49 protein-coding genes and 1 tRNA gene (1 of these 50 running past the window's edge) are annotated in these 57,671 nt (G+C 49.6%); 37 read left to right on the top strand and 13 right to left on the bottom strand.

Features of this window, described 5'->3' with window-relative positions; all coding sequences use genetic code 11:
- Together ABC831_RS18420 and ABC831_RS18415 are read left to right on the top strand one after the other, a co-directional pair.
- Positions 1-5,355: the 3' portion of a fibronectin type III domain-containing protein gene (locus ABC831_RS18420; protein ID WP_343249548.1), read on the top strand. Its footprint begins 24 nt before the window's first position; the window shows 5,355 of its 5,379 coding nt (coding positions 25-5,379); its start codon lies beyond the left edge, outside the window; its stop codon occupies positions 5,353-5,355.
- Between the two features lie 17 nt (positions 5,356-5,372).
- A complete protein-coding gene (locus ABC831_RS18415) occupies positions 5,373-6,209 on the top strand; it encodes a hypothetical protein (protein ID WP_343249547.1) in 837 nt (278 codons plus the stop codon).
- 99 nt (positions 6,210-6,308) lie between these two features.
- Here ABC831_RS18415 and ABC831_RS18410 read toward each other — a convergent pair whose 3' ends face one another.
- Positions 6,309-7,253, bottom strand: a complete 945-nt coding sequence (locus tag ABC831_RS18410) for a DUF4397 domain-containing protein (RefSeq protein WP_343249546.1) — start codon at positions 7,251-7,253, stop codon at positions 6,309-6,311.
- Positions 7,254-7,455: 202 nt separating this feature from the next.
- On the opposite strand from ABC831_RS18410, the gene ABC831_RS18405 reads away from it, so the two are divergent.
- Together ABC831_RS18405 and ABC831_RS18400 are read left to right on the top strand one after the other, a co-directional pair.
- A complete protein-coding gene (locus ABC831_RS18405) occupies positions 7,456-8,037 on the top strand; it encodes an HdeD family acid-resistance protein (RefSeq protein ID WP_343249545.1) in 582 nt (193 codons plus the stop codon).
- 179 nt (positions 8,038-8,216) lie between these two features.
- Positions 8,217-8,296, top strand: a tRNA-Leu gene (locus ABC831_RS18400).
- A gap of 133 nt (positions 8,297-8,429) precedes the next feature.
- Here the strand turns inward: ABC831_RS18400 and ABC831_RS18395 are convergent.
- Entirely contained in the window at positions 8,430-10,247 is a 1,818-nt protein-coding gene (locus ABC831_RS18395; protein WP_343249544.1) for a putative bifunctional diguanylate cyclase/phosphodiesterase, read from the bottom strand.
- A gap of 320 nt (positions 10,248-10,567) precedes the next feature.
- Between ABC831_RS18395 and ABC831_RS18390 the strand changes: the two genes are divergently transcribed.
- The 4 genes from ABC831_RS18390 (at position 10,568) to ABC831_RS18375 (ending at position 14,120) form a co-directional block, all read left to right on the top strand.
- Positions 10,568-10,918, top strand: coding sequence for an Hpt domain-containing protein (locus ABC831_RS18390; RefSeq protein WP_343249543.1), 351 nt, complete (start codon positions 10,568-10,570; stop codon positions 10,916-10,918).
- 14 nt (positions 10,919-10,932) lie between these two features.
- The gene (locus tag ABC831_RS18385; protein ID WP_343249542.1) at positions 10,933-13,077 is read left to right on the top strand and encodes a diguanylate cyclase domain-containing protein; all 2,145 of its coding nucleotides are present in this window, start codon (positions 10,933-10,935) and stop codon (positions 13,075-13,077) included.
- Positions 13,078-13,242: 165 nt separating this feature from the next.
- On the top strand, positions 13,243-13,656 hold the full coding sequence (locus tag ABC831_RS18380) for a DUF2871 domain-containing protein (protein WP_343249541.1): 414 nt from the start codon (positions 13,243-13,245) through the stop codon (positions 13,654-13,656).
- Positions 13,653-14,120, top strand: coding sequence for a hypothetical protein (locus tag ABC831_RS18375; protein WP_343249540.1), 468 nt, complete (start codon positions 13,653-13,655; stop codon positions 14,118-14,120). The genes ABC831_RS18380 and ABC831_RS18375 overlap by 4 nt, the downstream gene beginning before the upstream one ends.
- 28 nt (positions 14,121-14,148) lie before the next feature.
- Here ABC831_RS18375 and ABC831_RS18370 read toward each other — a convergent pair whose 3' ends face one another.
- Positions 14,149-14,826, bottom strand: coding sequence for an LrgB family protein (locus ABC831_RS18370; RefSeq protein ID WP_343249539.1), 678 nt, complete (start codon positions 14,824-14,826; stop codon positions 14,149-14,151).
- Between the two features lie 2 nt (positions 14,827-14,828).
- The gene (locus ABC831_RS18365) at positions 14,829-15,209 is read right to left on the bottom strand and encodes a CidA/LrgA family protein (protein WP_343249538.1); all 381 of its coding nucleotides are present in this window, start codon (positions 15,207-15,209) and stop codon (positions 14,829-14,831) included.
- Positions 15,210-15,413: 204 nt separating this feature from the next.
- Here ABC831_RS18365 and rpe point away from each other — a divergent pair, with 204 nt between their 5' ends.
- On the top strand, positions 15,414-16,085 hold the full coding sequence (gene rpe / locus ABC831_RS18360) for a ribulose-phosphate 3-epimerase (protein ID WP_343249537.1): 672 nt from the start codon (positions 15,414-15,416) through the stop codon (positions 16,083-16,085).
- Between the two features lie 101 nt (positions 16,086-16,186).
- Here the strand turns inward: rpe and ABC831_RS18355 are convergent, their stop codons facing one another.
- Positions 16,187-17,077 (bottom strand): VIT1/CCC1 transporter family protein, encoded by an 891-nt coding sequence (locus tag ABC831_RS18355; protein ID WP_343249536.1) that lies wholly within the window; start codon positions 17,075-17,077, stop codon positions 16,187-16,189.
- A gap of 254 nt (positions 17,078-17,331) precedes the next feature.
- Between ABC831_RS18355 and dhaS the strand changes: the two genes are divergently transcribed.
- Positions 17,332-17,892 (top strand): dihydroxyacetone kinase transcriptional activator DhaS, encoded by a 561-nt coding sequence (dhaS, locus tag ABC831_RS18350; RefSeq protein ID WP_343249535.1) that lies wholly within the window; start codon positions 17,332-17,334, stop codon positions 17,890-17,892.
- Here dhaS and ABC831_RS18345 read toward each other — a convergent pair.
- A complete protein-coding gene (locus tag ABC831_RS18345) occupies positions 17,877-18,125 on the bottom strand; it encodes a hypothetical protein (protein ID WP_343249534.1) in 249 nt (82 codons plus the stop codon). The genes dhaS and ABC831_RS18345 overlap by 16 nt on opposite strands.
- A gap of 210 nt (positions 18,126-18,335) precedes the next feature.
- Here ABC831_RS18345 and ABC831_RS18340 point away from each other — a divergent pair, with 210 nt between their 5' ends.
- Entirely contained in the window at positions 18,336-20,054 is a 1,719-nt protein-coding gene (locus ABC831_RS18340; protein WP_343249533.1) for an oleate hydratase, read from the top strand.
- 113 nt (positions 20,055-20,167) lie between these two features.
- A complete protein-coding gene (locus ABC831_RS18335; protein WP_343249532.1) occupies positions 20,168-20,755 on the top strand; it encodes a manganese efflux pump in 588 nt (195 codons plus the stop codon).
- Between the two features lie 123 nt (positions 20,756-20,878).
- Here ABC831_RS18335 and ABC831_RS18330 read toward each other — a convergent pair whose 3' ends face one another.
- Both ABC831_RS18330 and ABC831_RS18325 read right to left on the bottom strand, forming a co-directional pair.
- On the bottom strand, positions 20,879-21,298 hold the full coding sequence (locus tag ABC831_RS18330; RefSeq protein WP_343249531.1) for a helix-turn-helix domain-containing protein: 420 nt from the start codon (positions 21,296-21,298) through the stop codon (positions 20,879-20,881).
- A 154-nt stretch (positions 21,299-21,452) separates the two neighbouring features.
- Positions 21,453-21,908 (bottom strand): CYTH domain-containing protein, encoded by a 456-nt coding sequence (locus ABC831_RS18325; RefSeq protein ID WP_343249530.1) that lies wholly within the window; start codon positions 21,906-21,908, stop codon positions 21,453-21,455.
- 202 nt (positions 21,909-22,110) lie between these two features.
- Here ABC831_RS18325 and ABC831_RS18320 point away from each other — a divergent pair, with 202 nt between their 5' ends.
- The 13 genes from ABC831_RS18320 to pfkB all read left to right on the top strand — a co-directional run bounded on the left by ABC831_RS18320 (position 22,111) and on the right by pfkB (position 35,965).
- Positions 22,111-22,662 carry a DJ-1 family glyoxalase III gene (locus tag ABC831_RS18320; RefSeq protein ID WP_343249529.1) on the top strand — a complete coding sequence of 184 codons (552 nt, stop codon included), beginning with the start codon at positions 22,111-22,113 and terminating at the stop codon, positions 22,660-22,662.
- 21 nt (positions 22,663-22,683) lie between these two features.
- Complete coding sequence (locus tag ABC831_RS18315; RefSeq protein WP_343249528.1) at positions 22,684-23,427, top strand: DUF975 family protein; 744 nt, start codon at positions 22,684-22,686, stop codon at positions 23,425-23,427.
- A gap of 96 nt (positions 23,428-23,523) precedes the next feature.
- A complete protein-coding gene (locus ABC831_RS18310) occupies positions 23,524-23,742 on the top strand; it encodes an alpha/beta-type small acid-soluble spore protein (protein ID WP_238722827.1) in 219 nt (72 codons plus the stop codon).
- A gap of 849 nt (positions 23,743-24,591) precedes the next feature.
- Positions 24,592-25,884, top strand: a complete 1,293-nt coding sequence (gene tig, locus ABC831_RS18305; RefSeq protein WP_343249527.1) for a trigger factor — start codon at positions 24,592-24,594, stop codon at positions 25,882-25,884.
- A 79-nt stretch (positions 25,885-25,963) separates the two neighbouring features.
- Positions 25,964-26,545: an ATP-dependent Clp endopeptidase proteolytic subunit ClpP gene (gene clpP / locus ABC831_RS18300; protein WP_343249526.1), complete on the top strand. Its 582-nt coding sequence runs from the start codon at positions 25,964-25,966 to the stop codon at positions 26,543-26,545.
- 218 nt (positions 26,546-26,763) lie between these two features.
- Entirely contained in the window at positions 26,764-28,074 is a 1,311-nt protein-coding gene (gene clpX / locus ABC831_RS18295) for an ATP-dependent Clp protease ATP-binding subunit ClpX (protein WP_343249525.1), read from the top strand.
- Between the two features lie 35 nt (positions 28,075-28,109).
- Positions 28,110-30,428, top strand: coding sequence for an endopeptidase La (gene lon / locus ABC831_RS18290; RefSeq protein ID WP_343249524.1), 2,319 nt, complete (start codon positions 28,110-28,112; stop codon positions 30,426-30,428).
- 12 nt (positions 30,429-30,440) lie between these two features.
- Positions 30,441-31,031, top strand: coding sequence for a ribosome biogenesis GTP-binding protein YihA/YsxC (yihA, locus tag ABC831_RS18285; RefSeq protein ID WP_343249523.1), 591 nt, complete (start codon positions 30,441-30,443; stop codon positions 31,029-31,031).
- Complete coding sequence (locus ABC831_RS18280) at positions 31,021-31,974, top strand: metal ABC transporter substrate-binding protein (RefSeq protein ID WP_343249522.1); 954 nt, start codon at positions 31,021-31,023, stop codon at positions 31,972-31,974. Before yihA ends, ABC831_RS18280 begins: the two co-directional genes overlap by 11 nt.
- A gap of 3 nt (positions 31,975-31,977) precedes the next feature.
- Entirely contained in the window at positions 31,978-32,742 is a 765-nt protein-coding gene (locus ABC831_RS18275) for a metal ABC transporter ATP-binding protein (protein WP_343249521.1), read from the top strand.
- Positions 32,739-33,572, top strand: a complete 834-nt coding sequence (locus ABC831_RS18270) for a metal ABC transporter permease (protein WP_343249520.1) — start codon at positions 32,739-32,741, stop codon at positions 33,570-33,572. The genes ABC831_RS18275 and ABC831_RS18270 overlap by 4 nt, the downstream gene beginning before the upstream one ends.
- A 304-nt stretch (positions 33,573-33,876) precedes the next feature.
- Positions 33,877-34,998 carry a sporulation integral membrane protein YtvI gene (gene ytvI / locus ABC831_RS18265; protein ID WP_343249519.1) on the top strand — a complete coding sequence of 374 codons (1,122 nt, stop codon included), beginning with the start codon at positions 33,877-33,879 and terminating at the stop codon, positions 34,996-34,998.
- Between the two features lie 25 nt (positions 34,999-35,023).
- Positions 35,024-35,965 carry a 1-phosphofructokinase gene (gene pfkB / locus ABC831_RS18260; protein ID WP_343249518.1) on the top strand — a complete coding sequence of 314 codons (942 nt, stop codon included), beginning with the start codon at positions 35,024-35,026 and terminating at the stop codon, positions 35,963-35,965.
- Here pfkB and ABC831_RS18255 read toward each other — a convergent pair.
- The gene (locus ABC831_RS18255) at positions 35,904-37,706 is read right to left on the bottom strand and encodes a glycoside hydrolase family 2 protein (RefSeq protein WP_343249517.1); all 1,803 of its coding nucleotides are present in this window, start codon (positions 37,704-37,706) and stop codon (positions 35,904-35,906) included. The genes pfkB and ABC831_RS18255 overlap by 62 nt on opposite strands.
- A 639-nt stretch (positions 37,707-38,345) precedes the next feature.
- On the opposite strand from ABC831_RS18255, the gene ABC831_RS18250 reads away from it, so the two are divergent.
- The 9 genes from ABC831_RS18250 to putP all read left to right on the top strand — a co-directional run bounded on the left by ABC831_RS18250 (position 38,346) and on the right by putP (position 47,450).
- Entirely contained in the window at positions 38,346-39,068 is a 723-nt protein-coding gene (locus ABC831_RS18250; RefSeq protein ID WP_343249516.1) for a WecB/TagA/CpsF family glycosyltransferase, read from the top strand.
- Positions 39,065-39,928 carry a YitT family protein gene (locus tag ABC831_RS18245; RefSeq protein ID WP_343249514.1) on the top strand — a complete coding sequence of 288 codons (864 nt, stop codon included), beginning with the start codon at positions 39,065-39,067 and terminating at the stop codon, positions 39,926-39,928. The genes ABC831_RS18250 and ABC831_RS18245 overlap by 4 nt, the downstream gene beginning before the upstream one ends.
- 187 nt (positions 39,929-40,115) lie before the next feature.
- Positions 40,116-41,204, top strand: a complete 1,089-nt coding sequence (locus tag ABC831_RS18240) for a PucR family transcriptional regulator (RefSeq protein ID WP_343249513.1) — start codon at positions 40,116-40,118, stop codon at positions 41,202-41,204.
- Between the two features lie 18 nt (positions 41,205-41,222).
- Positions 41,223-41,915, top strand: coding sequence for a cell division ATP-binding protein FtsE (gene ftsE, locus ABC831_RS18235; protein ID WP_343249512.1), 693 nt, complete (start codon positions 41,223-41,225; stop codon positions 41,913-41,915).
- Entirely contained in the window at positions 41,905-42,813 is a 909-nt protein-coding gene (gene ftsX / locus ABC831_RS18230; protein ID WP_343249511.1) for a permease-like cell division protein FtsX, read from the top strand. Before ftsE ends, ftsX begins: the two co-directional genes overlap by 11 nt.
- Positions 42,814-42,822: 9 nt before the next feature.
- Positions 42,823-43,992 (top strand): murein hydrolase activator EnvC family protein, encoded by a 1,170-nt coding sequence (locus tag ABC831_RS18225; RefSeq protein WP_343249510.1) that lies wholly within the window; start codon positions 42,823-42,825, stop codon positions 43,990-43,992.
- 66 nt (positions 43,993-44,058) lie between these two features.
- Positions 44,059-45,384 (top strand): S41 family peptidase, encoded by a 1,326-nt coding sequence (locus ABC831_RS18220; protein ID WP_343249509.1) that lies wholly within the window; start codon positions 44,059-44,061, stop codon positions 45,382-45,384.
- 52 nt (positions 45,385-45,436) lie between these two features.
- Complete coding sequence (locus ABC831_RS18215) at positions 45,437-45,799, top strand: ArsR/SmtB family transcription factor (protein WP_343249508.1); 363 nt, start codon at positions 45,437-45,439, stop codon at positions 45,797-45,799.
- Between the two features lie 94 nt (positions 45,800-45,893).
- Positions 45,894-47,450, top strand: a complete 1,557-nt coding sequence (gene putP, locus ABC831_RS18210) for a sodium/proline symporter PutP (RefSeq protein WP_343249507.1) — start codon at positions 45,894-45,896, stop codon at positions 47,448-47,450.
- A 366-nt stretch (positions 47,451-47,816) separates the two neighbouring features.
- On the opposite strand, the gene ABC831_RS18205 is transcribed toward putP, so the two are convergent.
- The 4 genes from ABC831_RS18205 to ABC831_RS18190 form a co-directional block, all read right to left on the bottom strand.
- Entirely contained in the window at positions 47,817-48,002 is a 186-nt protein-coding gene (locus ABC831_RS18205) for a hypothetical protein (protein WP_343249506.1), read from the bottom strand.
- Positions 48,003-48,505: 503 nt separating this feature from the next.
- Positions 48,506-48,691 carry a DUF4250 domain-containing protein gene (locus ABC831_RS18200; RefSeq protein ID WP_343249505.1) on the bottom strand — a complete coding sequence of 62 codons (186 nt, stop codon included), beginning with the start codon at positions 48,689-48,691 and terminating at the stop codon, positions 48,506-48,508.
- Positions 48,692-48,707: 16 nt separating this feature from the next.
- Positions 48,708-51,299, bottom strand: coding sequence for an ATP-dependent chaperone ClpB (clpB, locus tag ABC831_RS18195; RefSeq protein WP_343249504.1), 2,592 nt, complete (start codon positions 51,297-51,299; stop codon positions 48,708-48,710).
- A gap of 126 nt (positions 51,300-51,425) precedes the next feature.
- A complete protein-coding gene (locus ABC831_RS18190; RefSeq protein WP_343249503.1) occupies positions 51,426-52,211 on the bottom strand; it encodes an MBL fold metallo-hydrolase in 786 nt (261 codons plus the stop codon).
- 211 nt (positions 52,212-52,422) lie between these two features.
- Here ABC831_RS18190 and ABC831_RS18185 point away from each other — a divergent pair, with 211 nt between their 5' ends.
- From ABC831_RS18185 to ABC831_RS18175, 3 genes are read left to right on the top strand one after another with little or no spacing between them, the layout of a single operon-like run.
- Positions 52,423-53,595, top strand: coding sequence for a LacI family DNA-binding transcriptional regulator (locus ABC831_RS18185; protein ID WP_343249502.1), 1,173 nt, complete (start codon positions 52,423-52,425; stop codon positions 53,593-53,595).
- A 25-nt stretch (positions 53,596-53,620) separates the two neighbouring features.
- On the top strand, positions 53,621-56,374 hold the full coding sequence (locus ABC831_RS18180; RefSeq protein ID WP_343249501.1) for a family 78 glycoside hydrolase catalytic domain: 2,754 nt from the start codon (positions 53,621-53,623) through the stop codon (positions 56,372-56,374).
- Positions 56,364-57,512, top strand: coding sequence for an ABC transporter substrate-binding protein (locus ABC831_RS18175; protein ID WP_343249573.1), 1,149 nt, complete (start codon positions 56,364-56,366; stop codon positions 57,510-57,512). Before ABC831_RS18180 ends, ABC831_RS18175 begins: the two co-directional genes overlap by 11 nt.
- The last annotated feature ends 159 nt before the right edge of the window (positions 57,513-57,671 follow it).

The raw sequence follows: 57,671 nt of genomic DNA, 5'->3' as shown, positions 1-57,671 counted from the left end.
CTGGTGCTGCAATGTTCACTGCAGCTGTTCGCCGGCGCGCCGGCTTATGCGTCTGCAGCGCCGGAGGCACTGGGGAAGCAGACAGAAGCGGTGCAGGGTGGCCCGATGGATGGGCAGCCCAGTGAAACTCCAGCAGGAGCGCAGCCCAGTGAAACTCCAGCAGGAGCGCAGCCGATTAAGACACCGGAGAGTACACCGGCTGCCACGCCGGATGCCGGATTACCTGCAGCTACTCCGGAAGGCGGCCAAACCGAAGCCGGCCAGACCGAAACCGGCCAGACCGAAGGGAACCTAACCGAAGGCGGCCAGACCGAAACCGGCCAAACCGAAACCGGCCAGCCGGCCGGTACGCCGAAAGGGACAGCTCCTGACGCGTCAATGAACGCGGGGATTAACAATACCTGCGAATTAACAGTAGAAATAGGTTTCCTGTTGCCGGAAGCTAAGAAAGAGCTGAAGGTATCCATACAGCCCGAGCAGGGAGAAGCACTCGAGGAAACATTGGGGCCCATCGCTTCTGACGGTACGGTTCTGAAGCAGGCAGCCGTATTCGGGCAGTTACCGACGGGAAAATACAGTTTAAAACTGTGGGGAACCGGATATGAAACTTATACCCAGCAGCTTTCCTTAGATACGAAGGGGCTTTCATACCGTATTTCATTCATGAACAGCCATGAACTGGACGATACCTACCGGACCATGGAAGCACATCCCGGAGTGATCGGATACGGGGATGTGAACGGAGACGGGAAAATCGATGATGCGGACAAGGACAAGCTGCTATCTGCGATGAAAGGGCAGGATGCGGACAGCGCCTGTGATCTGAATGGGGATCAGTTGGTGGATCTGGCGGATCTTCAGTATTTTATTGCCAATTACCAGGCAGACCCTCTGGAAGCAGTGCCGTACCGGTCGGTTCTGACTGCGGATATGCAGGTGCAGATTACGGAACCGGAAGTGAAGGTAAACGGCGAATTAAAGGATATTCTGGACGATAACGGATCGTTTGTGAGCATGGGACGTGACGGCGGGGAAGAGATTACCCCGGAACAGCCGGTTCAGCTGGAGATCGAGACCGGTTCTGCTGTCATGGAAGGATTTGCGATACATCCTCCGGTGAACTCTGAGAACAGGATTCAGGAGGCGGAGATTACGCTCGTCCTGGAGGATGACAGTACGCTTACCTGTCCGGTTCGGGCCCAAGCCGCCTATTTCCGGTCCCGGTCTTTAGGGCCTGAAGCGGTTATGGAGGCCGATGGAACGATTGTTGTAAATCTGGGAAGTCAGGTCGCGGTGAAAAAGATCACGATCAAAGTGACGGATACCAGCAGCAGGAAGCTGGCGGATATCGCCCAGGTGGAATTTTTAAATCAGATGGAAGACCGGATTCCGGTGCCTCAGATGAATATTCCGAAGAATCTGACCGCGGAACCGGGAAGCCAGGAGATAACGGTCAGGTGGAGCCGTGAGACCAATGTGACCGGCTATGAGGTAAAAGTAGTCAGCGGGGAAAAATCCCAGGTATTTTCCACTGCGCAAAACAGTCTGAAGATCACTGCATTAAATAATGAGAAGCTTGAGAATAAAGTGGCTTATCAGATCAGTGTACAGTCTGTCAATGATGAGTGGCGCAGCGGTTACTCAGAATCCATAGAAGCGGTTCCAACAGCCAATAAGGTGCCTGATCCTCCGGAGAATGTAACGGTGGGCAGCCTGTACCGGGGGTTAAAGATTTCCTGGAAGAAAATGAAAGATACGGACTCCTATACCCTGTACTATAAGAAAGACGGTGACAGCCAATATCAGTCGGTATCTGGAATAAAGACAGCATCGTATAACCTGAGTAAGCTGGAAAATAATACAAAATATATGATCTATCTGACCGGAACCAATGAAGTGGGTACCAGTAAGGCTTCTGCTATCTACACGGGAACCACGAAGAATAGCCAGGTGAAGGTTACCGGATACCAGCTCATTAACCGCCGGAAAGAGGGAAGTGCGCTGACCGGTCATATTGAGAGTGTGACTACCGACGGATATCTGCAGGGAGAGTATCCAAACGGCTTCGATCCGGCCTGGGTAGTGGACGGCGATTATGATACCTATTATTACTCCAATTCCAATGCCCAGCTGGCGGGAGCGACGGTTACCTTCGACCGGGAATATACGATGAATCATCTGATCCTATCCGCTTATCAGGGGGAAGGATTTGGTTCCTTCTCGAAATGGCAGGTAACTGTATGGAATGCGCAGGGGGACCAGACCGTGTACGGAAGCGGCGATATCGGTAAAGGGGTAACGACTGCCGGTGTGTCCGGGGCGTCGAATACCATTCAGGTAAACTTCCCCAAATCAGACGTGAAGAAGATCCGGGTTCGTTATACCAGGTATTACGCGGATCCTGTTACGATATCGGAACTGAATTTCTATGAATACAGCCCGTTAGAAGATGAGATCAACGCTCTGTGGCAGGATGATTTACATATGATACTGAAAGATTCGGTTACGCTTGAGAGTCTGGACGATCTGAGGGACCGGGTCAATGCGCCCGACGCGGTGAGCGGCGATCCGCACCCGAAAAAAGACCTGCTGCTGCGGGAACTGGATAATGCGGAGGCGGTTCTGAACGATACCGGTTTGGATGTGCCGCTGTCCATCGATACGGCGGTATCCTCCGCCTATGACAGCCATACGGGATTTGCCGGCGGATTGAATTCCGGGCAGCCGCTTGGGGTCGTGGCCAGAAGCGGTGAAACGCTGAATGTCTATGTGGGAAGCGCCGGCAAGAAAGCCGGAAATAACACGAATCTTCGCCTGGTGGCCACCCAGTACCACGCGGAAGCCAGTGCCTGGTCAAAAACAGTGGTGGAAACCCTGAAGGTGGGAATGAATGAAGTGACCATTCCCCAGATCTCCAGCCTGAATATGGAATTGGGCGGTTCCTTATACATCGAATATAAGGGGAACAACGCAAACGAGAAGTACAGTGTCCGGGTGAGCGGAGGAACGGCCATACCGGTGCTGGATCTGTCGAAAACATCAGAGTCCGACAGGCTGGCGAAGATTACGGCATATGTGGAGAAGCTGAATACCTACACGGCCGGATTAGAACAGACACATTTGCAGGAGCATGAAAAAGAAGGTACGAACTGTAACTTTGCGTACCGGCCTCAGGATTGCATCAATAACGCAACGGAAATCGTTCTGGACCGGGTGCTTCTGTCCGTACCGGCCACGCAGGTTCTGGCAGGGCTTGGAAAAGGCACGGCAGCGGAGCAGGCACAGCAGCTGAACCGCTCTATGGACGCCATGGAGCGTATGGTAGACCTCTTCTATCAGCACAAAGGGCTGGGCACCTATACACAGGAGCAGAAGAACAATCCTGACTTCCTGGCTGCCTACGGCAATAAAAACAACCTTCCGGTGACCAGACTGAATATCCGTTACATGAGAATGTTCAGCGGCGCGTTTATGTACGCCGGAGGGAAACATATCGGGATAGAGTTCGGCTCTGTCAGCGGCCTGTCTGCTTCCCCCTCCCTGGTCAGTGAGGAGAACGGGAAGTGGTCCGGCGGAAGATTCTTCGGCTGGGGTATCGCTCATGAGATCGGACATGAAATCAATCAGGGACAATATGCGATAGCGGAGATCACCAACAACTATTTCTCCGTGCTGTCCCAGGCCCATGATACCAATGACAGCGTCCGCTTCCGGTACGAGGATGTATATGAGAAAGTGACTTCCGGCACAACAGGAAGAGCTTCCAATGTGTTTACGGCATTGGGCATGTACTGGCAGCTGCATCTGGCCTACGATAAGGATTATAACTATAAGACCTATACGGATTATGCGGAGCAGTTCAAAAACCTGTTCTTCGCCAGAGTTGACGCGTACGCCCGTAACACAGCCATAGCTCCGGCGCCCGGAGGCGTGATGCTGACCCTGGAAGGAAAAGACGTGGACAACAATCTGATGCGCCTGTCCTGCGCGGCCGCCCAGAAGAATCTGCTTTCCTTCTTTGAACACTGGGGTATGGTGCCCAATGAGGCGACCAGGGCTTACGCTGCACAGTTTGAGAAGGAGACCCGGCCGATCTGGTATATCAATGATGAGGCCAGAATCTACACCATCGAAGGGAATGCCTCAACAGCCGGTCAGGCGGCAGTGCAGGCGTCCCTGGAACATGAGGGGAACTCTGCCCAGGTGAAGCTGAATCTCAGCCTGCAGGGCGTGGACACGTCGTCCATGCTGGGTTATGAAATCAGCCGTAACGGTAAAGTGATCGGCTTCGTCACAGCTGATCAGCATCAGTATACAGATACCATCGCCACAGTGAACAACCGGGTGTTTACCTATCAAGTGACAGCTTACGACAAGCGGCTGAATGCCACGAAGCCGGTAACGCTTGAGCCGGTTAAGATCTCCCACGACGGAAGCCTGGACAAGACGAACTGGATCGCAGCGACGAATATGTCCTCTGAGGAAGATACGGCAGAAGCAGGAAGCGATGAGAATCCGGAACCCGGAGTGATCTCGGCGGTTCATAAAGTGATCGATCTTGACTATGGCAATACGTATACCGGATCAGTAAAAAGCGGAAACGCTGTGATAACGCTTGATTTCCAGGAACTGTTTACGGTTGCCGGATTCAAGTACACAGCAGGAACGGACGGAACACCAATCAGGAATTACGAGATTCAGGTAAGCGCAGACAATCAGAACTGGGAAACGGTGAAGACCGGAACCTTCGATCTGGATGAAAACAGGACGGCAGTGGTTTATTTTAACAAGGAAAATGACGGCTGGCTCTATACCTATGATGCCTCCTATCTGCGTCTGACCGCCAAAAACCAGAAGCAGGTATCCGTCTCAGAAGTAGACGTATTAGGGCCTTCCGGCGATAATGTGGAGTTGACCGGCGAAGGAATCGGCATATTAAAAGCCGATTACGTGCTGGATCAGAGTACAGGGGATAAGATCCCGAAAGGCTCCCTGATCTTTACCGGCGGCTATAAAGGGAATCCGGCCTACAATGCCCTGAAGCTATATAATCAAAAAGATGAACTGATCGGGGGAGTACAGGTGATATTTGCTGATGTTCCGGCCCACGGCGAGCTGGGAGAGACAGAAAACGGATACTGGGTTTATTATATTGAGCCCGGTCAGCTGGATTCCGTCCTGGAGGAAGGCCTCCTCAAAGTACGGGCTGAACTTTACCGGGTGGATGATGCCAACACGAATCTGGGTGAGAGACTGGTAAGCGACACACTGTGGACCCAGCTGCCCGAGGTCCTGCCGGAGATCGAACTGCAGGGTTCCGGCTCCCGGTATCAGATGCAGAATCAAGTGAAATGAAGGGAAGGAGAATATCAATGAAAAACAGAGTAATCATGATGTTGGTGCTTCTTCTCGTACTGACATTCACAGTGCCGGTGACCGCTTATGCGGATACCGTCGGGACAGGTCCGGTACAATACGAGGTAACCAACCGAAATGAAATCCATATCAACCTGCTGAATCTCACGGACGAAACTATGCGGTCCCTGGATATGGAATGGAAACTGGAAGCAGCGGCAGGGAGTGCGAAGGACATAACATTCGTCTATTCCAACCAGATCAGCAGCCGCGCCCTTGTGTATGATGCATCTTATGATGCCCAGACCGGTCTGCTCCATCTGATCGTATCCGGAAGAGAGTATCTGTTGGAGGAAGGCCAGACAGAGCTGGAGGTGGGGGTTATCACAGTGGCGGATGAAAATCAGGCCGGTGTAAATCTAAAGATTACTCCGGAAAAACTAAATACCGCAGGAAATACCCGTGCTGTTCAGGATCTGGCTGCTGACCAGATGCCTGAGGCATCGACCGTAGTCATACCTGCGGCGGCTGATCCGAAGCCCAGTGAAAGCCCGGTTCCTACGGTAAGTCCCGCCCCGACCGAAGAGCCTCAGGCGACGGCAAGCCCATCCCCCACGCTCACGCCGGTGCCGACGGATACACCGGTTCCGACCGTAACACCCCAGACAACACCGTCTGTAACGGAAAATCCGAAGCACAACTCCACCACATCCGGCAAAAATTCTTCGGATCAGACACACACAGTAAGCGCGGCCACAACAGGAGACTATAATCCGATAGCCATTTACCTCGTGATCGGAGTTCTGGCGCTGGCTGCAATCGCTGCCGTGATCGTCATGAAGAGAAAGAAATAAACGCATATCATAAAATGCACCCCGGTTGTTTTGGGTAAAGCCATATACCCATAACAGCCGGGGTGCATTTTATTTAGCATATACAGCTATCCGTTCTCCCTAATTCTGCACCATCACAACCCTGAGATTGAACGCAGACCAGGTATTTCCGATCACATAAGCGGTATACATTTCGCCGGCGTTGATGGTAGTCACAAAGGACAACAGAGGTTCGCCGGAATTATAAGGCGGCCGGGCATTGGTGATGATGATGACCGGGATCTCACGCAGCACATTTCCATAGCGGGCGGTGTTCGTCATATAGAATTCATATTCCCCCGGCCTTGCCTGCTTGAAAGGAGTAACTTCTTTGAAGCGCACGTCGGTAAACACCACATCCCCGCCGTACAGCATCAGATCATAGGCCGAATTATTGTAGGACATATTGGCCATGCGGAAGCAGCCGGTGTTGCGCGGCATATTCTGGCAGCCCAGATCCGATACGCGCACGAGATCCAGGCCGTTGGAAGAGTCGATCACTACCATAGTAATCTTTTCCCCTGCGACAAAAGGCAGCGTCTGATTATAGAAGACCATGCGGGGGCCTACCGCACTGACGATGGTGACGGGGCGGAAGCCGTCGGAAATGGTTTCATAAGAAGAGATATTTCCGAAGCGCAGGTTACTGGCGGCCATACGGTTGCCAATGGATATGTTCAGGGGCAGGTTATTGGTTGCGGCATTCAGGAAACGAACCTGGCAGGTGCCCGGACGGTTAGGACGAATGGGCCCGGGGAAACTGGGGAATGGTCCGGGAGCTACTGGTCTGCCGCCTTCCGGCGCGATCGGAGTCTCCGGTATATTCTCCCACGGGTTATTCGGGAACGTGAAACCCGGATCAACAGGCTGCCCTCCTTCCGGTGCAATGGGGGGGACAGGGATATTTGCATCAGGGCCGGGAAAGACGGGAGCGCCGCCCTCAGGTGCGATCGGTGGGACTGGTCGGTCGACTCTGCGTTCTTCTTCGTTTTGCATCTCTTCTTCGTAATTCATATTCTCTTCCATAAAAATAGACTCCTTATAATAGTATTCCTATTATCATATGAAAAAAAAGATATTTGGTTCCTGGGACAGCGAAAAAAATCCGGGGAAAATGTCCGCAGTGTTGGACAAATAGTTGATGTTTGACACAAAAAAGTGTATGATGAAGCCAACGAAAGAACGCTGGATGCGTGAAGCTGAGGGAGATCATGAAGGAGGAAGTGTAATGGAGATTTTAAAAGATTTTAAGAAGCATTTTGTTCTGGTTTCGATTTTATATATCGTATTGGGAATGGTGCTGATCATCTGGCCATCCCTGTCTCTGAAGCTGGTTTGCTATTTCTTTGGAATTATGACCGTTCTTTATGGAGTGGTACAGCTGTTTCGATATTTCAGTATAAATAAAGAATTCCGTACCTTCCAGCTGGACCTGTTCGTAGGGATCATCTGTCTGGTATTCGGTATTTTCGCGCTGGCGAAGCCATCGATCGTGGCTTCGATACTTCCGGTTATCGTAGGCATCTTTTTCCTGATGGAAGCTGTGATTAAGATCCAGAATGCGCTGGGGCTGAAAAAAGGCGGTTACGACCAATGGTGGACCGCACTGGTGGTGTCCGTACTGGTAGCCGTACTGGGGATTTTGCTCCTGATCAATCCGTTCCGTGCGATGAAAACCTTCGTGATCGTGATAGGAATCTGTCTGATCGCGGATGGCGCGGCCAGCTTTTGGAGCGTTTATTGTGTATCCAAACGGGTGAAGGAATTCAAGAAGATGGAAGAAGTCATGAATGATGTACTTAACCAGTAAGGAATGGTAACGAAAGCCATTGCATGAAAAGAACGGATCTGATCAGGTTAAGGGATCAGCAGCATGGTTTAAGTTTTCACTGTGATTGTAAAAAACATATAAAATAGCTCTTGAAATTTACAGTTACAGGATGGTATAATATCAAAGCGGCGCTGTTCGTTATCGGGATAGCGCTTTGTGCGGGCATGGCGGAATTGGCAGACGCGCTAGATTTAGGTTCTAGTGGGAGACCGTGCAGGTTCAAGTCCTGTTGCCCGCAGTAGTGTGAGCGAAACGACATACGTATACGATGTTAAGGGAGTCCGATTTTCGGACTCCCTTACTGTATTTGTTGGATATCAGTGCTGCGCGCTTATCGGACAGACTGTGACAGTACAGAATATACCACAGTATTATGGGGTCCGGCAGGACGAAGAACGTAAGAATTCTTCGGTCTCTCCGGCGGTGATCGGGCGGGCATAGAGATATCCCTGGATCATATGAATTCCGCACTCCCGGACGAAAGCGTCCTGTTCCGGGGTTTCCACGCCCTCAGCCAGAACCTTCATACCTAATTCCAGGAAGGTTTTGGTAATATTTCTTACCATGATCGCGGATTTCTCCTGCTCGGTGGCCGACCAGACCAGACTTTTATCCAGCTTAATGGTGTCAAAGGGAATATGTACGACGGTATCCAGATTGGAATATCCCACACCGAAATCATCCAGTCCCAGCCGGATTCCCAGTTGATGCATCTCGTCCACAAAATGGGAAACCACCTGAGGGTTGTCCGCAATGGCGCTCTCCGTAAACTCAATTTTAATTTTAGAGTAGGGAGTCCCATTTTTTAGAATCGTCTCGCAGACCCGTTCGATCAGGTCCGGCTGTGAGAACTGTATGGCTGAAAAATTAACATGAATCCGTTCTATATCGATATGCTGTTGGGCCAGACGGTTGATAAATTTGCATACTTTGTCCAGAATCTGATAGGTGAGCTCCACGATCAGGCCGGTTTCTTCCGCCAAAGGAATGAATTCCGACGGATAGATCGGCCCCAACGGTGTATTGTTGATCCGCATCAGTGACTCGGCAAACAGATAGCGTCCGGTATTCACATCCAGGATCGGCTGATAGTACAGTTCAAAACTGTTGTTGGCGCAGACCTCTTTCAGAATTTCCACTACCTGATGTTTCCTTTGAATTATATTCAGCATCTTCTGATCGCAATAACAGATACCGGCATTATTCGAAGACTTCGCGCTGGACACAGCATATTCAATACCATGGATCAGCCCCTCCAGGTTCTTCGAACTGTCCGGATAGCGGGCGATTCCGATGGCCACAGGGATGGTGCATCGGCACCCGGGAATTTCCCACGGCAGTTTCATCCGCTCCTGGATAGCCGAGGTAAGCTGGACAAGCTTTTCACGGGAAGAATCTTTAGATAAAATAGCAAACTCATCCCCGTTGAACCGATAGAGTGTCCTGGGATCTGATATGGAGGACAGATACAGGCAGATGGCACGCAGAAACTGATCTCCGTTTTGCTGCCCGTACGTATCATTAATGTGTTTAAAGTCACGCAGAGAAATCACAATGATCGAAAAAGACGGGCGAATCGGGCGGTGCAGCAGCAGTTCGATCATATGCAGGAGTTCCTGACGGTTGGGTATATTGGTCAGATAGTCGATGGAAATCTGCTTGTTCTGCAGATACAGGTAAATGATCAAAAGCGCGCAGGTGGCCGCAGAGCCCGTCAGGATGATGGAGGGGAAGAACTGCTGAAAGATAATAACAAGGACAGCGATCAGCGGAAATACCGCGAGAATCCGGTAAGTGGACAGATTCAGCCACTTTCCTCTGGCAAGTACCAGAACGACACAGAATATACAGTACATATAAAACAGAATATAAGTACTAGAAATCAAAGGACCCTGTATATAGCCATGGGTTCTGTTGATGTCAAACAGGTTTTTCGTAACGGGATTCAAAAATACCATAAACAGATAAACAACACTCGGGATGCTGGTCAGCGCCATCACCCTGGGCAGACCTTTTCGGTTCTCGTAAATAACAGCAGCCGTATAGAAGAAATATATAAGCCCCATCAAAGGCGTAAAAATAAAATATACGGTGGTTACCAGCCAAATCATCCACAGAGGAACGGCCTGGTAGTTCTGGAGCATAAGGGTAGATATGATATTAGTGATCATGGCACAAAATGTGGTCAAAAAACATGCCTGAAAAAATCTGTTTTTCAAACTGGGGATTAAGCTTCCTTTTCTGGAATACCCCCAAATAATACTCAAAAAAACGATCGATATACTTTCTGCTGCTATATTCCAGGTCAAAAACGATTCCCCCCGCACCCCAACGGACAGTGCTATACATAATGTAATTATTATAATATGATTCGCTGTAAAACACAATCATTTTAGAACGGTGAATGGGGGCTGAATGGGAATTCACGAAATGTGAGGAATATGTTTTACTTTTATATAAAAGTGAGGTAAAATAAAAACAGACTATCCAGGGAAAGGAGCAGGAAAATATGGCATTAAAAGAGATTTTGTTAGATGCAGGATTCCCTTATGATGAGATATTGTATCGTTTTTCAGGGAATGAAGGACTGTTAAAAAAATATTTGTTAAAGTTTCCTCAGGATCCGACCTTTCAGGAATTAAAGAATAATGTGGAAATGAATGATTATGGAAAAGTAGAAACCAGTGCGCATACCCTGAAAGGGGTCAGTGCGAATCTGGGATTTGAAAAGTTGAGCGAAATATGTGCACAGATGGTTATGGCGGTCAGAGAAGGGGAAAATGAAAAGATTACTCCGCTGTTTCGTATTGCGCAGGAGGAATATGACGCTGTCCTGCAGTGTCTGAAGCAGATCGATTAACAGGAGGTGGAGTAATGACTGGGGTATATCCGAGGAGACCGATAAAACCCAAACTCCTGATCGTTGACGACGTTGAATTAAACAGAGCAATATTAAGTGAGCTTTTTTGCGGTGAGTATGATGTTCTCGAAGCGGAAAACGGAAAAAAAGCGATTGAAATTCTGGAGGTTTATGCGGACTCTCTGGCAGTGATCCTACTGGATATTGTAATGCCCGTTATGGATGGCTTCGGTGTATTGCGGGAAATGGTAAGGCGGCATTGGAGCGGCCGGATACCGGTTGTCATGATTACCGCGGAGACTTCCGACTCAGTCATGCAAAAAGGTTACGAGATGGGCGCCGCCGATATAATCAGTAAACCCTTTAACCCAAACATAATCCGTCAGCGTATCAGCAATATTATAGAACAGTATACCTATAAGCTGCATCTGGAAAAACTGGTGGCGGAGCAGACGGAGACCCTGCGGCGTCAGTCTCAGAAATTGAGGGAAAACAGCGCGCAGATGATTGATACGCTGAGTGCTATTATCGAATTTAAAAATACGGAATCAGTCCAGCATATTGCCAATATCCGTACGATTACCAGAATGCTGTTGAACCAGCTGAAAAAACGTCATGAGGAATACGGTTTAACCGATGAGATGGTTGAAAATATTTCTGAAGCTGCTGCTATGCATGATATTGGGAAGATCGCCATACCGGATCAGATCCTGAATAAACCCGGGCGGCTTACTCCGGAGGAGTTTGAGGTTATGAAAACGCATACGGTCAGAGGATGTGAGATCCTGGAGAAGCTGGCCAGTGTGCAGAGCCTGACCTATTACGATTATTGTTATGAGATTTGCCGTCACCATCACGAACGGTGGGATGGCAGGGGATACCCGGACGGACTGGTGGGAGATGAAACGCCCATATGGGCCCAGGCGGTGTCACTGGCGGATGTGTATGATGCGTTAAGCAGTAAGCGTGTATATAAGGAGGCCTATTCCAGCGATGTGGCCGTACAGATGATCTTAAACGGTGAGTGCGGGGTTTTCAATCCAGTACTGCTGGAATGCTTTTTGGAGATCGTATCCACCTTCAAAGACGGGATCGATCAGGCACAGATAGAGCGGGAGCAGCAGAAAAACCGTCCGGCGGAGGCTGCTGAGGAAAACATACAGGAAGCGTCGGAACTGAAGATACAGGAAGGGGACCTGTCCTATCGTACCCTGCGGCTTCTGGAGCTGGAACGTCAGAAATACCGCGTGATGTCCGAGCTCTCAGGAGAGATTCTGTTTGAATATGAAATCAAGACGGACAAGCTGGTATTTTCGGAAAAATATCAGACACTGACCGGGAATGATCTGATTATTAAAAATCTGCGTCAGGCTTTAGCGGACCCTGAAAAAATGAAGCCGAATGATTTAGAGAGGCTGAGGGATAAAATATCCGGTATTACCTACTCATCACCGGACTGTAAGCTGGAGATGGAGATCAACCTGGACGGGAATGGATTCGAATGGTATGAGGTATACCTCTATCCGATCTGGGATGCCGGATACGATGCGGAATGTGTGGGATATATCGGCAAGTTGATTAATATCGAAGAGCAAAAACGTATGAACCTGAAACTCCAAAAGGAGGCGGACAGTGATCCGTTAACCGGGGTGCTGAACCGAAAGGCCATCCAGGAGCAGATCAGCCAGATCCTGAGCGATGGGAAAACCGAACATGCGGCTCTTTGTTTTATTGATATCGATAACTTCAAATCTGTGAATGACGATTTCGGCCATCTGTTCGGGGATAATGTGCTGAAGCATGTGGTATCGGTTCTGCTGTCCAACAGCAGGAACACGGATCTGGTGGGCAGAATCGGAGGGGATGAGTTTGTTATCTTCTTAAGGGATATATCCTCCGATGAAGCGCTGGAAAAGAAGCTGCAGAGCATCTGTGATAATCTGAGCAGAGATTGCGACGGCTGCCAGTTATCCGGCAGCCTGGGGGTATCCCGATATCCTCAGGATGGTGATAATTACGGTATGCTTTTGCATAAAGCGGATCAGGCGCTGTATCTGTCCAAGAGATTGGGGAAGAACGGCTATCAGATCTATCATGATGACTGCGGAAGATTTCCGTTTCAGACCATGCTTTCCGGCGTGGATGAGTATGTGGAATAAATGAAAAAAGTATGATTCGGTGCCAGCCCCCCGATTGGGAGGGACTGGCACCTTTCTTCATAAGCTACTTAAGGATTTGGAGTTTACTTGACAAGGGTGGGTCTATGTACTATAATGAACAATGTTCAAGTTGAGGCATATCAATATCATAAGGAGGTTAAGCTTATGAGAAAAATGATTAATACGGCATTTGCCTATGCGATAGCCGCTATGGCCGGCGGGGTATTTTACCGTGAATTCACGAAGTTCCAGGGTTTTGAGGGCAGAACCAGCCTTGCTTTTGTACATACCCACCTGTTTTTGCTGGGGATGGTTATGTTCCTGGTGATCGGACTTTTTGCAGCCCGGTTTGATCTGAACAGCCGTAAACAATTTCGGGTTTTTTACGTAATATACAATGTGGGAGTGATTCTGACATCCCTATTGCTGCTGATCAGGGGAGTGGTGCAGGTGACGGGGCTGGAGATTTCCACAGGAATGGACGCAGCGGTCTCCGGTGTCGCTGGAATTGGACACATATTGACCGGGATCGGGATTATCTTATTATTTTTAAATTTGAGGAGCTGGTCACGAGAATGACAGTAAGAAAGTTTTATCAAATACCCAAAAACTACCTGCTTCTGGTGGCAGGTCTGGTCTGGTTCGCAGCGGGGGTGAATATTATTCGGATCGGAATTACCGCTTCGGACCGGAAGTGGAGTCCGCTGGCCGTGGCTGCCGCATTGGCGGTATTCGGATTGTTTTATGGACTGATTTTTCACCGGCTGATCCGCAAGCATACGGTACGGATTACCGGTTACGATCAGAACAGAATTCACATTTTACGTTTCTTTGATGTGAAAAGTTATTGCATCATGGCGGGTATGATGACGTTTGGCATTTTGCTGCGGAGGTCGCAGCTTTGGCCGGCCCATTGTATCCGGACTTTTTATACCGGGCTGGGAGCCTCGCTTTTGATGGCTGGCGCCGGTTTCCTGGCTAATTTTATTCTGGAACAAAGGGGCTGCAGGGACAAAGATTCTGTAGAAACTGCTGGGCTGTAAGAACAGCCGGACCATAGAGAAAGCTGGGCTATAGAAACAAAGAGTAGATAACTGTAATGATACCGGACATCACCAGGCTGATACTGCTCATGGCTCCTTCTATCTCCCCAAGCTCCACGGCTTTTGAGGTGCCGATCACGTGGCTGCTGGTGCCGATGGCGACGCCGGCCACCACGGGATTTTTAATCCGGCAGACGCGGATCAGAAGGGGACTGATTATGGCCCCCAGTATACCGGTCAGAACCACGGCTGCCACGGTTACCGGAACGATCCCGTTTTGTGTACGGGAGATTTCCATGGCGATGGGGGTGGTGACTGACTTTGGGATCAGAGAGACATGGAATACCTGATCCAGCCGGAACAGATAGCAAAGACCGATGACTGTCAGGATAGAGGCGGCGGAACCTGCGGCCGTGCCAACCAGAATCGGCAGGACATTGGCTTTAAAAATACGCACCTGCCGATAGACCGTAACCGCAAGGCAGATCGTGGCGGGCCCCAGGAAGATAGAGATTAATTTTCCGCCTTCCTCATAATCTTCATATGGTATATGGAAGATCTGAAGCACTGCAATAACCAGAACAATGGCGATCAGCAGCGGATTGGCGGCAGGATTTTTACATTTTTTCTGGATCAGCTTACCCAGTTCAAATGCGCCCAAGCTCAGCCCAAGGCCAAACAGTGCCATAGAAGTCAGTTCGCCCATACTTACATCTCCTCCCTCTTTGTGTCTGCAGTCCGGCGTGCCGTTAACCGGATCATCAGCTGTGTCGTAAAAGCCGTGACCAGAAAAGTAACGATCGTACTGATAAGAATAATAGCCAGAAGCGCAGGCCATACATTCCGTATCTCATCGAAATAATTGATTATAGACACACCGGCCGGAATAAAGAGCACGGCCATGTTGCCCAGCAGAAAATCGGAAACCTCGCGAATCTGTTTTTCTTTGCACCAGCCAAACAGCAGCAGTAGGAATAACAGGATCATGCTTAGGATGCTGGCAGGAAAGGGGATCGGTAGAACCAAAGCAACAGCCTCCCCGATAAAACAAATCAGCAGCAGATAAAAACACTGCTTCAAAATATTCATAATCAATCTCTCCTTCAAAAATCTCTTTCCCCATAATACCGTGTTTCAGACCAAAGCTCAAGATTTTTTGTTCCGGAGTTTCAGCGAATCCTTAGTAAAGATTTCGGGGTGGCAAATGAAAGGGGATTATGATAGTATAAATAGGAAAGTAAGAAGGGATACGATTAGGATAATGATGATAACAAATAACAGGAGGAGTGTAGTATGAAGAAGAAAATTTCCCCTTCCATGATGTGTTCCGGTGTGTTGGAGATAGGTACTTATCTGAGCGCGTTTGAAAAAAATGGAATCGAATATCTGCATATTGATGTGATGGACGGAGAGTTTGTACCGAACCTGATGCTGGGGACGGATTATGTGAAGAGTCTTCGGAAAGCCAGCGATATACCGCTGGACGTGCATCTGATGATCTATAATCCGGAAAATAAAATAGACTGGTTTGATTTCCAGCCCGGGGAATACGTGGCGGTACACGCTGAGAGCACGGCCCATGTGCAGCGGGCGCTCCAGAAGATCAATGCTACCGGGGCAAAAGCTATGCTGGCCATCAATCCGGCCACCCCGATCTCCGTGCTGGACTATGTGATCGATGATATTAAGGCGGTTCTGGTGATGACAGTCAATCCGGGATTCGCGGGTCAGAAGCTGATCCCGCAGACCCTCCAGAAGATCACGGATGTGCGCAGATATCTGGATGATAAGGGACGCTATGATGTGGAGATAGAAGTGGACGGGAATGTCAGCTTTGAAAATGCCCGGAAGATGTCGGCCGCCGGCGGTGATATCTTCGTAGCCGGTACTTCCAGCTTCTTTAACAAAAACATCGATCTGGATCTGGGAATCCAGAAGCTCAGAGAAGCCATCGAGCTTCGGTAAGTAATAATACGGCGTTCCAAGTTTGAAGGGAAACTTTGGAACGCCGTATATTTGTTAATAAGGAAGCAGATCCTGCATTTCTGCCCGGGGCAGATAATACTCTACATATCCACACCCAGTACATTCTTGACGATCAGTCCTACTGCGAAGGAGAGCACCGCCACGCCCAGGCTGATGCAGGCCATTTCTCCAAACCGGCGTTTGAAGGACAGGTCTTTGGCGACGGCAATGTAATAGTTAAACGCGGCGATGATAACGACAACGGTAACCAGCATGGTGACCAGGGCCCAGACCCACGCCTGGGGCGGGAAGATCAGATAGGGCAGAATCAGCAGCGTGACGGTGATCAGATAGGCGATACCCGTGTATATACAGGATTTCAGGGCATTCTCATTCCCCTCGCTTTTGGCGGAAAGGAATTCAGAGGAAGCCATGGACAAAGTGGCGGATATTCCTGTGATCAGACCGGACAAGGCGATGATACGGGTATTCTGCATGGCTAAGGACAGGCCGGCCAGCGTCCCGGTCAGTTCCACCAGCGCGTCGTTCATGCCCAGAACCATGGACCCCACATATTGAAGACGTTCTTCATCCAGCATGGACATCAGGGCATTTTCATGGGCATTTTCCTGATCCTGGATCAATGCGCTTTCCGGGACTTCATTTTCCAGTTCTTCGTAGGTTACCTGGGCACCTTCCTCCCCTTTTTCCATTAATTTTATGACAAAGGTAAAACCCAAAAGGATGGTCAGAAGCTTGCGCCACCACACCTTGAAGCGCTGCGGCTTCATCTCGGTGCCGGTATATTTTTTCCAGAGTTCATAATGGCGTCTTTCCTCGCCGGACAATCGCAGCAGCACGTCCTTGTTCTTACTGTCCTTCATTCTGGACGCAATGGCACGGTAGGTTTCGCTTTCCGTCAGCTCATTTTGCTGCATTGTTTTCAGAGCGGCCATCGCTTTTGGGGAAATATTTTGGGAATTCTGTGACATGTTAATCCTCCTCATATGTATCAATTGCGCAGGTATCTTTGCGGTGCGTCTGCAGACCGCAGCTGCGGGTCTTACATGAAACTTTACTAAGGTGTATCTTATCACAACCCGGCCCGGATTTCCACAGGGGCGGGGCGGAAAAAGAGAAAAAGTCATTGCATAGAAAAGGATGAAACGTTAAAATAAATAGTAGCGCCCGAAAAAACCCCGCTGACTATTTTTTATGCATCGTACAAAAAGGAGATGATTTCCTGATGTCAGAGTCGCTGATTACGAAGAAGGCTATCGCTCAGGGGCTGAAGGATTTGACCCTGACCAAACCGTTCGGGAAAATCTCGATCGGCGATATTACCTCAGCCTGCGGATTAAACAGGCAGACCTTTTATTATCATTTCCAGGACAAGTATGAGCTGCTCAGCTGGATTTATTATAACGAGGGATTTATATATGTCATGGACGGAATCACGCTGGAGAACTGGCATGAGAAGCTGAAAGAGCTGCTGGACACCATGAAAGCGGACCAGGAATTTTACCGGAATACCATAAAGAACGATGACAGTTATTTCAAAGAATATCTGCTGGAAATCGTTGCTACGCTGTTTTATGAGGCTATCGATAAATTGGATGAGGATAAGAGCCTGTCGGTTGAGGACAAGAAATTCTATTCTCAGTTTTATGCCTATGGGATCTGCGGTGTGGTGGTGGCCTGGGTGGAGTCCGGAATGAAAGAAGATACCAAAAAGCTGTCCGGAAAGCTTAAAAGCCTGGCCCAGGGCAGTGAAAAATTAGGATATGAGATCTATACAAACAGGTGAAACTGCTCGATGAGCCAGTCTTTGACCAGAGACTGACTGCCCTGGGCCAGCATCTGATATAGTTCCTGATAGAGGACTTCGGCTTCCTTTTCCGGGAGCCGCCGGCCGGACAGGGTGCAGCCCAGCTCCAGGATGTTTCTGGCATTCCGGTCCAGGGATTTCTTACTATTATTCAGCATAAACTTAAGTGCCGTGTCCAGCGTGGCACTTTTTATTTTATTATCCAGACGCATATTCGTTCCTCTCCCATATGAATTACTTTTATCTTAATCAGTATCTTTCCATATTTGTATAGACAAAATCGTATATTTGTCCAAAAACTGTACAGTATTTGAAAAGTGTCAGGATTTGCGACAGCTGAAAAAAAGTGTATGATGACGAAACCCGGAAAATGGAATATACTGTGACCATCGAATCAAAACAAAGACAAAGGAGAGATAGATATGGACAAAAAATTAAAGAAAGTAATTCTGGCCGCAGGCGCGGTGGCAGGAGCAACAGCAGTGGCGGTAAAAGCCAAGAAAGAAAAAGAGAATATGGAAAACGAGAAGGCCAGAACGGAAATGCAGCTCCGTGACTACAACGGACAGCATGCCTGGTTCATCGGCGGAGGACTGGCCAGTATGGCAGGGGCTGCGTATCTGGTGCGGGACTGCAACTATCCGGGAGAGCAGATCACCATATTTGAAGGAATGAAAATCCTGGGCGGCAGCAACGATGGCGCAGGTGATCCCGGCCAGGGGTTTGTGTGCAGAGGAGGCCGGATGCTCAACGAGGAGACCTATGAGAACTTCTGGGAACTCTTTTCCTCTATCCCGTCCCTGGAAAAGCCCAATATGAGTGTGACTCAGGAAATCCTGAATTTTGACCATCTGCATCCCACCCATGCCCAGGCCCGCCTCATCGATCAGGATGGTGTCATCCAGGACGTGTCCGGCATGGGATTCAACAATGATGACCGTCTGGCGCTGGGGAAACTGATGCTGACTCCGGAAGAAGATCTGGATGATATGACGATCATGGAATGGTTTGAAGAAACTCCGCATTTCTTTGAAACCAACTTCTGGTATATGTGGCAGACCACCTTCGCGTTCCAGAAATGGTCCAGCCTGTTCGAATTTAAACGCTATATGGAACGGATGATTTTTGAATTCTCCCGGATTGAAACCCTGGAGGGAGTGACCAGAACTCCTTATAACCAATACGAATCTGTGATACTTCCCCTAAAGACCTGGCTCACAGAGCAGGGAGTCCATTTCGTAACTGACGCAGTCGTTACGGATTTGGATTTTGAGCAGGGAAGCCAGATCACCGTCCAGGCGATCCACCTCCAAAAAGAGTCCAAAGAAGAGGTCATCACCGTAAACGAAGGCGATATCTGCATCATGACCAATGGATGTATGACGGACTGCGCCACTCTGGGGGATCTGCATACCCCGGCCTCCTACGAACCGGAAAATCCGATCTCCGGCAATTTGTGGGCGAAGGTAGCAGAAAAGAAAGAAGGATTGGGCAACCCGGAACCTTTCTTCGGGAAACCGGAAGAAACCAACTGGGAGAGCTTCACAGTCACCATGAAGGGCAACAAGCTTCTGAAAATGATCGAAGACTACTCCGGAAACATTCCCGGGTCCGGCGCCCTTATGACCTTCAAAGACTCCAGCTGGCTGATGAGCATCGTTGTAGCTGCCCAGCCGCATTTTAGAAACCAGCCTATCGATACCACCATTTTCTGGGGATACGGCCTTTACACGGAAAATACCGGCGATTATGTAAAGAAACCGATGCGGGAATGCACCGGCGAAGAGATGCTGACTGAACTTCTGCATCACCTGCATATGGAGGATCAGATCGACGAGATCATGGAATCCGTGGTCAATGTCATTCCCTGCATGATGCCCTACATCGATTCCCAGTTCCAGCCCAGAAAGATGTCCGACCGCCCGAAGGTAGTTCCGGAAGGCTCCACGAACTTCGCCATGATCAGCCAGTTTGTCGAGATTCCCGAGGATATGGTATTCACTGAAGAATACTCCGTGCGCGCGGCCAGAATCGCTGTATACACCCTGATGAATGTAACCCACAAAAAAATCTGCCCCGTGACACCTTATAAAAAGAACCCCAAGGTATTAGCGGAGGCGTTGAAAACTTCCTATCGGTAGGCCGGGCCGCCGGCGGCAGAAGAGCAAAAGGACAGTAAGGAATGCTTGTACTTTAAACACCCCTTGAGGATTCAGACATATAATAGAATAAATTGGATTTTCAGGATGTGTTTATGGAGCTATTTATTTCGATCGCCGTTCTGGTTATATCGGCGAATATTGATACGTTTGTATTAATGCTTCCTTTTGGCGTCAGCCATGTACGGATTTCTGCAAAGAATATTTTTCTGATTGCGGGAATTACCAGCGCATTTACTTATATGTCGATGAAAGTGGGAACCGCTTTTTCCCAGATGATCAGCCTTCAGGCTGCCAATCTGGTCGGGGGATTGACCCTGGTTCTGATCGGCCTTTATTTTGTAGTGAAGTTTTGTATCCATCAGAAGAAAAAAGGACAGGAGGAGTCCGGTAACGTATCCGGGCTGCAGATGCAGGAGGAACGGGCGATGTCGACGGTGGAGGCGATCATTCTGGCGCTGGTGCTGTCCATCAACAATGCGGGGATCGGCATAGCGGCAGGGATCGCTTATATCAGTGCATTTTATGTATCCATCGCCACATTTCTATGTACGTGGGTCTGCATCAAACTGGGGCTGCTGGCCGGTAAAAGTCTGATGGGGAGATTGGTGACCAAATATTCGGTGTTCCTTTCCGGCATTCTGCTGCTGGCGCTGGGAGTTTATGAGTGCCTGGGAATCTGAATATGCCGTCTATCCATAAATTATATGCGCCCCCGGCGATGATTAGAATCGGCACGCGGAGAAATGATTCATAAGTTTGTAAAAAGAAAACCGGAACAGATACCTGTAAAAGGTCTGTTCCGGTCATTTCTTATCTTTGCCGGTATTATTTTCATGCAGTTTGAAACGGATATATTCGATCAGCTCCTTCTGCTGATCCGGGTGCAGTTCCCGGAATAAGCTGACCAGCACTTGTTCGGAACCGGACAGCAGAGCAGTCTCATATACCGGATGAGAATCGGACCCATACGTGGTCTCTTCCTGAATTATGTAAGGAAGGGAGAGCCTGCCATAATTTAACAGCTGATCAATCAGTATTTTATACTTACAGGCCAAAGCATAAATAATACTCAGATCCGGACAGCGCTCATTATTTTCGTAATTCGTATAGGTCTGCCGCGCAATATTCAGATACTCAGAAACTTCTTTCTGCGTGAAGTTATTTTGCTTTCTGATGTATCTGAGAGATTCGCCGATATCTAAATCAGTCTTCTTTTTTGCCAAGAAAAAACCTCCCTGAACAATAATGTAGATATTATAACAATAACATTGAAATAATATTCACAAGGCTACAGGTAGAAGCCAATCTCGGATAAAAAGTCTCAATTTGAATCTTTTATTACAAATACATCATGTGTATTATAAATAGTTCTTATAATTAAACCTGTAATTCCCGACGGCTCAATGCGCTGTTCTGGTATCTGCCGTCAAAAGTGACATCCCGGCCGAACCAGGCCGGCGGTTCAAAACTAAGGGCCATCTCTTCTGTGGGAAACTCTACCTCTGCCATCATGAGAGGGGCAAAAGGGGGATCAAAGATGTCCAATTCTATTGTCAATTCCTCCGTAAGAGGGATAAGGATTCTCTTTTTCGAAATCACGTTGCCATCTGTCTTTTCCCGAAGATGCAGATAGGCTTCCCGGGTCAACGCAAGATTGTATTCTTCACGCACCATCAGACCTTTCGATTTGTAGGTGAGAAAATAATCATCATCCTGTCTGCGGATGCGAACCACAGGTTCGGTACATAGATAACCCTGTTCAATCCTGTGATAAGAATATTGCTCCAATGCATCAGGTAAGCTGGTGACCAGATATTTTCGTTCAATTTCCATTTGTATTCATCTCTTTCTTTAGAGTAGAGCGGTGCTGTTTATTCATTTCATAAGATAGTGCTCCTATGAAATTAATAATAGTATTTTTTTGGACATAACGTCAATAGATATGTTATATTAGGATAAGATTATCATTCTTTGTGAATTTTAATTTTATTCAGAAAGATCAAGTAGATGAAAAATAAGAAAGGAGCTGTTTCGTATGAGTAAAGTATGTGTATTTTTAGCAGAAGGCTGTGAAGAGGTCGAGGCATTGATGGTAGTGGATCTTCTGCGCAGAGCCGGTATCGAAACCTTCATGGTCTCTGTCACTTCCAGTCTGCAGGTGACGGGTTCCCACGGAATTCAGATCAAGGCAGACCGGTTGTTCGAGGAGATGACCTATTCAGATATTGATGTGCTGGTACTCCCGGGCGGAATACCGGGAACACCGAATCTGGCGAATCATCTTGGCCTGGTTGAATTATTGAAAGAATTTTATCAAAAAGATAAGATGCTGGCAGCGATCTGCGCGGCCCCCAGCGTACTGGGAGATCTGGGATTGCTGGCGGGGAAAAAAGCAACCTGCCATCCGGGATTTGAATCCCATCTGCTGAAAGCGCAGGTGCTGGAGGAAGAAGTTGTGTCCGATCAGAATGTGGTGACCAGCCGGGGTCTGGGGACTGCGATTCCTTTTGGGCTGGAATTAATCCGCCGTCTGACCGACGGGGAAACCGCGCAGAAGGTGCAGGACGCGATCGTATATCGGAAATAAAGATTGAGGAGGATTGAGGAGATGTGGACGAGAAGTGACCTGAAGTACCGGGCAAAAGACCGGCTTAGAATCAACTATTGGATGGGATTTCTGATTTGCCTGCTACTGGGAATCCTGGGAGGCGACAACAGCGGCGGGGCAGCGCAGACACTCAGCAACGGCGCAGTGAGTGCAGCCAATTATTCTACTCCGGTAGGACATGGCGCGCAGTACATCGCGCTGCTGTTCGTAACGGTTTTTGCTGTGGCCGCGGTTGCATCCGTGATCGTCGTAGGTGTAGTGGTATTTATTACAAATCCGCTGATGATAGGCGGAAAAAGATTCTTCCTGGTCGGCCGGGAGGTAAAAGCAGCTTTTGGCGAGTTGGGCTTTGCATTTTCCGATTCATATATGAATGTGGTGGGAATCATGTTTTTGAGAGATCTGTTCACGTTTCTTTGGACATTGGCATTTATTATCCCCGGCATAGTCAAGAGCTATGAATATCGGATGATCCCGTATATTCTGGCTGAGAATCCGTCGATCAGCCGGCAGCGCGCGTTTGAGCTGAGCCGGGAGATGACAATGGGGCATAAGTGGGATATGTTCGTGCTGGATCTGTCGTTTCTTCTCTGGTACCTGGGAGGCGCCCTGCTGTGCGGGATCGGTACGCTGTTTGTGAATCCCTACCCGGCGGCTACGGAAGCAGAGCTGTATGCCGTCCTTAGAAATAACGTGCTCAGCCAGGGAATTACCAATACTTACGAGCTGCCCGGTGTCTTTTAAAAATACATTTTTTTCCAGTAATAGTTTTACCTTACATGTACATAATAGGAGTACAGACAAGTTACTTGTCTAAGACAAACATGGAGGTGAAACACAATGAACAATTCTTCTAACACAAATCAGATGGCAGTACCCGAAGCGAAAGAGGCTATGAAACGTTTCCGTAACGAAGTAGCCAGCGAATTAGGAGTACCGTTGAAAGATGGTTACAATGGAGATTTAACATCCAGACAGGCTGGTTCCATCGGTGGTGAAATGGTCAAAAAAATGATCATGAAACAGGAACAGCAGATGTCTTCCGGATCAAATCTGTAATCTATGATAATAGAAAGATCTGATCTCAGACTTTCTATTAATCGCATAGTGGGCATGGCCCAATAGACCAGCTGGAAATAGTCCCAAGAATTTCTTAGACTATTTCCGGCTGGTCTATTTTTAGGTTGTTGAATGCAGGGGGATGGGGGATGTAGGGGCCGGGCTGGGAGGGAAAGGGCGCGGCCGGGCGGCACCAGGCGGCAAATCTCGTGGGGCCAAATCACTTCGGCCGGGCCTAAGAACGGCTAACTCCGAAGACGGGAGAACCTCTTATTGGCAGGGCCTGGAACAAACTCGCCAAAGGACGGCTCGGACAGTGTTCCAGGCCCTGCGAGGTTCTCCCGACTTCTGCGTAAGCCGTTCTAAGGCCCGGTCTCAAGTGATTTGGCCCCACGAGATTTGCCGCCTGGTGCCGCCCGGCCGCGCCCTTTCCCTCCCAGCCCTGCTTTATATATGGCCATTTTCCGTATTCATACAGACTGAGTGTAAATTGTAATGGTTATAGACCTTTGGCGAGTTTGTTCCGGGCCCTGCCAATAAGAGGTTCTCCTGCTCTCGGAGTTAGCCGTTCTTAGGCCCGGCCGAAGTGATTAGGCCCCGCGAGATTTGCCGCCCGTCGCCCAAAGCCACGCCCCGTCCCTCCCGCCAAGGCCCAAAGCCAAATTCCCCCATACCCCATAGTACCCCGATAAGAGTACCACAACCCCAGTCCTACAGCGGATTCACGGAATTTTTTCTTGTGTTTTGGAAAACGTTATGCTATACTCATATAATGACTGTAAGAATGGATATTTTTAGGAACGTCCGAAGAAATTTTTATATAACTTTTAAGGAGGAAATCAAAAGAAGATGAGTTTACAAGTAGAGAAACTGGAAAAAAATATGGCGAAACTGACGCTGGAAGCAACCGCTGAGGAATTAGAGGGAGCGCTTCAGAAAGCATATCTGAAGCAGAAAAGCAAAATCAGCGTTCCCGGATTCCGTAAAGGGAAAGTGCCCCGCCAGATGATAGAGAAGATGTATGGACCGGAAATCTTCTATGAAGATGCGGCCAATATCCTGATTCCCGATGTTTATGGAAAAGAAACCGAAGAGTGCGATTTAGAGATCGTGTCTCAGCCGGAGATCGACGTGGTGCAGCTGGAAAAAGGAAAACCTTTTATCTTCACTGCTGAAGTGGCGCTGAAACCGGAAGTTACCCTTGGCGAGTATAAGGGCATTGAGGTGGAAGCGGTAAGCACGGAAGTGACAGACGACGAGATCAGCGCAGAACTGGATAAAGAGAGAGAGAACAATGCCAGAACCATCACTGTAGACGACAGAGCAGTACAGGACGGCGATATGACCACTATCGATTTTGAGGGCTTTGTGGACGGTGTCCCGTTTGAAGGCGGAAAAGGCACGGATTATCCTCTGGTAATCGGTTCCCATTCCTTTATCGATACCTTCGAAGAGCAGCTGATCGGAAAGAATATCGGGGAAGAAGTGGAAGTAAATGTTACTTTCCCGGAAGAGTATCAGGCGAAGGAACTGGCAGGACAGCCGGCGCTGTTCAAAGTAACAGTCAAGGAAATCAAAGTAAAAGAGCTTCCGGAAGCGGATGATGATTTCGCACAGGATGTTTCCGAATTTGATACATTAGATGAATACAAAGCCGATATCAAGGCGAAACTTCAGGAGAAGAAGGAAAAAGATGCCAAAACCGCCAAGGAAGACGCGGTGATTGATAAGATCGTTGAAAATGCTTCCATGGAAATCCCGGATGCGATGATTGATACGCAGACACGCCAGATGGTGGAGGACTTTGCCCGCAGAATTCAGATGCAGGGGCTGTCCATGGAACAGTACATGCAGTTTACCGGATCTACTCCGGATCAGATGCTGGAGCAGATGAAACCGCAGGCTCTGAAGAGAATCCAGACCAGACTGGTGCTGGAAGCGATCACAGAGGCGGAGAAGATCGAAGCTACTGAAGAGGAATTACAAAAAGAAATTGAAAAAATGGCGGAAATGTATAAGATGGAAGCCGATAAGTTAACGGAAGTGCTCTCTGATTATGAGAGAACTTCTATGAAGAAGGACATTGCTGTTCAGAAGGCAGTGGATTTCGTAGCGGAAGCGGCCGTTGAGACGGCAAAATAATTTGTTTTGCGTTTGGGCATCAGGGGGTTCCCGATGACCGAATAGCGGACAATTATAAGGAAAGGCAGGAGGATAAGCCATGAGTTTAGTACCTTATGTCATTGAACAGACCAGCAGAGGCGAGCGGTCTTATGACATTTACTCCCGGTTGCTCAAAGAGAGAATTATTTTTCTGGGAGAGGAAGTCAATGATACAACAGCAAGCCTGATCGTTGCACAGATGTTATTTCTGGAAGCAGAAGATCCGGGAAAAGATATCCATTTGTATATCAACAGCCCGGGCGGCAGCGTTACATCCGGAATGGCTATTTACGACACGATGAATTATATCAAATGTGATGTATCTACGATCTGCGTAGGTATGGCGGCCAGTATGGGAGCATTTTTACTGTCCGGCGGAGCGAAGGGCAAACGTTTTGCGCTTCCCAACGCGGAAATCATGATTCATCAGCCCTCAGGCGGAGCAAAAGGCCAGGCGACTGAGATCAAGATCGTGGCGGATATGATTCTAAAGACGAGAAAGAAGTTAAACGAAATTCTGGCGGCAAATACAGGCCAGCCTCTTGAAGTAATTGAACGGGATACCGAAAGAGACAACTATATGGATGCGCAAGAGGCCAAGGCATATGGTTTGATCGACGATGTATTTGTTAGACGCTAAAGATATGCTCTGTGGATTTTGCGGCATGTAGTGCCGGCGGCCCGCAGGGATCACAAGACTCCTGTGATTCACGCAGGAGTCTTTAAAAATCAAAAGGAAAATGATGGAATGTATTCCTTAATATAAGCCGCAGCAAGTGCGGCACAGGAGGTAATGTGAAATAAATTTCACAAATCCCTGAAATTAAGCCGCAGCAAAGTGCGGCACAGGAGGTAAATATGGCAAATAAAAATAGTGACGATAAAATCAGATGTTCTTTCTGCGGTAAGCCCCAGGAACAGGTAAACCGTCTGATCGCAGGACCAAACGGCACCTATATCTGCGACAGCTGTGTGGATATCTGCTCGGAGATCCTGGAAGAGGAATTCGAGGACGAAGAGTTTGATGAGGAAAATTTAAACGACATCAACCTGCTGAAACCCGAGGAGATCAAGGCGTTTCTGGATGAGTATGTCATCGGGCAGGATGATGCGAAGAAAGTGCTCTCCGTAGCTGTTTATAACCATTACAAGCGGATTATGGCGGAGAAGGATCTGGATGTGGAGATTCAGAAGAGCAATATCCTCATGCTGGGACCCACAGGTTCCGGTAAAACGCTGCTGGCACAGACCCTGGCGAAGCTTCTGAATGTGCCGTTCGCCATCGCAGACGCCACCTCTTTGACAGAGGCCGGTTACGTGGGCGAAGATGTGGAAAATATCCTGCTGAAAATCATCCAGGCTGCGGATTATGATATGAAGCGGGCGGAAGTCGGCATCATCTATATCGACGAGATTGATAAGATTACCAGAAAATCGGAAAACGCTTCGATCACCAGAGATGTATCCGGTGAGGGCGTACAGCAGGCGCTGCTTAAAATTATCGAGGGAACCGTGGCGTCGGTGCCTCCCCAGGGAGGCAGAAAGCACCCGCATCAGGAACTGATCCAGATCGATACCAGTAATATCCTGTTCATCTGCGGAGGCGCTTTTGACGGCCTGGATAAGATCATCGAGACGAGAATGGACCAGAAGTCCATCGGATTTAACGTGGAGATCGCCAGCCGCCGGGAGAAAAACGTAGGGGAGGTCTTAAAGCATGTACTGCCGGAAGATCTGATCAAATACGGACTGATTCCGGAATTCATCGGCCGGCTGCCGGTTGTGGTATCTCTGGATTCCCTGGATAAGGCCGCGCTGGTCAAGATCCTGACTGAACCGAAGAATTCCCTGATCAAGCAGTACCGCAAGCTCTTTGAGCTGGACGGCGTCAAGCTTCAGTTCGATGACGAAGCCATCGAGATGATCGCGGAGAAATCCATCAAGAGAAAGACGGGCGCCAGAGGGCTGCGTTCCATTATGGAAAAATCCATGATGGATCTCATGTTCAAAGTGCCTTCTGATGATAATATCGTGGAATGCAGACTGACCAAAGAGGCGGTGGAAGGGTCACAGGAACCGGAAATCGTCCGCAGGCAGGCGCTGGAGGCGGGAACGCAGACCCGTTCCCAGAAAAGGAAACTGTTCGGTAAGGCGGATGAAATCGCCTGATCCGATGGAATAATACGGACGAAGGAGGAAGCGGTATGAGTGAGCTTATTCGACATTTACCGGCAATTGCACTCAGAGGAATGACAATTCTTCCGGATATGATCGTACATTTTGATGTAAGCAGAGAAAAATCGATCAAGGCTACGGAAGTAGCCATGCTCCAGGATCAGAATATTTTCCTGATCGCGCAGAGGGACGCGGAAGCGGAAGAACCGAAGCAGGATCAGCTCTATAAAATCGGGATCATAGCGGTGATCAAACAGATCATTAAGCTGCCCAACAATATACTGCGGGTGCTGGTAGAGGGAATCGAACGCGCGGAGCTGTCATATCTGGAAACCGATGGCGAGTATCTGAAGGCTGAGGTGATCCGGTTTGATACGGAGGAATTGGAAGAGATTCCCGGGAACAGCCAGGAAGCCATGGTCCGGAACTTAAAAGAGATCTTCGGGCAGTACGCGATGGAGAATCCAAAGCTTGGGAAAGAATTGATCAAGCAGCTGCTGGAAATTGCAGATCTGAAACGGCTGGTGGACCAGATTTCCATCAATATCCCGTTATATTATGAAGAAAAACAGAAGATTCTGGAAGCGGTCAACTTAACGGCCAGATATGAGCTGCTGAGTGTCATTCTGAGCAATGAGGTGGAGATCAGTAAAATTAAAAATGATCTCCAGCAGAAGGTGAAAGAACGCATTGATAAAAATCAGAGAGATTACATTCTCCGGGAGCAGTTAAAGCTGATCCGGGAGGAACTGGGCGAGGATAATACGGTTTCCGATGCGGACCGCTTTGCCGAGGAACTGGAGACATTAACGGCTCGGGACTCCGTCAAGGAAAAGATCCAAAAGGAAATCCAGCGATTTAAAAACAGCGGGCAGAATTCTTCGGAGTCCGCCGTACAGCGGGCTTACATTGAGACCCTGCTGGAAATGCCCTGGGATAAGAAGTCTGAGGACAAAGAAGATATCAAAAACGCAAAACAGATTCTGGAGGAGGATCACTACGGCCTGGAGAAGGTCAAGGAACGGGTGCTGGAATTCCTGGCCGTCCGCAAGCTGACCCAAAAGGGCGACAGCCCGATTCTGTGCCTGGTGGGTCCTCCCGGAACCGGGAAAACATCCATCGCCAGATCTGTGGCCAGAGCCCTGGACAAGCAGTATGTCCGGATCTGTCTGGGCGGCGTGCGGGATGAGGCGGAGATCCGGGGACACCGCCGGACCTATATCGGCGCCATGCCGGGCAGAATCGCTGCCGGCCTTCGGCAGGCGGGAGTGAAGAATCCGCTGATGCTGCTGGATGAGATCGATAAGGTGAGCAGTGATTATAAAGGGGACACCTCCTCCGCACTTTTGGAGGTGCTGGATTCTGAGCAGAACTGCCACTTCCGGGATCATTATGTGGAAATTCCCATCGATCTGTCCGAAGTGTTGTTTATTGCCACAGCCAACGATGTGAACGCGATCCCAAGGCCCCTGTTGGACCGTATGGAACTGATCGAGGTGGGCAGCTATACGGAAAATGAAAAGCTGCACATCGCAAAAGAACATCTGTACCGGAAACAGTTGGAGAAACACGGTCTGACTCCGGAGCTTCTGACCATCAGCGACGGCGCTTACAATAAGATGGCCCGCGGCTATACCAGAGAGGCCGGTGTGCGTAATCTGGAACGGAAGATCGGTGAGATCTGCCGGAAAGCGGCCAGGGAGATCATGGAAGACCATAAAAAGATGGTCCGGATCACGGAGAATAATCTGGGCAAGTACCTGGGAAAAGAGCGCTTTGTCTTTGACATGGCCAATGAAACCGATGAGATCGGTATCGCCAGAGGCCTGGCCTGGACCAGCGTGGGCGGTGACACCCTCCAGATCGAGGTCAATATCATGCCGGGCAAAGGAGAATTCCGTCTGACCGGTCAGATGGGCGATGTGATGAAGGAATCCGCCCAGGCGGGAATCAGTTTCCTGCGCTCCATCAGCAAAGAATATAAGATTTCAGATGATTTCTTTAAGAAAAATGATATCCATATACATATCCCGGAAGGGGCGGTTCCCAAGGACGGTCCCTCCGCGGGTATTACCATGGCGACGGCGATGCTCTCCGCCATGACGAAGATCCCGGTCCGGGCCGATGTGGCTATGACCGGTGAGATCACACTGCGGGGCAGGGTGCTTCCGGTCGGCGGATTAAAGGAGAAGATCCTGGCCGCGAAAAATGCCGGAATTAAGATGGTACTGGTGCCGGCTAAGAACAAACGGGATATCGCGGAGATAGCCCAGGAAATCAAGAAGGGCATCGATATCCGGTATGTGGAAAATATGACGGAAGTATTGGAATATGCCCTTGCAAAGTAGGTGAGACAGCCCATGATTATTAAAAATGTAAGTCTGGAAACCGTCTGTGGAATCACCAGCAAGGTGCCCGAAACGGATAAGCCGGAGATCGCCTTTGCGGGCAAATCCAATGTGGGGAAATCCTCCCTGATCAACGGCCTGATGAACCGAAAGGCCCTGGCCAGGACTTCCTCATCGCCGGGAAAAACGCAGACCATTAATTTCTATAATATCAACGATCAGATGTATCTGGTGGATCTGCCCGGCTATGGTTACGCGAAAGTATCCCGGGCGGAGCAGGAAAAATGGGGGAAGATGATCGAGCGTTATCTCCACGGTTCGAAGCAGTTAAAGGCGGTGTTCCTGCTGATCGATATCCGTCATGATCCGTCGGCCAATGACCGGATGATGTACGACTGGATCAACCATCAGGGATTTCAGCCCATTATCATTGCCACGAAGCTGGACAAGATTAAAAGAAGCCAGCTGCAAAAACAAGTCAAGCTGATCCGCACCGGTCTTGGAGTGCCGGAGCAGGTACCGGTTCTTCCCTATTCCTCGCTGACGAAACAGGGTAAGGAAGAGATCTGGGAGTATATGGAGCAATTCATCAATGAAGAATAAATATGTATTTACAGGAATCCTGCTGGCGATGATCACTGCGATCAGCGCCGCGGTGATTCATTTTACCACAATTACAGAAGAGCCGCATGAGGAAAGGGAGGGAACACTTGAGGTGGTCACCTCCTTTTATCCTATGTATATCGCGGCTGAAAATGTCATCGGGGATATCCCCGGCGTACGTCTTACGAATATGACCAGGCCCCGGACCGGCTGTCTCCATGACTATCAGCTGTCCCCGGAAGATATGCAGACTTTGTCCGGCGCGGATGCGTTTATCATCAATGGCGGCGGGATCGAGAGCTTTCTGGACACAGTGCTGAAAAATTACCCTGAGCTGCCGGTGATCACAGCCAGCGACGGGGTAGCCATGCTTGAGGTAAAAACGTTCGGAATATCCGGGACGGAGGCAGACATGGATAAAGGGCATGACCATGGGGACAGGAATCCTCATGTGTGGATGGATGTGTCCAAATATATGCAGGAAGTGGATAACATTGCAAAGGGACTTGCAGCCCTGGACCCGGCTCATGCGGATCAGTACCGCCAAAATGCGGATATGTACTGCAAAAAGCTGGAACCGCTCCAGACGGAAGCAAAAGAGATCACCCGGGAGGCCGGGCAGACCAATATTATTATTTTCCATGACTCTTTTGCCTATTTTGCGGACGCGTACGGGTTACAGGTAGCGGATGTCATCGAGCTTGAAGAGGATAATACCCTGAGCGCCGGCCAGCTGGCCCATCTGCTGCAGGTGATCAAAGAAAAAGACGTAAAAATGCTGTTTGTGGAGAAACAGTACAGCACGAAGGTGGCCGAGGCAGTTGCAAAAGAAAGCGGCACCAGGGTATATGTCCTGGATTCCCTGGTCACGGGGGATGGGAATCCCGACAGCTATATCCAGGGTATGGAAGAAAATCTGGCAGTATTAAGGGAGGCGCTGTAATTCATGGGAATACACACAGAGCCCTGCGGCCTGCACTGTATAAAAATGAATCATATCGGTGTGGTCCGGGGAGGAAAAGTGATCCTGGAGGATATCAATATCCATATTCACTGTGGAAAATTAAATGTCATCATAGGCAAAAACGGCGCGGGTAAATCCACACTGGTCAAAGCAATGTTAGGAGAGATCCCCCACACCGGCGAGATCGTATTTACGAACCAGGAAAACGGGCAGGTACAGAGCCTGCACATCGGTTATGTCCCCCAGAGTATAAATATCGACAAAAACACCCCCACCAGCGTATATGATCTGATCGCGGGTTTTTCAAGCCTGGTCCCGGTTTTCTTAAAAAAGAGCCGGAGAGAGTATGAAAGAATCCGGGAGCAGCTGTCTAACTTTCAGGTGGAACACCTGATCGATGAGCAGGTCTGCAATCTGTCCGGCGGGGAGCTTCAGCGGGTGCTTTTAGCCCTGGCGACGATCCAGGAGCCGGACCTGCTGATCCTGGACGAGCCTGCCTCCGGCATCGATCAAAACGGTATGGCCAAATTCTACCGTACGATCTATGACTACAAAAACAATCATGATCTGGCTATTATTCTGGTATCCCATGATCTGGAATATGTGGCTGAATATGCCGACGAAGTAATTCTTCTGGACACCAGAATCTTAAAAGACGGCCCGCCTGCGGAGGTATTCGAAAGCGATGAATTCCGGGGCGTATTCGGAGCCGTACGCTATCAATTAGAACAGGAGGATGCGAAATGATCTATGAACTGCTGGAATCCGTCCTGCCTTTTTCCTGGGTACAATATGATTTTATGAAGCAGGCTTTTCTGGCCATCCTGCTGATCACCCCTCTGTTCGGTATCCTGGGTACCATGATAGTAAATCACAAAATGGCCTTTTTTTCCGACGCTCTGGGGCACTCCGCCCTGACCGGTGTAGCTGTCGGCGTCCTGTTCGGGATACCGGACACCAACCTTGCCATGCTGATCTTTGCGGTACTCTTTGCTCTCGCACTGAACCAGATTAAGAGCAGAAACCTGATGGCAACGGATACGGTCATTTCAGTGTTCTCCTCTTTCAGCATTGCCGTGGGCCTGGTTATCCTGGCCCAGGGAGGTAATTTCAGCAAATATTCGAGCCTGCTGGTTGGGGATATCTTAAGCATAACCCCCCGGGAAATCCTCTACCTGGTCCTGCTGCTCATAGGAACACTGATTTTCTGGATTCTTTGTTCTAACCAGCTGAACTCCATCAGCATCAACCGTTCCCTCGCCGCCAGCCGGGGAATCCGGGTAAAACTGATCGAAAATCTCTTCGCAGTCTGCATCGCAGTGATCGTCATGCTCTCCATCAAGTGGGTGGGAATCCTGATCATCAATGCGCTTTTAATCCTGCCCGCGGCCTCTGCCCGGAACATCTCTGAAAATATGCGGGAGTACCATTTCTTCTCCATTTTGTTCTCCCTGTTCTCCGGCATTGTGGGGCTCATTATATCCTATTATGTGAATACGGCTACCGGGCCAACGATTGTCATCATCGCGTCGGTGATCTTCTTCGCTACGTACTTCTATTCACGGCATGGAAAGTAGTTTGGAAAGTAGCGGGGCAGCTTTCTCTTGTAGCGGCCATGGTTCTCTGATAAAATAAGAGGGAAGAAATCGTTATCGAACAGTTCTAAAATTTCGATTGTTGTAATATAACTTACAAGATAGACAAGCTTTTCGCTGACTATTTTTCATGCGCCGCGCATAAGTACCTAACCCGGATTCAACGGAACCGAAATTTTGCCATTTTGCGCACAAAATCATTTATAAGTACCTAAAATACGGGCATAAAGTGCTCATAGCGAAAAATAGGATAGCTATCATAATTGGTGTGGGGAAGGATAAGGTTATGAATAAGGCCACAAAATACTTCAAGACGATATTGAATCTGCTGATTTGGATTGTGGGAATTGTGCTGCTGTGCTATTTTGCCCCGAGGCTGATCGTATTCTTCATGCCGCTGGTCATAGGATGGATCATTGCGATGATCGCGAATCCCCTGGTGCGGCTGCTGGAGCGCAGGCTGAAGATCGTACGCAAGCATGGCTCCATGCTGATCATTATCGGGACTCTGGCGCTGGTGGTGCTGGTTGGCTATCTGGCCATATCAAAAATTATCACCGAGCTGGGAAGTTTTGTCGGAAATCTGCCTGAAATGTATGAATCGGTATCCATGGATTTTGCGGAAGCGGGGCAGAAGCTTTCCGTTTTTTTCCAAAAACTGCCGCAGGACGTACAGGATTGGTGGGCGGAGGTGTCTGCTGATTTTGGCAGTTACGTAAGCGGGATCATGCAGGGAATCGGCAAGCCTACCGTGGCGGCTGCGGGGAATATCGCAAGGAATCTTCCGTCTGTGCTGATTTCCATTATTTTTGCTGTGTTATCCGCCTATTTCTTCATTGCCGACCGGGAGAGAATCCTGGCATTTTTCCGACGCCATACGCCTCAGGCCATCCAGAAGAAAGTGGACATGATTACCGGGGATTTTAAGCATATACTGGGCGGATATTTCAAAGCGCAGTTCAAAATTATGGGAATCGTGGCACTGATTTTGTTTATCGGATTCGTATTCCTGGGAGTCAACTATGCGATAATCTTTGCGATACTTATTGCTGTTCTGGACTTTTTACCATTCTTTGGTACAGGAACGGCGCTGATCCCCTGGGCGTTATTTAAAATCTTAACCTCGGATTACCGGATGGCCATTGGCCTGCTGATCATCTATGGCGTGAGCCAGCTGATCCGCCAGCTGATCCAGCCGAAGATGGTGGGGGATTCCGTGGGGCTGGATCCGCTGATGACCCTGTTATTCATGTTCCTGGGATACCGGTTAGACGGGGTGCTGGGGATGATTCTGGCTGTCCCGCTGGGCCTGATTATCCTGAACCTGTATAAAGCAGGGATCTTTGATGATCTGATCCGGGATGTAAAAAGCCTGGTGGATGATTTTAATACGTTCCGCAAAAATTAATTACGAAAGATTAGGAGAGGACGCAATGATATACACAGTAACTTTCAATCCATCATTAGATTATATCGTATGGGTTCCGAATCTGGCAGAGGGAGCCACCAACCGGTCGGAAGCGCAGGCGCTGTATCCGGGGGGAAAGGGAATCAATGTGTCGATCATGCTGTCTAATCTGGGATATGCCAGCAAAGCTCTTGGGTTTTCGGCAGGATTCACTGGAAGAGAAATAGAACGGCTGCTGGCAGAAAACGGCTGTGACGCGGAATTCATTCCGCTGCAGAGCGGGAATTCCAGGATCAATATAAAAATCAAGTCCGGGGAAGAAACCGAAATCAACGGCCAGGGTCCCCATATTCCATCGGAAGCTCTGGATGCGCTGTTCCAAAGGCTGGATGCCTGCGGCCCGGAGGATATCCTGGTATTAGCCGGAAGCATACCGAATTCCCTGCCCACCGACATCTACGAACAGATCATGCGCAGACTGCAGGACCGCAAAACGCGTATAGTGGTAGACGCCACGGGGGATCTTTTAAAAAATGCGTTAAAATACCATCCGTTCCTGGTAAAACCAAATGCCGCGGAGCTGGAAGAGCTCTGCGGCATCCGGTGTGACACGATGGATAAAATCAAGCAGGGAGCGATCCGGATACAACAGGATGGCGCCCTTAACGTACTGGTATCCCTGGGAAAAGATGGTGCTCTTCTCATAGACGGCCAAGGGCGGTTCCACGCCTCCCCGGCCCCATCCGGCATATTGGTAAATTCTGTTGGTTCCGGGGACTCTATGGTAGCCGGATTCCTGGCCGGGTATCTGAAAGAACAGGACTACGCCGCCGCGTTTCGCATGGGCATCGCTGCGGGAAGCGCTACCGCCTTCCGGGATTGGCTGGCCACAAAAGATCAGGTTCTCAAAGCGTATCAGGAACTGCAGCGGTTACTTTTTCAAACATCTCCTGAATCTCCCGGTTAATCCCCCGGACCGTCTCCTTATTCACCTTAAGCACGGCACGATCATAAGTAAACAGGCCGTTGATCTCATCCTCCACATCGCTGACCTGGGTGTATACGGCTGCGCTCAGCCCCAGTTCCACGTTGGCCAGCACCGCTTCCCGGTAAAGCTTCTCATAAGCTTTTGTCAGTTCCTCCCGGCTCTTCAGAATCCGGTACCCAAACAGCCGTCTGGACACCATGTGCTTCCGGCAGGGCCAGCTATACCCCCCGAATTCCGTCAGCGCCTGAATACGTCCGCATGGATCTTTCTTCATCCGGAACCGCTTATTATACACATGATAACTGCGGATGTCCCCCGCTCCCTGATCATACCAGCCGCTGGCATGATCGATCAGCCTGGTGGGGTCCAGCTTGTGCAGAGCCTGTGTGATCCGTACCGCGTCAAACTGTCCCCAGCCTTCATTAAAAGGGACCCAGACAGCCAGACTCACCACATTATACAGGGCCTTAACCGTATCCCTCATATTCTTTTCAAATATTCTGCGTCCCAGAGGATCTCTTCTCCCCAGCATCTTGTACCGGTTATCCTTCACCTCCACACCCAAAAACGGAAGATTCCGGACCGCCCAGATATCAAAAGGCCCTCCTCCGCTGACAAAATCCTGCCATACAAAAAGCCCCAGCCGATCACAGTGATAATACCACCGCATAGGCTCGATCTTTATATGTTTACGGAGCATGTTAAAGCCCAGCGCCTTCACCCGACTCAGCTCCTCCACAATGGCCTCATCCGACGGCGCCGTATAAAGCCCGTCGCTAAAATACCCCTGATCCAGCAGTCCGTTATGGAAAACCGGCCGTCCATTTAACGCCAGCCTGGGACAGCCTTTTTCATCCACCGCGATTCCGAACTTACGCATCCCAAAGTAGCTTTCCACGCAGTCCTCACCTACGGTCAAAATAACCCGGTAGAGAAACGGAGATTCCGGGCTCCAGCTCTTAAATTCCGGAACCGCCACCCGGAACCGGTTACTCTGAAACTTCTCCCGCACCACCGCCGTGTCCCCGTCAAAAATCTCCACCAACACTTCCGAAGGCGGCAGATGATCCTGAAAAAACAGAGTAAAATCTACACACCCCTCATCATAGCGAGGAGTAATCTTCAGATCCCGAATATAGACTTCCGGCACATACTCCGCCCAGACCGTCTGCCAGATCCCGCTCTGGGGAGTATACCAGATTCCGCCCCGCTCCATTCGCTGCTTCCCGTAAGCCTGCAGTCCGCCATCCGATTCATCCGTAACCGCCAGCTGAATCAGATTCGCCCCATCCTTCAAAAATTCCGTAATATCCAGGGAAAACGGCCAATAACCGCCCTCATGCGTCCCCACGGTATTCCCATTGCAATACACGGTACAGCACTGATCCACCGCTCCAAAGTGAAGCAGAACCCGCTCCTTGTCCACCGCGTCAAAAGGTACCTTCTTCGAATACCACAAAGTCTGGCCCGGTTCAAGCATTCTTCCCACGCCCGACAGAGCGCTCTCCGGCGAAAACGGCACCACGATCTCCCCGTCAAACCGATCGGGAATCCTCCCCGGCACCCCATCCAGAATCGCGTACTCCCACACCCCATTCAAATTCTGCCAATGCCCGCGCATCAGCTGCGGCCGTGGATGCTCCGGCAGCGGACACTCCCGGTCCACCTTTTTCCCCCACTTCGTATATAGCGTTCTCAAGCCATCCAAATTTTCACCCATACCGCGTCATCCCTTCCATCGACATATTTATAAAACTAATATCCAACCGAAAATCTACCGAAATCATAAAAACCTATAATCCAGATAAATCTGAACTTGACCAAAAACCTTATAAAAAACTAAGTTAGACAATGAAACATTATAGTAATAATTATAATCTTACTATAAAACTATATTCATAACAACCCACTCCAGGGCTCATTTTTATTGATTGACCAACATATCAGCCAACCCTAAAACACCTTCAGCAAAGCAGCAGGTACAAAATTCCGGCCTCAACAGTACAAAATTCCTACTTGCAAAGTAAAAATCGGTTTGTTATACTAGGTACGTATATCTGGTTATAATTGAAATAAGCGGGGGCCCCCTCCCGCGATTTTCGGGTCTAAGATCTCAAATTTATTGAGTGTGGAAGGTTCAATAGGACTAGTGTACGGACATGCTCATATCCTAACTATCAACACTGCCTCTTTCGTCATCTGCCGCGTTGCCGTCAGTCGGCGATGCCTTGCCAAGTGACGAAATTATCAGCGCTGTTAGTTAGGACATGAACAGGTCGGCACACCAGCACCGGTCCCAGATAACTGGTGCACACACGAATTGGACTGCCTGCGTTTGATAGGCAAGAAATCTGGAAAGTTGAAGGCAGATAAACTGCCGGGTGATAAGATGAGTCAGGTTATGAATATTTTGGGATTGCAGATTATGGACTACAGCGCACAGGAAGCTTTGGAGCTGGTAAAAGAATATCTGGAAAATGACTGTCTGAACAGCCTGGAGCTATTGACACCGGAGCTCTTTGTCGCAGCGGACGAAGACCCGGAATTAAAAGAGGCGATCAGGTCTATGGATCTGTGTATGGCCAGAGAAAAAGAGATTCTCAGTATACTGGAGATGCCGGACCCGCAGCGGGTGCAGGAGATCGAGGATAACGTATTCCTGCGGGAACTGATCAAAATGCTGCAAAGCGAGCATAAAAGTCTGTTCTTACTGACGAATACAGAAATGGAACTTGAAAAATTTTACGAATACATGGCAGAACATCATCCTATGGTTAATATTGTGGGCAGCTGCGCCACGGATACGAATACCGGGGATGAGGATGTCATAGTGAACGAGATTAACAGTGTTGTGCCGGATGTGGTAATGGCGGCATTAAATTCTCCTTTTCAGGAAGAGTTCGTGATCAGGAATAAGCAGAAGATCAATGCGAAAGTGTGGGTCGGTTTGGGAAAAAGCCAGAATGGGATGAGTGATACAGGAATAAAAACCAGCTGGCTGAGCAAACTGATTGAGAAGAGCATTTTCAAGAGAAGGGTCACGAAGTACCGAGATCAGGAAAAGGAGAATCAGGAAGAATGAATAAGAGAAGTGCCTGGGTGGATTATCTGCTGATCCTGGCAGGTACGGGGCTTATGGCGGTGGCCATTAATGTGATCTATGATCCCAATGGCCTGGTTACCGGCGGTTTCACAGGTATCGCCATAATAGCCAAGGAAATGACAGGGCCGCTGCTGAAAGGCGGTATCCCTCTTTGGCTTACGAACCTTTGCCTGAATATTCCGGTTTTTCTGCTGGCGGCGAAAATAAAAGGAGTCCGCTATATAGGAAGAACGCTGTTTGCTACCGTCGCTCTCTCCGCGTGGCTGTATGTGATTCCGGTATTCAGCCTGATGATCGATGACCTGGTCCTGGCGTCTTTGTTCGGCGGCGTGATCAGTGGGATCGGAATCGGCCTGGTGTTCCTGGCCAGGGCCACTACAGGCGGAACCGATATGGTGGCTGCCCTGATCCAGCACTATATGCCCCATTATACCATCGCCCAGATCATGCAGGTGGTGGACGCGCTGGTTGTGCTGGTGGGCGCGTATGTATTCGGAATCAGCAAGGCATTGTATGCGGTAATCGCGATTTTTGTGGTTTCCAGAATGTCGGACGGAATTATAGAAGGATTAAAATTCTCAAAAGCGGCATTTATTATAACGGAGCATCAAAAAGAGGTCTCGGATATGATTATGAGCGAGCTGGACAGAGGGCTGACCGGCGTTCCGGCCAAGGGGATGTACTCGGGGGCGGATAAGCTGATGCTATTCTGTGTGGTCTCCAAAAAAGAGATCGTGCAGCTCAAACAAATCGTGGTCAAAACGGACCCTAACGCTTTCGTAATTGTGACAGATGCCCGTGAAGTGCTGGGGGAAGGGTTCCTGGAAGTGCATTTGTGAACTGTGTATACCACAAAAAAACAGTTTTACCATAAAAAAGTTGAGGAAATGCATAAAAAAATTCGTATTTCCTCTTTCTTTTTTTGTAATATTGCATTAATATATATGTTAGGTTACTTTTGAATCGCGGGGAATCTTGTGGGCGCTTTGTGAAAAATAACTATATCATGTAGAAGGAGTGAAGCAGATGATATCCAACCAGATACTTCAGAACACAATTGAAGGGTTGAAAGCAATTACCAGAATTGATTTATGCATCGTAGATACGGAAGGGAAACCATTGGCTACGACGTTTGCGGGGGCGGAAGTCTATGAGAACGCTGTACTGGCGTTTGTGGAATCCCCGGCAGATGCCCAGGTAGTACAGGGGTGCCAGTTTTTCAAGGTCTTTGATGACCAGCAGTTAGAGTACATATTACTTGCAAACGGCGGCAGTGACGACGTCTATATGGTTGGGAAAATCGCTGCATTCCAGATTCAAAACCTTTTAGTAGCCTACAAGGAACGTTTTGACAAGGATAATTTTATCAAGAACCTGCTGCTGGATAACCTGCTGTTGGTCGATATCTATAACAGGGCCAAGAAGCTGCACATTGAAACAGACGTGCGCAGGGTGGTCTTTATCGTGGAGACCGATCATGAGAAGGATAATAATGTCATGGAAAATATCCGCGGCCTGTTTGGAACGAAATCCAAAGACTTCGTAACGGCAGTGGATGAAAAAAATGTGATCGTGGTCAAAGAAGTGGCTGTCAACGAAGGATACGAGGATCTGGATAAAACCGCCAAGATGATCCTGGATCTTCTGACTGCGCAGGGAGAGACCGATGTGCACATCGCATACGGTACTGTGGTCAATGAACTCAAAGAGGTATCCCGCTCCTATAAGGAAGCGCGGATGGCTCTGGACGTGGGCAAGATTTTCTTTGACGAGAAAGATATTATTGCATACAGCGCGCTGGGGATCGGCCGTCTGATTTATCAGCTGCCTATTCCGCTGTGCAAGATGTTTATCAAGGAGATATTTGACGGCAAATCACCGGATGATTTTGACGAAGAGACACTGACAACCATCAACAAATTTTTCGAGAACAGCCTGAATGTTTCCGAGACTTCCAGACAGCTGTATATCCACCGGAACACGCTGGTATACCGTCTGGATAAACTGCAGAAGAGTACCGGACTGGACCTTCGGGTGTTTGAGGATGCCATCACCTTTAAGATCGCACTGATGGTTGTAAAATACATGAAGTATATGGAGTCGATAAATTACTAATCAGATACAGGAGGTAACATGATCGAATTAAAGAACGTAAGCAAATCCTATTCCACCGGTTCGCCGGCTGTGAAGAACGTAAGCTTACATATCGATAAGGGGGAATTTGTGTTCGTCGTCGGCAACAGCGGTTCGGGCAAGTCGACGTTGATCAAGCTGCTGCTAAAGGAGCTTGAACCCACGGAAGGCACCATCATCGTGGGCAATAAAGTGCTGGGGGATCTGAAACGGCGTCAGATCCCAAGATACCGCAGGAATATCGGAACGGTATTCCAGGATTTCCGGCTGTTGAAGGACCGCAATGTCTATGAAAATATAGCGTTCGCGCAGCGGGTGATCGAGACACCGACCAGAAGAATCCGCAAGCAGGTACCGGCGATGCTCTCGCTGGTAGGGCTTGCGGAGAAATATAAGTCATATCCGAAGCAGCTCTCCGGAGGGGAGCAGCAGAGAGTGGCGTTAGCCAGGGCGCTGGTAAACGGTCCGGCTATTTTGTTATGTGATGAGCCCACCGGTAATCTGGACCCGAAAAATTCATGGGATATCATGCAGCTGTTAAGTGAGATCAATGAGCGCAGGGGAACCACCATTCTCGTGGTCACCCACAACCGTGAGATTGTGGATGCCATGCAGAAGAGGGTCGTAACTATGAACAAGGGCGTTATTATCAGCGACGAACAAAAAGGCGGGTATAACAATTATGAGGCTTAGTACAATTGTCTACAGTCTCAAACAGGGACTGAAAAATATATATAGAAATAAAATGTTTTCACTGGCGTCGATTGCCACGATGTCAGCCTGTATTTTTCTCTTCGGTCTTTTCTTCGCTATCGTGATGAACTTTCAGAGTATGATCAAAGATATAGAGGCCGGCGTGGCGGTTACCGTGTTTTTCAAGGAAAATGTAACGGAAGAGCAGATCCTGGAGGTAAAGGCCAAGATAGAGAAGCGGGATGAGGTTTCCAATGTGATCTATGTCTCCGCGGATGAAGCGTGGGAGATTTTTTCCAAGGACTATCTGAAAGATGCCGGGGAACTGGCGGAAGGTTTTGAACAGGACAACCCCCTTGCCAAGGCGGCTAACCTGGAAGTCTATATGAATGATGTGTCCCAGCAGAAAACGCTGGTGTCCTATATCACTTCCCTGGATGAAGTGGAGAAGGTGAACCAGTCGGAGATAACTGCCAATACCCTGAGCGATTTTAATATGCTGATCGGGTATGTGTCGGTTACCATTATCTTTATCCTGCTGGCGGTGGCGGTGTTCCTGATCAGTAATACGGTGACGATCGGCATCGCGGTCCGGAAGGAAGAAATTGCGATTATGAAATTAATCGGCGCCACAGACTTTTTTGTGCGCGCGCCGTTTGTGGTAGAAGGCCTGCTGATCGGACTGATCGGCTCAGCGATTCCTTTGGGAATCATTTACTATCTTTATAGTAAGCTGGTGGATTATGTGCAGACCCAGTTTATGACCCTTGCACGGCTGTTTGTTTTTTTGCCGGCGGAGGAAGTGTTCCACTCCCTGCTCCCGGTTGGACTGATTTTGGGAGTCGGTATCGGGTTCCTGGGTAGTTTCTTTACGATCCGTAAGCATTTGAGGGTATAGGTGTTGTCCATGACGAAGCGAATATTAGGGGTTCTGCTGTCCGGGGTACTGATAACGGCCATGGCGGCGCCCGCTTTTGCCACCTCACTTCAGGACGCGAAGAAGGAAAAAAGCGGAATAGAATCCAATATAAAAGAAGTTGAACAACAGATAAAGGATATGAAGGTGACAAAGGGAAACCTGGAGGATTACATCAAGAAGCTGGATTCCTCCCTGAACCAGATCGTCGACGATCTGGGTTCCCTGGAAGAACAGCTGACTGAGAAAGAACAGCAGATCGCGGATACACAGGAAGCCCTGGGGCTTGCAAAAGAGCAGGAGTCTGAGCAATATGAAGCGATGAAGCTGCGTATCCTGTATATGTATGAGAACAGTACCGGTTCCCCGCTGTCTATGCTTCTGGAGGCGGGCAGTATATCTGAATTGCTCAAACGGGTGGAGTATATGAGCGCCATGTCGGAGTATGACCGGAAAATGCTTGTGAAGTTTCAGGAGACTAAGGAATATATTGAAGAGACGGAAGAAAAACTGACTCAGGAAAAGGGCGAGCTGGAGGATATGAAGACTGAGGTCGAAGACCGCAAATCCAGCGTGGAGTCCGCCATCAGGAAAAAGAATGATGAAATCGAGCGTTACGAAAACGATATCGCTGACGCCGAACAGTTAAAAGAGGAATACGAGCAGGAATTAGCCCAGATGACCGCGGTTATGAAGCGGCTGGAGGAGGAAGAGAAAAAACGCCAGCAGGAATTGAGTAACAGCGGACAAACCGGGAAGACTTATGATAACGGACAATTCGCCTGGCCGTGTCCGGCCAGTACCAGAATTACCAGTGATTACGGAACCAGATATCATCCGACCCTTGGATATGAAAAATTTCATAACGGAATTGATATCGGAGCCCCTACCGGTTCAGCGATTCTGGCAGCTTATGACGGCGAGGTTGTCAGTGCCGCCTATGATTCGGTCATGGGAAATTATGTTATGATCAATCACGGCAGCGGTTTGTACACGATCTATATGCATGCTTCCGCGCTGTATGTATCCGCCGGACAGAATGTGTCCAGGGGGGAACAGATCGCGGCAGTAGGTTCTACCGGCCGATCTACCGGCCCGCATCTGCATTTTACGGTCCGGTTGAACGGTAGTTATGTCAGTCCATGGAATTATGTCAGTTAACTGAGAACAGGCAAAATTAAGAAAGGGCTGTCTTCGGACAGCTCTGCTTCGCTTATAGGAGGCAAGATGACGGAAAAAAGAGAATGGAATCAAGAGAATGGGCGGGATCGGGAGGAGGAAGTCGAGCCGGAAGATTTTCTGATGAACGAACCGAAGAGAAATTATGGTGTCTGGAAAGGCTTTTTCGGAGGAGTTTTGGCCACTTTGTGTGTCCTGGCCATCGTATTTTTTGTCAAGAGTCTGGAACCTGGGAGAGCGGGAGGACAGCCCTCGCAGACATCGGAAGTTCCGGCGGCAGAAGAGCAGCTGGATACGGATGCGATTGATCGGAAACTGGAACAGATCAAGACGCTGATCGATACCAGGTATATGGGGGATATAGATGAGGAGAAGCTCATTGAAACCTTGTATTATGGATATGTGGCGGGGCTCGGTGATCCTTATTCCGTCTACTATACAAATGAGGATTACGTTTCATTGATGGAGTCTACCACCGGCGTTTATAACGGGATCGGCATCCTGATGTCCCAGAATATGAAGACCGGAGTGATCACCGTGCTGAGAGTGTTCCGGGATTCCCCTGCCGAGGAGGTGGGACTGCAAAGAGGTGATATCCTCTACAAAGTGGCCGGACAGGATGTGACCGGTATGGACCTGCAGAGTGTAGTATCGGTTGTAAAAACCAGCAACGACGGTGTCGGTACCGTGAGTGTGGAGGTCGTCCGGGGGGATGAGACAGAACCTCTTACGTTTGATGTGGAACGCCGGGAAGTGACGGTTTCCACCGTAGAGCATGAGATGCTGGACGATGGGATCGGATATCTGCTGATCACCCAGTTTGATGATCTGGTAACCCAGAAACAGTTCCAGGAGGCTATGGAAGACCTGAGAAATCAAGGAATGACATCCCTGATTATCGATGTAAGGGATAATCCGGGCGGTGTGCTGGATTCGGTCTGCAAGACCCTGGAGCAGATCCTTCCGGCCGGACTGATCGTCTATACGGAAGATAAGTACGGCAACCGTGAGGAGTACAGCGGAGAAGGGAAAACCCCGTTAGACATTCCGCTGGTGGTCCTGGTCAACGGGAACAGTGCCAGCGCGGCAGAAATCTTTGCCGGAGCTGTAAAAGATTATGGGATCGGCACCCTGGTCGGAACCACAACCTATGGAAAGGGAATTGTGCAGAAAATCTTTGACCTGGGAGACGACACTGCGGTGAAGTTAACCGTGTCGAAATATTTTACACCAAAGGGGAATTACATTCACGAAGTGGGAATCGATCCGGATGTGGAAATTGATTTGAACGAAGATCTGAAGAAGATGGCGATCATCCCGAAGGACCAGGATAATCAGCTGCAGAAGGCTATCGAAATACTGAAAGGGCAGTGAGCAGCACATTGGTAACCGATCTGTGCGGGAAAACGCACGCAAGGAGGAAACAATGAGCAATAACAGTGGTGTGGAACGCTGCGAGTATATCCATGTACATGAAGATATCGTGGAAAAAGTGAAAAACCGGATACCGCCGGAACAGGAGCTGTATGATCTGGCTGAATTCTTTAAGGTATTTGGTGACAGCACGAGAATCAAAATCCTATATGTTTTGTTCCAGGCGGAAATGTGTGTCTGCGATATCGCACAGCTGCTTGGTATGACACAGTCGGCCATCTCACACCAGCTGCGCGTGCTAAAGCAGATGAAACTGGTGAAATTCAGGCGGGATGGAAAGACGATCTTCTATTCCCTTGCGGATGATCACATTCAGACGATCATGAACCAGGGGTTGGAGCATATAGAGGAGTAAAGGTGTTCCGCGGACATTTGGTGTGGGGGATACTGTAAGACACAGCAACAGGAAACTGTTCAGAAAAAAAGAGAAGTGAGGAGAAGAGGAGAGAATGAGTAAAACAGATTTAGTATGGGTTCTGGTGGCGTTTGCGGTCTACATGCTGGGAATGCTACTGATTGGATTTAGTTTCATGCGCAAGACTAAGAACACGGAGGATTATTTCCTTGGAGGCCGCGGCCTTGGAAAATGGGTGGCAGCCCTGTCAGCCCAGGCATCCGATATGAGCGGCTGGCTGCTGATGGGCCTTCCCGGCACAGTCTACGCGCTGGGAACGGGACAGTCCTGGATCGCTATCGGATTATTCCTGGGAACCGTATGCAACTGGCTTTTCATTTCCACCAGACTCAGACGGTATACGATACGCGCGAATAACTCGCTGACCCTGCCGGAATATTTCGAAAACCGCTTCCATGACAAGAGGAGGATTCTGCTGATCGCATCCTCCATCGTGATCGTGATCTTTTTCGTTGTCTATACGGCATCCGCGTTCGCGGCCGGCGGCAAGATGTTCAATATCGTATTTGGAGTGGACTATCGCATCGCGCTGACCATCGGTGTGGTGGTTATACTGGGATACACCTTTATGGGCGGATTTATGGCCGTGTGTACCACAGACTTTATCCAGGGGCTTTTGATGCTGGTCGGGCTGATGACGGTTCCGATTCTCTGCTATGTGTTTGTAGGACCGGCGAATCTGACCGATATCCTGGCTCAGACCAACGTGACCGGAGGTGTGGATTCCTATCTGAATATCTTCCATAACGGCGGAAAACCGTTTGGTTTCATCGATATTATATCCCAGATCGGCTGGGGACTGGGTTACTGCGGTATGCCCCATATTCTAGTCAGATTCATGGCGGTTAAGAGTGAGAAGGAACTCAAACAGTCCAGAATTATTGCGATTGTATGGGTGGCTGTCTCCCTGTTCTTTGGATGCTTTATCGGTATTATCGGAAGAGCTTATCTGTTCCCCACGATACTGGGCACGGAGACCACAGGATCAGCCGAGAATGTATTTATCAATATGATTGTGCAATTATTTACAAAAGATATCCGTATTCCGTTCATCGGCGGTATCTTCCTGTGCGGTATCCTGGCGGCGATCATGTCCACAGCGGATTCCCAGCTGCTGGTAGCGGCGTCCTCCGCGTCTGAGGATCTCTACAAAGGGGTAATCAATCCAAAGGCTAAGGATAAAAATGTCCTTTTGCTGAGCCGGATCATTGTAGTGTGCATCGCAGCCATCGCCTACTTTATAGCCTGGGACCCCAACAGTAGTATCATGGGACTGGTGTCTAACGCCTGGGCGGGCCTGGGCGCTGCCTTCGGTCCCACGGTATTAATGTCACTCTACTGGAAGCGGGCGAATCTGGGCGGCGCCATCGCGGGTATCGTCTCCGGAGGCCTGACCGTTATTATCTGGGATTACATACCGCTTGTAAACGGACAGACACTGGGAACAGTGACCGGTTTGTATTCACTGGTCATCGGCTTCGCCGTCAGCCTGGCCCTGATCGTGGTGGTCAGCCTTCTGACCAAGGCTCCTTCCACGGAAATGCTTCAGGAATTTGAGGATGTGAGAAGCGGGAAGATGGAGTTGGAATAGATTGAAGGGGCCGGAGCGGGCCGGCTCTGGGAAGTATCGATTCATAAAAGGCCTCTGCGGCTGGCGGGAGTGTATCCGGGGGAGACTGTCCGAAAACCAGGGTGCAGCCCGCCAGGTGTCCGCCCGGTACGGACTTGCCCTATGGGGGCCGGCAGGGAGAGCGGTGTCTGTGATCCCCTCTCTCACTTAAGGCTGTTACCCGGTGAAATCTAAATGAAATCGGACCGGCAGGTTTGCGGTACGTGGCTGATTCACCGTGAATGCTTGATGCATTCGCGGTTCAGCAGCCACCGAAAGACTGCATGGAACGCAGTCTTTCGCCACAAACCTGCCGGTCCGATTTCATTAAGATTTCACACGGGCGCCTTATGTGAGAGAGGGGATCACAGACACCGCTCTCCCTGCCGGCCCCCATAGGGCAAATCCGTACCGGGCGGACACCTGGCGGGCTGCACCCTGGTTTCGGACAGTCTCCCCCGGATACACTCCCGCCAGCCGCAGAGGCCTTTTATGAATCGATACTTCCCAGAGCCAGCCCGCTCCTTCTCTCATACCAGCCAAAGTTCCATGTGAGAAGGGCTGTCGGTAAATAAAAATTTGCTTCCAGATATTGATGTGAAACCTGCAAGCTTATTCCATATCTTGTATGACTTATTTCATATCCGGACAATCCCTTTAACAATTTATCTAATAAAAAATAACTCTAAAATACAAGCTGTTATATCACCTGGCTATTCAGAACATGGAACATAGCCTATTTTAAAACAGGGAGGAGGGGGCGCAGGGATGGGGGCGGACGGCCAAACTCGCGGGACCAAATCGCTTGAGGCCGGACCTTAGAACAGGTTACGCAGATGGTAAGAGAACCTCGCAGGGCCCGGAACACTGTTTGAGCCGCCTTTTGGCGAGTTTGTTCCGGGCCCTGCTAATCGGAGGTTCTCGCGCCATCGGAGTTACCTGTTCTTAGGTCCGGCCGATGCGATTTGGTCCCGCGAGTTTGGCCGTCCGCCCCCATCCCTGCGCCCCCTCCTCCCGGACCCTTAAAATCCCCCCACTCACCGAAATTGGTTCACAGCAGGATCGTATTCATAGTCGATCTCGTATAGTTTGTAGATCAAGTCCGATTTATGAATCTGAAGGGCTTGGCACATACTGGTAAGATCCGGATAGAAATCTCTTAACTGGGTGTTGATATAGCTCAATAGTATTACGGGGTCCTTGGGCAGTGTGTCGGGCAGCATGAACGTTCATTTCTCCTTATTCTGAATGTGATGCGTAGGCGGTAAGGTCATTCCCCATGGTATCGATCACGATGGTGTCTCCGGCCCGTACCTGATCGGATAAAATCAATCTGGCGGCCAGGGTTTCCACATGCTTCTGGACGAAACGCTTCAGGGGTCTGGCTCCGTATACCGGATCATAACCGTGATCCGTCACATATACCTTAGCCGCATCGGTTAAGAAAATCGTAAGCTCCCGGTCTGATAACCGGCGGTTCAGGTCATCCACCAACAGGTCGATGATACTACGGATGTTCTCCTTCGTCAATGGCTTGAACATGATGATTTCATCCAGCCGGTTCAGGAATTCGGGGCGGAAATGGGCACGAAGGTCATTCATGACCAGTTCCTCGTTTTCCGGCTGTATATTTCCTTCCTCGTCGATACCTTCCAGAAGATAGGAAGATCCGATATTGGATGTCATGATCAGAATCGTGTTTTTAAAATCCACGGTACGTCCCTGGGAATCGGTGATCCGGCCGTCGTCCAGCACTTGCAGCAGTACGTTGAACACATCCGGGTGGGCTTTCTCGATCTCGTCAAACAGGACCACGGAATAGGGTTTCCGCCGCACAGCTTCTGTCAGCTGGCCGCCTTCCTCGTAACCTACATATCCGGGAGGCGCTCCGATCAGACGGGAGACGGAATATTTTTCCATATATTCACTCATATCGATCCGCACCATATTTTGCTCGTCATCGAACAGACTGGATGCCAGAGCTTTTGCCAGCTCTGTTTTGCCGACACCGGTGGGACCCAGGAACAGGAAGGAACCAATTGGTTTGGTGGGATCTTTGATCCCGGCCTTGGATCGGATAATCGCCTCGGTCACTTTCGTCACGCCTTCCTCCTGGCCGATCACCCGCTTGTGCAGTTCCTCATCCAGATGCAGGGTTTTGCTGCGCTCGCTCTCCGTTAATTTCGCCACGGGGATTCCGGTCCAGCGGGAGATGATTTTGGCGATTTCTTCATCCGTGACGCTTTCATGGACCAGTGTTAAGTCTTTTTCTTTTACCCGCTGTTCCTCGATTTCTAACTGCTGTTTCAGCTGCGGCAGTTTTCCGTATTGTAATTCCGCAGCTTTTTCCAGATCGTAATTCCGCTGGGCAAGCTGAATCTGTTTATTTAATTCCTCAATTTCTTCTCTTAATTTGGACAGGTTATCCACGGATTTTTTCTCATTATCCCACTGGGCTTTCTTTCCCTGGAATTCTTCCCGCAGATCCGCCAGTTCCTTTTGCAGGGATTCCAGACGGTCCTGGCTTAAACGGTCGGTTTCCTTCTTAAGCGCAGCTTCCTCGATCTCCAGCTGCATTACCTTACGCTGTAATTCGTCCAGCTCCGTAGGCATGGAGTCCAGCTCGGTCTTAATCAGGGCGCAGGCCTCGTCGACCAGGTCGATGGCCTTATCCGGCAGGAAACGGTCGGATATATAGCGATGGGAGAGGGTGGCGGCGGATACCAGGGCAGCATCCGAGATCTTTACGCCATGGAATACTTCGTAGCGTTCTTTTAAACCCCGCAGAATAGATATGGTATCCTCTACTGTGGGTTCATCCACAGTTACCGGCTGGAACCTCCGCTCCAGGGCGGCGTCCTTCTCGATATATTTGCGGTATTCATCTAAGGTGGTGGCGCCGATACAGTGCAGCTCGCCTCTGGCCAGCATGGGCTTTAACATATTACCGGCGTCCATGGAACCTTCGGTCTTACCGGCCCCCACGATCGTGTGCAGCTCATCGATAAACAGGATAATCTGTCCCTCGCTTTTTTTCACTTCTTCCAGTACGGCTTTTAAACGCTCCTCAAATTCACCGCGGTATTTGGCGCCGGCCACCAGAGCGCCCATATCCAGCGCAAATAATTTTTTGTCTTTTAATCCCTCGGGGACGTCACCCCGGACGATTCTCTGGGCCAGCCCTTCCACGACGGCGGTCTTACCGACGCCGGGCTCACCGATCAGCACAGGATTGTTCTTAGTCTTACGGGAGAGGATGCGGACCACGTTCCGGATCTCTGCATCACGGCCGATCACAGGGTCTAACTGCTGATCCCTGGCCCGCTCTACCAGATCATATCCATATTTGTTTAACGTATCATAGGTAGCCTCGGGATTGTCCGTAGTCACTCTTTGATTCCCCCGGACGGTGGACAGTGCCTGAAGAAAACGGTCTCTGGTAATCCCGAATTCTTTAAAAACAGCCTTGATCTCCTGATTGGGCTGACGGATCAGAGCCAGGAAGAGATGCTCCACCGAAACATATTCATCGCCCATCTGTTTTGCCTCTTCTTCGGCTGAGAGAAGCACCTTATTCAGATTCTGCCCCACATATACATTCCCGCCGGACACCTTGACCCGTTTTTGAAGGCCTTGTTCTACCCGGTTGACGAAGTATTGCGGCTGAATCTCCATTTTCTCGATCAGCTTTAGAATCAGGCTGTCCTCCTGGGTAAGCAGGGAGTACAGCAGGTGTTCCTGTTCTATTTCCTGATTTCCATATTCATAGGCCAGTTTTTCACAGTCATTGACGGCCTGGATGGATTTTTGGGTAAATTTACTGATGTTCATATGTTTTCCTCCTTTTAGTCATTATATCTGAAATAGGTCAATTTACTCATTGAATGTCTGTTCTATAATAGATATAACAGATAAATGAAAAAAAAGCAATAGTTTTTTTCAAAATATAAGAGTCATTTAGTGGAAGTCCGTTATAGGGGTGGGTATGCCCGCCGGCGGAATGATTACTTCAATATCAGGATGTTTCTCGGTCATCCGTTTCACAAATTCTGCAGTGCTGATTGAGCTGGAGATAGGAGGAAATGCATTGTCAAAGTGATCCAGCAGCACACTCCTGGGATTCAGTTTTTCGATCACGGGGAAAGCGGCTTCTGACAGCCGGCTGTGCCCTTGAAACGGAAGGATCAGAAGGTCCGCTCCCTGCGGATAGTCCACTCCGTCTGAAAGGCCCAGGCTGCCCATTAATAATAACATTTTCCCTTCCGCCTCAATCTGATAGATCACTGTCTCACCGTTTTCCGGGAACCGGCGGTGCATTTTTGCTAAAAACAGACTGTTCTGCAGCTGCAGATAAGTCTGCGGACGAAATAACACTCCGGCTATCAGGCGCCAGTCAAACGTTATATGCTTACCCGGCAATACCGTGATCTGAATACCGCCGATGCTGATCCGCTCACCCAAAGTGATGCGGATAATATGTCCATAGCTGACACCGTAATGCTCCAGGGTGGCTGCAGGGCAGTCTGTGCAATAGATATCCGCTTGGGAAATCTTCTGAATGGCGGGGACACAGAGCAGGTGGTCGACATGGCCGTGGGTGATAAATATATGCTTTTCCTGCGCAAATGTTTCTGGCGGGTATGGGTGTTCCCCGCCGCGAAGCTGGACAAAAGGATCGAATAGTATTCTTTCTCCTCCGGCTTCCAATTCTATGGTTGCAGTCCCATACCAGGTGATCTTCATGAGTTCGGATGTTCCTTTCTATCTATTGCGGATTTTGGATCTGTCTTTTCATACTTTAATCCTGCCGGTAATAGATTGTCAAGCTTTGGGCTATGTATTACTGTCAATTACATATCACTTGACAAGTGTGTATAGAAAGGGATATAATGATTTTATCAGATAGGATTCACGTGAATCCCCATAGCTAATCCAACAGAAAAGAGGGAACAAGATGTCCGTTACCATAAAAGATATTGCCAGGATCGCGGGTGTTTCCCATACGACAGTCCTGAAGGCCCTGCACAACAAACCGAAGATCAGTCCGCAGCTGCGGGAGAAAATTTTACAGATTGCCAAAGATAACAACTATACGTTGAATACGAATGCCAGCAATCTGGCGCTTAAGACCACCAATGTGATCGGCATCGTGGTGACTGACATATCGATTCCCCTGTTTGCCGAGATGGTGAGAATGGTAGAGCGGGTGGCAGACCGGTACGGATACCGGGTGGTAGTTTCTTCCAGTGATTACGATCCGGACAGGGAGATGGAAGCGATCTGCAGGCTGCACCAGATGCGGGTAGCCGGGATTATTATCGCTCCCACCTATGAGGAGACGGAATTTGTAGATTATCTGAAAAATACGGATATCCCCTTTTTGGTATTGGGCCGTCTGGAAGGGCTGGATATCGATTATATTACCTTTGATGATTTTTCTGCGACCTACAAAGCAGCAGTCCATCTGATCAGCCAGGGACACAAAAGAATCGCGCTGGCGATCCATGGGGAAAAAAACATATACCCGTACCGGTACTGGCTGGAGGGATACCAGGCTGCGCTTTCCGAATCCGGCATCCCGTACGATGAGAAGCTCATACTGACCTGCAAAGTTACGCCGGCCGACGGATATGAAGCGGCAGGAAGGGTGCTTAGGATGGAGCGGGAGCCCACAGCCCTGATCAGCTGTTCGGACATGGTGGTTCCGGGAATATTGCGAAGGGTTTATGAAGAGGGGAAGCGGATACCGCAGGATCTCTCGCTGAGCGTCATTCAGGACGAACCGGCATTCGAATATTACATACCGAAGGTGACTGCTGTGAGATACCCGAATGAAAAACTGGGCCGGCTTTCCGCTGAGTTTCTCTTCCGTAAGATTCAGGAAGCGCAGCAGAAGAGCCAGGAAAATCTTGAAGATCAGGAGCATCTGGAAAGCCTGGAGCATCATGAAAACCTGGAGCATCTTGAAGATCAGAAGTATCCTGAAAATAAAGAGAATTCTAAAAACCAGGAGCATCCGAACCAGCAACAACAAGCGCAGCTAACCGGGATTAAGAAAGAGCTGCTGGAGGTGGAGCTGATCGAGCGGGAATCTACAGGCAGAGCTGTAGCGCAGGCAGAGCTGTAGCGCAGGCATTGACAGGGGGAATACGATGGAGAAAGAAAAAGACGTGTGGGATGCCCGCTGGATATGGGCGGCGCATCACCAATATACTGCTAACTGTTATGTCCTATTTTGCAAGACGTTCACACTGGACGCACCGGAGAAAGTGACCCGGGTATGCATAAGAAGCGCGGGTACGGAATACAAGCTGTACCTGAACGATACCTGCCTGGGACGGGGGAGCATCCCCTCCAACCATGGTAATTTTTATTACGAGGAATTCCGAATGACGGCAGAGTTAAAAAGTCTGCTGAAAAAGAAGAACCGCATCTATGCAGTCGCTTATAATTCAGGCGTAGGGCAGCACGGAAGGGAAAGTACAGGAGGCGGGTTCGCCCTGGAAGCCAGGATCGTGACGAAGGACGGCACAAAGACGATCCGGACGGATGAGACCTGGGATGCCAAAGTACCCCAGTGGTGGAACCAGGGAGCGCCGCAGATGTTCTGGACGATAGGCTTTCAGGAGGAAGTGGACCTGGCCGCGTTCGAGGAGGATATGGGCAGCCTGCGCCGGCCGGACCCGGATGACGGCTGTGACCCTTCGGGGCACCAGGGAAAAAACTGGGAAAAAGCGGTTCGCGTCTCCATGGAGAGCGCGCGTGAGATCACTCTTACACAGCGTCCCATCCCCTTGCTGACGGAACAGGAAGTGTGTGCGGTAAAACTTCTGGATGCCGGTTATTGCGTTTCGGAGGGGGCTGTAATCTCTTTTTGTAACGCAGCGGACCGCATGATCGGGGAAGGGCACAGGACATTTTCTGAAGAGGAAGCCCTTGATTTACATAAGAATGTGGGAGGGAAGAGCACGATCCGGGTGCCGCCGGGGCAGGATCCGGTGTATCTGACCTTTGATTTTGGGGCGGAGGTGGTCGGCTATCCCTGCCTGGAATTCGAGACCTCCGAGCCGGGTATCCTGTACATGGGATACAGTGAATGTCTGAACGAAGAAGGAAGGGTGGACCCCACGAGGCAGGGAATCCGCCAGGCGGACACGATCCGCTACGGGGCTGGAAAACACTGCTGGGAAATGTTTGGGAGGAGGGCGTTCCGGTACCTGCAGATTACCATAGGGAGCCGTGGGAAAGAGGTGCAGATCGGCAAGGCCGGCATCCGGCAGCTGTTCTATCCGTTTGAAAAGGAAGGGGATTTCCGGTGTGACGATGATCGGCTTAACGAGGTATACGAGATAAGCAAAAGGACGCTGGACCTGTGCATGAAGGATAATTACGAGGACTGTCCTCTGCGGGAGAAGGCACAGTATCTGGGAGATATCAAAACCGAAGCGATTATGAACTATTACGCGTTCGGAGATATGAAGCTGATAAAAAAAGCACTGATACAGTTTGCCCAGGCCCAGGAGGCGGACGGCTGGATGCAGAGCATCGCGCCGGGCAGCACCGGCCATAATATCGTGGATTACCTTCCGCTCTACATCATGACATTAAAGGACTATTACCTCTTTACCGGGGACAAAGAGACGCTGGAGGCACTGTATCCGGCGGCAGCCGGTACCCTGGAATGGCTCAGGGACCAGGAGGATGACAGAGGCTTCCTGGTCAACAGGCCGGACTGGTGGGTATTCATCGACTGGGCGGATCTGGATAAAAGAGATACGGTAACTGCGCTTCAATGTCTCTATTACCGGGCGCTGCTGGCCGCGTCTGAGATCGCCGCTGTGTGCGGCCGCATATCCGACAGAAGCGGTTACTTAGAAAAGGCGGTAAAGCTGCGGGGGAATATTAATAAATATCTGTACCAGCCGGAGAAAGGCGCCTATGTGGATTGCCTGATTACTTCTCAGAAAAAGGATGGAAACGGCGGGAAAAAGGCCCGGGGCAGATACAGCATTCAGACGAATTGCGCGGCTGTTCTCACCGGTGTGGCAGGCAGAGAGGAAAAAAAGGCGGTCAGACACTTTTTACAAAATTTCCGGGGACCGGAAGTGATTACCGGATATTTCAAGAATTATGAAATGCTTACCTACCGCATTCTGGGTATGCGGGAGAAATTCTGGAATGGCTTCCAATATTGGATACGGATGGCACAGCGGTGCGCCGGAACCTGGTGGGAGATTTTTGATGAGAAGAGGCCGGGGATACCAAACGTAAGCCTTTGCCATGGCTGGGCATCGGCGCCCCTGAATCTGCTGGCCGGCAGTGTGGCGGGGATACGGCCGCTGACACCGGGATTCAAAGATGTGCTATTGAAGCCGGATATGTATACCCTGCATGAGATCCATGTCCGGGTACCTGTGCCGGGAGGATACATAAGCTGTGACATCCGGCGTGAGGGGGAGAGGTTTTGGATTACCGGCAGCAGCCCGGAAGATATAACATTACATATTGTCTTACCTGCTCTGGAAAACGTAAATTATGACATCAGGTATGCAGATGGGGAAAATGAGAAGCAGCGAAAGATTGGAAACTATAGTTACATCCGGCTGAACGGGCGGGATCAGACTGATTTTGAGATTACCCCGGGGGACGGCAAAGTATTTAATGCAGATGACTGCGTTAAAAATAAATATCATCAAAAGGAGGATTTTTATGAAACGAAGAATGATTCAATGGATGGCACCTGTAATGGCGGTCATGATGGCGATGACAGGATGCGGGACGCAGAAAGAAACGAAGCAGTCCGACCCGCAGACGGAAACCGGACAGACCGGTACCCAGGAAAGCGCTGGCGAGAGCGCTGCCCAGGGAGAAAAGACGAAGCTGGCACTCTGGAATGTGACCGTTGACGGCGTGGATAAAGGTTACGAGGCGATTATCGACGCTTACACAGCCGCGCATCCGGATGTGGAAATCGAATTTTACTCTTATCCAGAAACTGACTACTATTCAAAATTAAAATCAGCTCTCTCCGCGGGAATCGGACCTGATATCTATTTTACAACAGGATGGAACAATTTGCAAACCTTTGTGGATTCAGGACACGCAGAGAATCTGGATGGCAAACTGGACGTCTCCGCTTTCTCAAGCGACGCTTTGGAGGTGGAAACCATCAATGGCAGCCTCTATGGCGCGCCCGGAGCCTACGCCCAGTACCTGACCGTATTCTATAATAAAGACTTGTTTGAGCAGGCGGGGGTGACGGTTCCTGCGACTTATGATGAATTCCTGAAGGCCTGCGATACCCTCAAGGCAAAAGGCATCACGCCCATCGCCATGGGCGGACAGGAAGCGACCCCTTATATGTTCGCATGGCTGGTCAGCTGCCAGGCACTGGCGCCGGATTATTTCGAGGATATCCGTTCCGGGAAAGTGGCCACATTTGCAGATGAAAGATTCACAAAAGCGATGAACGCAATGAAAGAGTGGGGGGACGCGGGCTATTATGAAGACAACTATGACGGTACCACGTATACAGCCCAGACACTTCTGTTTGCCACCGGCAACGCGGCTATGACCCTGACGGGATCATGGGGATACGCCGAGGTAATGCAGCAGAATGAAGAGATCCATATGGGCGCCTTCGCTTTCCCGGGGCCGGAAAAGACGTTCGGCGTCCGCTCCGTGGCCTCCGGCCTCTCCGTCAATACCGCAAGCCAGAATAAAGACGCTGCCATCGATTTCCTGAACTACACCTGTACCACGGAAGCGATGCAGACGATGGTAGACGCGGTAGACGGGATTCCGGTTACGGATGGGGTGACCTGTGACAATGAGGTGATGCAGGAGGTATCCAAGGCTCCGGATTATGCGGCATTCCCCAATATCGCGCTGAATATCGCCGGGACCAACAGCACGAATCCCCAGGATGTATTTACGAACAATTATCTGGATGTCATGAACGGAAAGATCGACACCAAAGCACTGGCAGATCTGATGGATCAGGCATGGGATCCGGCCGCATACGCGAAGCTCTTCCAGAAATAAGTATCCGGGCCGCAGCAAGGCAGCGCTGAAGCTGCGGCCCTTTTTATTTCATAGGAAAGTGCTCCTATGAAATAAAAAACGCTCCGCGGGGATCGCACTACGGCGGAAAGGAAGATGCCGCTTACGCGGCCCGCCGTAGGCGGAGAGTTTCGCAAGCGA

The sequence above is a fragment of the Diplocloster hominis genome (genome assembly GCF_032380655.1).
Lineage (GTDB): Bacteria > Bacillota > Clostridia > Lachnospirales > Lachnospiraceae > Diplocloster > Diplocloster hominis.
The sequence above is the reverse complement of the archived record's forward strand: the minus strand, read 5'-3'. Positions and strand labels throughout refer to the sequence as shown.

Bases quoted from the DNA above. Each gene is read 5' to 3' on its own strand.
- pfkB (WP_343249518.1), top strand. From the start codon at position 35,024: ATGATATACACAGTAACTTTCAATCCATCATTAGATTATATCGTATGG.
- ABC831_RS18340 (WP_343249533.1), top strand. From the start codon at position 18,336: ATGGACAAAAAATTAAAGAAAGTAATTCTGGCCGCAGGCGCGGTGGCA.
- tig (WP_343249527.1), top strand. From the start codon at position 24,592: ATGAGTTTACAAGTAGAGAAACTGGAAAAAAATATGGCGAAACTGACG.
- ABC831_RS18370 (WP_343249539.1), bottom strand. From the start codon at position 14,826: ATGGGCGAACTGACTTCTATGGCACTGTTTGGCCTTGGGCTGAGCTTG.
- clpB (WP_343249504.1), bottom strand. From the start codon at position 51,299: ATGAACATCAGTAAATTTACCCAAAAATCCATCCAGGCCGTCAATGAC.
- yihA (WP_343249523.1), top strand. From the start codon at position 30,441: ATGATTATTAAAAATGTAAGTCTGGAAACCGTCTGTGGAATCACCAGC.
- ABC831_RS18275 (WP_343249521.1), top strand. From the start codon at position 31,978: ATGGGAATACACACAGAGCCCTGCGGCCTGCACTGTATAAAAATGAAT.
- clpX (WP_343249525.1), top strand. From the start codon at position 26,764: ATGGCAAATAAAAATAGTGACGATAAAATCAGATGTTCTTTCTGCGGT.
- ABC831_RS18390 (WP_343249543.1), top strand. From the start codon at position 10,568: ATGGCATTAAAAGAGATTTTGTTAGATGCAGGATTCCCTTATGATGAG.
- ABC831_RS18405 (WP_343249545.1), top strand. From the start codon at position 7,456: ATGGAGATTTTAAAAGATTTTAAGAAGCATTTTGTTCTGGTTTCGATT.
- ytvI (WP_343249519.1), top strand. From the start codon at position 33,877: ATGAATAAGGCCACAAAATACTTCAAGACGATATTGAATCTGCTGATT.
- ABC831_RS18335 (WP_343249532.1), top strand. From the start codon at position 20,168: ATGGAGCTATTTATTTCGATCGCCGTTCTGGTTATATCGGCGAATATT.
- ABC831_RS18240 (WP_343249513.1), top strand. From the start codon at position 40,116: ATGATATCCAACCAGATACTTCAGAACACAATTGAAGGGTTGAAAGCA.
- ABC831_RS18315 (WP_343249528.1), top strand. From the start codon at position 22,684: ATGTGGACGAGAAGTGACCTGAAGTACCGGGCAAAAGACCGGCTTAGA.
- ABC831_RS18355 (WP_343249536.1), bottom strand. From the start codon at position 17,077: ATGTCACAGAATTCCCAAAATATTTCCCCAAAAGCGATGGCCGCTCTG.
- ABC831_RS18410 (WP_343249546.1), bottom strand. From the start codon at position 7,253: ATGGAAGAGAATATGAATTACGAAGAAGAGATGCAAAACGAAGAAGAA.
- ABC831_RS18385 (WP_343249542.1), top strand. From the start codon at position 10,933: ATGACTGGGGTATATCCGAGGAGACCGATAAAACCCAAACTCCTGATC.
- ABC831_RS18365 (WP_343249538.1), bottom strand. From the start codon at position 15,209: ATGAATATTTTGAAGCAGTGTTTTTATCTGCTGCTGATTTGTTTTATC.
- ABC831_RS18270 (WP_343249520.1), top strand. From the start codon at position 32,739: ATGATCTATGAACTGCTGGAATCCGTCCTGCCTTTTTCCTGGGTACAA.
- ABC831_RS18215 (WP_343249508.1), top strand. From the start codon at position 45,437: ATGAGCAATAACAGTGGTGTGGAACGCTGCGAGTATATCCATGTACAT.
- ABC831_RS18180 (WP_343249501.1), top strand. From the start codon at position 53,621: ATGGAGAAAGAAAAAGACGTGTGGGATGCCCGCTGGATATGGGCGGCG.
- ABC831_RS18200 (WP_343249505.1), bottom strand. From the start codon at position 48,691: ATGCTGCCCGACACACTGCCCAAGGACCCCGTAATACTATTGAGCTAT.
- ABC831_RS18380 (WP_343249541.1), top strand. From the start codon at position 13,243: ATGAGAAAAATGATTAATACGGCATTTGCCTATGCGATAGCCGCTATG.
- dhaS (WP_343249535.1), top strand. From the start codon at position 17,332: ATGTCAGAGTCGCTGATTACGAAGAAGGCTATCGCTCAGGGGCTGAAG.
- ABC831_RS18220 (WP_343249509.1), top strand. From the start codon at position 44,059: ATGACGGAAAAAAGAGAATGGAATCAAGAGAATGGGCGGGATCGGGAG.
- ABC831_RS18415 (WP_343249547.1), top strand. From the start codon at position 5,373: ATGAAAAACAGAGTAATCATGATGTTGGTGCTTCTTCTCGTACTGACA.
- rpe (WP_343249537.1), top strand. From the start codon at position 15,414: ATGAAGAAGAAAATTTCCCCTTCCATGATGTGTTCCGGTGTGTTGGAG.
- ABC831_RS18190 (WP_343249503.1), bottom strand. From the start codon at position 52,211: ATGAAGATCACCTGGTATGGGACTGCAACCATAGAATTGGAAGCCGGA.
- putP (WP_343249507.1), top strand. From the start codon at position 45,894: ATGAGTAAAACAGATTTAGTATGGGTTCTGGTGGCGTTTGCGGTCTAC.
- ABC831_RS18345 (WP_343249534.1), bottom strand. From the start codon at position 18,125: ATGCGTCTGGATAATAAAATAAAAAGTGCCACGCTGGACACGGCACTT.
- ABC831_RS18280 (WP_343249522.1), top strand. From the start codon at position 31,021: ATGAAGAATAAATATGTATTTACAGGAATCCTGCTGGCGATGATCACT.
- ABC831_RS18185 (WP_343249502.1), top strand. From the start codon at position 52,423: ATGTCCGTTACCATAAAAGATATTGCCAGGATCGCGGGTGTTTCCCAT.
- ABC831_RS18255 (WP_343249517.1), bottom strand. From the start codon at position 37,706: ATGGGTGAAAATTTGGATGGCTTGAGAACGCTATATACGAAGTGGGGG.
- ABC831_RS18225 (WP_343249510.1), top strand. From the start codon at position 42,823: ATGACGAAGCGAATATTAGGGGTTCTGCTGTCCGGGGTACTGATAACG.
- ABC831_RS18320 (WP_343249529.1), top strand. From the start codon at position 22,111: ATGAGTAAAGTATGTGTATTTTTAGCAGAAGGCTGTGAAGAGGTCGAG.
- ftsE (WP_343249512.1), top strand. From the start codon at position 41,223: ATGATCGAATTAAAGAACGTAAGCAAATCCTATTCCACCGGTTCGCCG.
- ftsX (WP_343249511.1), top strand. From the start codon at position 41,905: ATGAGGCTTAGTACAATTGTCTACAGTCTCAAACAGGGACTGAAAAAT.
- clpP (WP_343249526.1), top strand. From the start codon at position 25,964: ATGAGTTTAGTACCTTATGTCATTGAACAGACCAGCAGAGGCGAGCGG.
- ABC831_RS18245 (WP_343249514.1), top strand. From the start codon at position 39,065: ATGAATAAGAGAAGTGCCTGGGTGGATTATCTGCTGATCCTGGCAGGT.
- ABC831_RS18310 (WP_238722827.1), top strand. From the start codon at position 23,524: ATGAACAATTCTTCTAACACAAATCAGATGGCAGTACCCGAAGCGAAA.
- ABC831_RS18375 (WP_343249540.1), top strand. From the start codon at position 13,653: ATGACAGTAAGAAAGTTTTATCAAATACCCAAAAACTACCTGCTTCTG.
- ABC831_RS18325 (WP_343249530.1), bottom strand. From the start codon at position 21,908: ATGGAAATTGAACGAAAATATCTGGTCACCAGCTTACCTGATGCATTG.
- ABC831_RS18205 (WP_343249506.1), bottom strand. From the start codon at position 48,002: ATGAGAGAAGGAGCGGGCTGGCTCTGGGAAGTATCGATTCATAAAAGG.
- lon (WP_343249524.1), top strand. From the start codon at position 28,110: ATGAGTGAGCTTATTCGACATTTACCGGCAATTGCACTCAGAGGAATG.